Annotated in this window: 45 protein-coding genes, 1 tRNA gene and 1 pseudogene (1 of these 47 running past the window's edge); 26 read left to right on the top strand and 21 right to left on the bottom strand. The window is 67.6% G+C overall.

The features are described 5' to 3' along the window. The 3 genes in view from A5789_RS17215 to A5789_RS17205 are tightly spaced (at most 8 nt apart) and all read right to left on the bottom strand, a layout consistent with a single transcriptional unit that may run on beyond the window. Nucleotides 1-1,523: the 5' portion of a CRTAC1 family protein gene (locus tag A5789_RS17215; RefSeq protein ID WP_197516625.1), read on the bottom strand. Its footprint begins 487 nt before the window's first position; 1,523 of the gene's 2,010 nt are visible here — the first part of the coding sequence; it begins with the start codon at nt 1,521-1,523; its stop codon lies beyond the left edge, outside the window. Then, nucleotides 1,520-2,890, bottom strand: a complete 1,371-nt coding sequence (locus A5789_RS17210) for an aminotransferase class I/II-fold pyridoxal phosphate-dependent enzyme (RefSeq protein ID WP_064907219.1) — start codon at nt 2,888-2,890, stop codon at nt 1,520-1,522. The genes A5789_RS17215 and A5789_RS17210 overlap by 4 nt, the downstream gene beginning before the upstream one ends. Nucleotides 2,891-2,898: 8 nt before the next feature. Next, nucleotides 2,899-9,222, bottom strand: coding sequence for a type I polyketide synthase (locus tag A5789_RS17205; RefSeq protein WP_231956648.1), 6,324 nt, complete (start codon nt 9,220-9,222; stop codon nt 2,899-2,901). Between the two features lie 366 nt (nt 9,223-9,588). Here A5789_RS17205 and A5789_RS17200 point away from each other — a divergent pair, with 366 nt between their 5' ends. Continuing rightward, nucleotides 9,589-10,143 (top strand): nuclear transport factor 2 family protein, encoded by a 555-nt coding sequence (locus tag A5789_RS17200; protein ID WP_063018795.1) that lies wholly within the window; start codon nt 9,589-9,591, stop codon nt 10,141-10,143. Here the strand turns inward: A5789_RS17200 and A5789_RS17195 are convergent. From A5789_RS17195 to abc-f, 3 genes are all read right to left on the bottom strand, one after another. Further along, a complete protein-coding gene (locus tag A5789_RS17195; protein WP_063018788.1) occupies nt 10,129-10,827 on the bottom strand; it encodes a TetR/AcrR family transcriptional regulator in 699 nt (232 codons plus the stop codon). The genes A5789_RS17200 and A5789_RS17195 overlap by 15 nt on opposite strands. Then, complete coding sequence (locus tag A5789_RS17190; RefSeq protein WP_064907231.1) at nt 10,824-12,464, bottom strand: MFS transporter; 1,641 nt, start codon at nt 12,462-12,464, stop codon at nt 10,824-10,826. The genes A5789_RS17195 and A5789_RS17190 overlap by 4 nt, the downstream gene beginning before the upstream one ends. A 506-nt stretch (nt 12,465-12,970) precedes the next feature. Continuing rightward, the gene (gene abc-f / locus A5789_RS17185) at nt 12,971-14,626 is read right to left on the bottom strand and encodes a ribosomal protection-like ABC-F family protein (RefSeq protein ID WP_064923325.1); all 1,656 of its coding nucleotides are present in this window, start codon (nt 14,624-14,626) and stop codon (nt 12,971-12,973) included. A 446-nt stretch (nt 14,627-15,072) separates the two neighbouring features. On the opposite strand from abc-f, the gene A5789_RS17180 reads away from it, so the two are divergent. After that, a complete protein-coding gene (locus A5789_RS17180; protein ID WP_064907217.1) occupies nt 15,073-17,784 on the top strand; it encodes an AAA family ATPase in 2,712 nt (903 codons plus the stop codon). Nucleotides 17,785-17,912: 128 nt separating this feature from the next. Further along, the gene (locus A5789_RS17175) at nt 17,913-18,944 is read left to right on the top strand and encodes an alpha/beta fold hydrolase (RefSeq protein ID WP_064907230.1); all 1,032 of its coding nucleotides are present in this window, start codon (nt 17,913-17,915) and stop codon (nt 18,942-18,944) included. Between the two features lie 101 nt (nt 18,945-19,045). Here the strand turns inward: A5789_RS17175 and A5789_RS17170 are convergent, their stop codons facing one another. After that, nucleotides 19,046-19,687 carry a helix-turn-helix domain-containing protein gene (locus A5789_RS17170; RefSeq protein ID WP_063016029.1) on the bottom strand — a complete coding sequence of 214 codons (642 nt, stop codon included), beginning with the start codon at nt 19,685-19,687 and terminating at the stop codon, nt 19,046-19,048. Nucleotides 19,688-19,819: 132 nt separating this feature from the next. Here A5789_RS17170 and A5789_RS17165 point away from each other — a divergent pair, with 132 nt between their 5' ends. After that, a complete protein-coding gene (locus A5789_RS17165; RefSeq protein ID WP_063016030.1) occupies nt 19,820-20,629 on the top strand; it encodes a class I SAM-dependent methyltransferase in 810 nt (269 codons plus the stop codon). Between the two features lie 4 nt (nt 20,630-20,633). Here A5789_RS17165 and A5789_RS17160 read toward each other — a convergent pair whose 3' ends face one another. From A5789_RS17160 to A5789_RS17145, 4 genes are all read right to left on the bottom strand, one after another. After that, a complete protein-coding gene (locus tag A5789_RS17160) occupies nt 20,634-21,836 on the bottom strand; it encodes an RNA polymerase sigma factor (RefSeq protein ID WP_064907229.1) in 1,203 nt (400 codons plus the stop codon). 4 nt (nt 21,837-21,840) lie between these two features. Then, the gene (locus tag A5789_RS17155; RefSeq protein WP_063025817.1) at nt 21,841-22,185 is read right to left on the bottom strand and encodes a YciI family protein; all 345 of its coding nucleotides are present in this window, start codon (nt 22,183-22,185) and stop codon (nt 21,841-21,843) included. 10 nt (nt 22,186-22,195) lie between these two features. Continuing rightward, entirely contained in the window at nt 22,196-22,777 is a 582-nt protein-coding gene (locus tag A5789_RS17150; RefSeq protein WP_064907216.1) for a dihydrofolate reductase family protein, read from the bottom strand. Nucleotides 22,778-22,912: 135 nt separating this feature from the next. After that, the gene (locus A5789_RS17145) at nt 22,913-24,280 is read right to left on the bottom strand and encodes a DUF2254 domain-containing protein (RefSeq protein WP_063016033.1); all 1,368 of its coding nucleotides are present in this window, start codon (nt 24,278-24,280) and stop codon (nt 22,913-22,915) included. 159 nt (nt 24,281-24,439) lie between these two features. Here A5789_RS17145 and A5789_RS17140 point away from each other — a divergent pair, with 159 nt between their 5' ends. The 4 genes from A5789_RS17140 (at nt 24,440) to A5789_RS35680 (ending at nt 28,359) form a co-directional block, all read left to right on the top strand. After that, a complete protein-coding gene (locus A5789_RS17140; RefSeq protein WP_308248288.1) occupies nt 24,440-25,720 on the top strand; it encodes an MFS transporter in 1,281 nt (426 codons plus the stop codon). Between the two features lie 8 nt (nt 25,721-25,728). Continuing rightward, on the top strand, nt 25,729-26,100 hold the full coding sequence (locus A5789_RS17135) for a metalloregulator ArsR/SmtB family transcription factor (protein ID WP_062966999.1): 372 nt from the start codon (nt 25,729-25,731) through the stop codon (nt 26,098-26,100). 180 nt (nt 26,101-26,280) lie between these two features. Continuing rightward, entirely contained in the window at nt 26,281-27,651 is a 1,371-nt protein-coding gene (locus tag A5789_RS17130; RefSeq protein WP_064907215.1) for a hypothetical protein, read from the top strand. 285 nt (nt 27,652-27,936) lie between these two features. After that, nucleotides 27,937-28,359, top strand: coding sequence for a hypothetical protein (locus tag A5789_RS35680; protein ID WP_063016037.1), 423 nt, complete (start codon nt 27,937-27,939; stop codon nt 28,357-28,359). Nucleotides 28,360-28,782: 423 nt separating this feature from the next. Here the strand turns inward: A5789_RS35680 and A5789_RS37880 are convergent. The 6 genes and pseudogenes from A5789_RS37880 to A5789_RS38290 all read right to left on the bottom strand — a co-directional run. Further along, nucleotides 28,783-29,133 (bottom strand): annotated as a pseudogene (locus A5789_RS37880) (class I SAM-dependent methyltransferase); the annotation flags it as partial. A 172-nt stretch (nt 29,134-29,305) separates the two neighbouring features. Beyond that, nucleotides 29,306-30,925 (bottom strand): SulP family inorganic anion transporter, encoded by a 1,620-nt coding sequence (locus tag A5789_RS17115; RefSeq protein WP_227463034.1) that lies wholly within the window; start codon nt 30,923-30,925, stop codon nt 29,306-29,308. After that, on the bottom strand, nt 30,922-32,757 hold the full coding sequence (locus A5789_RS17110; RefSeq protein WP_064907213.1) for a phosphoenolpyruvate carboxykinase (GTP): 1,836 nt from the start codon (nt 32,755-32,757) through the stop codon (nt 30,922-30,924). The genes A5789_RS17115 and A5789_RS17110 overlap by 4 nt, the downstream gene beginning before the upstream one ends. Before the next feature lie 111 nt (nt 32,758-32,868). Beyond that, nucleotides 32,869-33,168: a helix-turn-helix transcriptional regulator gene (locus tag A5789_RS17105; protein WP_063016039.1), complete on the bottom strand. Its 300-nt coding sequence runs from the start codon at nt 33,166-33,168 to the stop codon at nt 32,869-32,871. A 131-nt stretch (nt 33,169-33,299) separates the two neighbouring features. Beyond that, complete coding sequence (locus A5789_RS17100) at nt 33,300-33,677, bottom strand: VOC family protein (protein WP_064907226.1); 378 nt, start codon at nt 33,675-33,677, stop codon at nt 33,300-33,302. A gap of 500 nt (nt 33,678-34,177) precedes the next feature. Further along, entirely contained in the window at nt 34,178-34,390 is a 213-nt protein-coding gene (locus A5789_RS38290) for a cutinase family protein (RefSeq protein ID WP_064907212.1), read from the bottom strand. 804 nt (nt 34,391-35,194) lie between these two features. Between A5789_RS38290 and A5789_RS17090 the strand changes: the two genes are divergently transcribed. The 10 genes from A5789_RS17090 to A5789_RS37350 all read left to right on the top strand — a co-directional run bounded on the left by A5789_RS17090 (nt 35,195) and on the right by A5789_RS37350 (nt 46,596). After that, nucleotides 35,195-35,268, top strand: a tRNA-Pro gene (locus A5789_RS17090). 579 nt (nt 35,269-35,847) lie between these two features. Then, nucleotides 35,848-36,741 carry an alpha/beta fold hydrolase gene (locus A5789_RS17085; RefSeq protein ID WP_064907211.1) on the top strand — a complete coding sequence of 298 codons (894 nt, stop codon included), beginning with the start codon at nt 35,848-35,850 and terminating at the stop codon, nt 36,739-36,741. 29 nt (nt 36,742-36,770) lie between these two features. Further along, nucleotides 36,771-37,202 carry a pyridoxamine 5'-phosphate oxidase family protein gene (locus A5789_RS17080; protein ID WP_063011946.1) on the top strand — a complete coding sequence of 144 codons (432 nt, stop codon included), beginning with the start codon at nt 36,771-36,773 and terminating at the stop codon, nt 37,200-37,202. A 98-nt stretch (nt 37,203-37,300) separates the two neighbouring features. Next, the gene (locus tag A5789_RS36635; protein WP_155525827.1) at nt 37,301-37,678 is read left to right on the top strand and encodes a hypothetical protein; all 378 of its coding nucleotides are present in this window, start codon (nt 37,301-37,303) and stop codon (nt 37,676-37,678) included. A gap of 302 nt (nt 37,679-37,980) precedes the next feature. Further along, a complete protein-coding gene (locus tag A5789_RS17075; protein ID WP_193615567.1) occupies nt 37,981-39,246 on the top strand; it encodes a cytochrome P450 in 1,266 nt (421 codons plus the stop codon). A 345-nt stretch (nt 39,247-39,591) separates the two neighbouring features. Next, on the top strand, nt 39,592-40,419 hold the full coding sequence (locus tag A5789_RS17070) for a PIG-L deacetylase family protein (RefSeq protein WP_064907209.1): 828 nt from the start codon (nt 39,592-39,594) through the stop codon (nt 40,417-40,419). Nucleotides 40,420-40,508: 89 nt separating this feature from the next. Further along, a complete protein-coding gene (locus A5789_RS17065) occupies nt 40,509-41,525 on the top strand; it encodes an LLM class flavin-dependent oxidoreductase (RefSeq protein WP_064907208.1) in 1,017 nt (338 codons plus the stop codon). A gap of 350 nt (nt 41,526-41,875) precedes the next feature. After that, nucleotides 41,876-43,111, top strand: coding sequence for a cytochrome P450 (locus A5789_RS17060; protein ID WP_064907207.1), 1,236 nt, complete (start codon nt 41,876-41,878; stop codon nt 43,109-43,111). A gap of 255 nt (nt 43,112-43,366) precedes the next feature. Continuing rightward, nucleotides 43,367-45,010 (top strand): NAD(P)/FAD-dependent oxidoreductase, encoded by a 1,644-nt coding sequence (locus tag A5789_RS17055; protein WP_155525829.1) that lies wholly within the window; start codon nt 43,367-43,369, stop codon nt 45,008-45,010. A 632-nt stretch (nt 45,011-45,642) separates the two neighbouring features. Continuing rightward, the gene (locus A5789_RS37350) at nt 45,643-46,596 is read left to right on the top strand and encodes a ferritin family protein (protein WP_082856822.1); all 954 of its coding nucleotides are present in this window, start codon (nt 45,643-45,645) and stop codon (nt 46,594-46,596) included. Between the two features lie 566 nt (nt 46,597-47,162). On the opposite strand, the gene A5789_RS17045 is transcribed toward A5789_RS37350, so the two are convergent. Further along, complete coding sequence (locus tag A5789_RS17045; protein ID WP_063012086.1) at nt 47,163-47,522, bottom strand: Rv2640c family ArsR-like transcriptional regulator; 360 nt, start codon at nt 47,520-47,522, stop codon at nt 47,163-47,165. Nucleotides 47,523-47,618: 96 nt separating this feature from the next. Between A5789_RS17045 and A5789_RS17040 the strand changes: the two genes are divergently transcribed. From A5789_RS17040 to A5789_RS17010, 7 genes are all read left to right on the top strand, one after another. Continuing rightward, the gene (locus A5789_RS17040; protein WP_063012088.1) at nt 47,619-48,155 is read left to right on the top strand and encodes an ArsI/CadI family heavy metal resistance metalloenzyme; all 537 of its coding nucleotides are present in this window, start codon (nt 47,619-47,621) and stop codon (nt 48,153-48,155) included. Between the two features lie 152 nt (nt 48,156-48,307). Further along, on the top strand, nt 48,308-50,071 hold the full coding sequence (gene arsA / locus A5789_RS17035) for an arsenical pump-driving ATPase (protein ID WP_064907225.1): 1,764 nt from the start codon (nt 48,308-48,310) through the stop codon (nt 50,069-50,071). Nucleotides 50,072-50,144: 73 nt separating this feature from the next. Further along, nucleotides 50,145-50,528, top strand: a complete 384-nt coding sequence (locus A5789_RS17030; protein ID WP_369817614.1) for an ArsR/SmtB family transcription factor — start codon at nt 50,145-50,147, stop codon at nt 50,526-50,528. Then, nucleotides 50,525-51,631: an ACR3 family arsenite efflux transporter gene (arsB, locus tag A5789_RS17025; protein WP_064907206.1), complete on the top strand. Its 1,107-nt coding sequence runs from the start codon at nt 50,525-50,527 to the stop codon at nt 51,629-51,631. Before A5789_RS17030 ends, arsB begins: the two co-directional genes overlap by 4 nt. After that, nucleotides 51,628-52,062, top strand: a complete 435-nt coding sequence (locus A5789_RS17020) for a low molecular weight phosphatase family protein (protein ID WP_064907205.1) — start codon at nt 51,628-51,630, stop codon at nt 52,060-52,062. Before arsB ends, A5789_RS17020 begins: the two co-directional genes overlap by 4 nt. Beyond that, nucleotides 52,059-52,601 carry an arsenate reductase ArsC gene (locus A5789_RS17015; protein WP_082856823.1) on the top strand — a complete coding sequence of 181 codons (543 nt, stop codon included), beginning with the start codon at nt 52,059-52,061 and terminating at the stop codon, nt 52,599-52,601. Before A5789_RS17020 ends, A5789_RS17015 begins: the two co-directional genes overlap by 4 nt. Before the next feature lie 27 nt (nt 52,602-52,628). Further along, nucleotides 52,629-53,045 carry an arsenate reductase ArsC gene (locus A5789_RS17010; protein WP_063011963.1) on the top strand — a complete coding sequence of 139 codons (417 nt, stop codon included), beginning with the start codon at nt 52,629-52,631 and terminating at the stop codon, nt 53,043-53,045. A gap of 455 nt (nt 53,046-53,500) precedes the next feature. Here A5789_RS17010 and A5789_RS17005 read toward each other — a convergent pair whose 3' ends face one another. The 3 genes from A5789_RS17005 to A5789_RS16995 all read right to left on the bottom strand — a co-directional run bounded on the left by A5789_RS17005 (nt 53,501) and on the right by A5789_RS16995 (nt 56,605). Further along, nucleotides 53,501-53,770 (bottom strand): hypothetical protein, encoded by a 270-nt coding sequence (locus A5789_RS17005; RefSeq protein WP_063011965.1) that lies wholly within the window; start codon nt 53,768-53,770, stop codon nt 53,501-53,503. A 438-nt stretch (nt 53,771-54,208) separates the two neighbouring features. Continuing rightward, nucleotides 54,209-55,639: a multicopper oxidase family protein gene (locus A5789_RS17000; protein WP_064907223.1), complete on the bottom strand. Its 1,431-nt coding sequence runs from the start codon at nt 55,637-55,639 to the stop codon at nt 54,209-54,211. A 354-nt stretch (nt 55,640-55,993) separates the two neighbouring features. After that, nucleotides 55,994-56,605: a TetR/AcrR family transcriptional regulator gene (locus tag A5789_RS16995; protein ID WP_064923323.1), complete on the bottom strand. Its 612-nt coding sequence runs from the start codon at nt 56,603-56,605 to the stop codon at nt 55,994-55,996. Nucleotides 56,606-56,814: 209 nt separating this feature from the next. Here A5789_RS16995 and A5789_RS16990 point away from each other — a divergent pair, with 209 nt between their 5' ends. Continuing rightward, nucleotides 56,815-57,654, top strand: a complete 840-nt coding sequence (locus A5789_RS16990; protein WP_064907203.1) for an MFS transporter — start codon at nt 56,815-56,817, stop codon at nt 57,652-57,654. The last annotated feature ends 17 nt before the right edge of the window (nt 57,655-57,671 follow it).

Genomic DNA, 57,671 nt, shown 5'->3' with positions numbered 1-57,671 from the left:
GGTGAGATGTTGGTGAAATTGCCGTCGGCGTCCTGGACGAAGAAGCCCATCCGGTTGTTGCCGGCCAGATCCGAGTCGGCGGTGTACTTCGGCCAGGCCCAGGGATATTTCGTCAGATCGTCGTTCATCGTGGCCATCTCCTGCACCTGCGGCCAGCGCGTGGTCTTGCCTTTGAACATGCCGTTGCTCTGCACGATCTGCGGACGGCCGCTGTTGTCGAAGTCGTCGATCTTGGTGTCCCATGACCAGCCGTCCCAGGCCAGGCCCTTGCGCACCGATTCGTTGCGGAAGGGAGCGACACCCGAATTCAGCTTCTCCGCGGCTTCTTTCGGGCTTCGGGCGGTGTTCATGAAGGCGAGGTTCGCCTCGACGATGCCCCACCGCTGCGCGATATTGCTGACGAACAGGTCGGGCATACCGTCACCGTCGAGGTCGCCGAAGTCCGCGCCCATGCCTTTGAACGAATCATGGCCCAGCACGAAGGATTTCGGATCGGTGGGCCCGCGCGTGCCCTCGGCGAGGGTGAACCTGATCGCACCGGGGGTCGAGCGGTTCACGAACAGCCGGTCGGGTCCCATATCGTTGGCCACGTACAGCGACGGCAGGCCGGTGCCGGTCAGATCCTGGGTGGCGGTCGCGATGGTCCAGCCGTTGGTGGTGCCCTCCGGGAAGGCGTTGAACACTTCGCGGTAATCCACGGTGGGATCGGCGCCGCCGGTGGCGCGTTCGAAGGTGAGCAGGTGGTCGCTGCCGGCGTTGGTCGCCTTGGAGAACGACTCGTTGAGCGTCAGGCTGTGGGTGCCGTCCGGGCCGATGAAATCGCTGTCGGGAAAATAGTTTCCGATGAAGACGCTCGGATTGCCGCTGCCGTCGAAATCGGCGACGGATGCGGCGAGGGTGAACCAGCGCGCCCCGTGATAACTCCCGTCGGGAGCCGCGGGGGAGGGCACGAGCTCGACCGGTTTGAACGCGCTGTTGTCCAGTTTCGCGGCGCCGGCACGCGGCAGGAACACGATCGGCGTGCGGCCGCCGTAGTACACCAGCAGGCCCATTCGGCCGGAATGGTCGAAGTCGCCGGGGATGCATCCGGTCGGTGCCATCTTGTCGTCGGTCGGCAGCGGGGCCGGATTCAGGACGAAGGGGGCGTAGCGGGTGGTGTCGCTGTCGGGCGCCGGGGTGACGATCACCGAATCGGACCGCGAGTCGACCAGGCACAGATCGTCGGCCTTGCCGTTGCCGTCGATGTCGTTGATGGCCACCGCCGAGTTGACCGACGACATCCACGCCACCACGTGTTCGTAGCGGGGCTCGATATGGCGGATCGTGCGCTGGGGCAGCCCCGGTGGTAGCGCGATCGGCATCTCGGTGAAGTGGAATCGGTGCGCCGCCGCTCCGTTCGGATCGTCGGATACCGGTGCGACCATGGCCGAATGCGCGGGCACCAGCAGAATTCCCATCAGCGCGAGGGATGCCAGCGGCACCAGCGCTTTGCGTAGCAGAGAGGTCGAGACGGGCAGTTTCACGAGTTCGGGCCCTCTTCCGTGGTGAAGCCGTCGAATATCCGGCGCAGGGTGCTCAGTGCCACGTCGAGCTGGTCCTCGGTGTGGCGGCAGTTGACGAAGAATCGCAGGCGCGCCTGGCCGGCGGGGACGACCGGATGGCCGATCGCATTCGCCATCACGTCGTGCTCGAGCAGTTGCATCGACGCGCGCACCGCCGGTTCGTCGGCGCCGGTGATGATCGGCGTGATGGGGGTACCGGCGCCGTTGCCGGTGTCGAAGCCCAATTCCCTTGCGCGCGTGAGGAAATACCGGCTGTTGTGACGCAGCGCGGCGACCCGCTGCGGTTCGTCGTGCAGGACGGCCAGCCCTTCCAGTGCTGCCGCGGCGGCCGACGGTGCGGGTGAGGCGGTGTACATGCTCAGACCGGCGGCGGAGTATTTGAAGCCGTCCACCAGTTCCCGGTTGGCGGCCAGATACCCGCCGACGCTGCCGAGCGCCTTCGACAGCGTGCCCATCCACACGTCCACGGCGTCGCCGGGCAGGTCGAACAGCTCTCGTGCGCCGAGGCCGCGCTCGCCGAGTACACCGAACGAATGCGCCTCGTCGATCATGACCGAACAGTCGTAACGCCGTGCGACCTCGATGATCTCGGGCAGCCGCACGATGTCGCCGTCCATGCTGTAAACACCCTCGAGCAGGACCATCGCGCGGTCGAAGGACCGCCGCGACATCCGCAGTATCGCTTCCAGCGAGTCGGGATCGTTGTGCCGGAACGTCACCCGCCGGCAGCCCGCCCATTCGGTGCCGGAGACGATGCTGTTGTGGATCAGCGAATCGCACACCGCCAGATCGCGTTTGCCGAGCAGGAAGGCCACCGCGGCGGCGTTGGTGAGGAATCCGCTGGACGTCACGATCGCCGCGTCGGTGTCGTAGATGCGCGCCAGCTCGGATTCGAGCTCACGGTAGAGCGGAAGTTCACCGGCGACCAGCCGCACCGCGGCCGCCGAGGTGCCGTACGTATCGATCGCGGCCGCCGCGGCGGCCTGCACCCGCGGTTCCGCGGCCAGATCCAGATATCCGAAACTGCTGAAGTTCAGCATGTCCCGGCCCGCGAAGCGGGTCCGCGCCCCGCTGACACCCTCGTGCGGCAGGTAATACGGGTTCAGCACTCCGGCCGCGGTGGCCCAACTGTCGAACCGCGCCCACTTCTCGGCCGCCTCGACCACGCCCGGGTGGTCGCGGAAATCGGTGCGGCGCACCGGTGTTTCGGTCGTCGTCGCGACGGTGACCGCCGCGGTGGCCGCGGTCTGCGCGCCGCCGCTGCCGGGATCGTGTTTGGACATCAGGGCCCGGGCCACCGCCCGCGCATCCATACTGTCGGTCGTCATCGGGCTCCTCACGCTGCCGTACGGTCGGACGTTGCTTCTTCCTGGGCGATCTGGGCGGCGATCTTCACCCCGAGACCGGCCAGCGACAGGCCGGCGCCGATGGACAGCACCGACATCTTCACGCCGAGGCTTTTCACCACACGCGCGCCGAATTCCATGGCCATCAGCGAATCGAGGCCGAGTTCGCTGGTGGGTGTCGCCAGATCCACGGTGTCGGCATCGACGCCGAGCACGATCGCCAGTTGCTCGGCGAGCAGACAGGCGACCACCTCGCCGCGCTGTTCGGAATCCAGTGCCAGAATTTCCGCGCGCAGCGCGCCGACGCCGACCGCGCCGCCCCCGGCGGCCGCTACCAGTTCGGCGAAGCGTGGTGCGCGTGCCGAGGATCGGTGCGCCAGCGCCCATTGGCTCCAATCGATGTCGAGGATCGCGCACTGGGTGACCGGCAGCCGCAGGGTTTCCCACAGCAGCGCGGTCGCGAAATCCATGTCCAGGGAGCCGTAACCGGTCATCTCGGCATAGCGCGACACCGCCCGCGAATCGGCCATCCCGCCGTCGCCGCGCATGAACCCCCAATCCACCGAGATCGCCGCCAGCCCCTGTGCGCGCCGCGTCCAGGCCAGGGTGTCCAGGACGGAATTCGCTGCGGCATAACCCAATTGGGGCGACAGCCCGGCGATTCCGCTGGCCGAGGCGTAGAGGACGAACAGGTCCAGGTCCAGTCCGGCGGCACGGGTGGCCCGGTCGAGATTGAGCGCGCCGAGCACTTTCGGCCGGAATATCTCGTGCAGCGATTCCGGAGTGACCTCGGGTATCTCGGTGTTGTTGACCACGCCCGCGGCGTGGACGAGTCCGCGTAGCGGTGCTCCGTCGGCGGCGATCCGGTCCAGCAGAGCCGCCACGGCGTCGTAGTCGGCGACATCGACCCGTTCGGCGCGCACCCGTACTCCGTCGGCGGCGAAGCGGGCGAGTTGTGCGCGGGCGGCCGCGGTGCGAGCGCCGCCGCGACCCACCAAAACCAGATTGCGGGCGCCGCGTCGCACCAACTGCCGGGCCGTCGCGAGTCCGAAGGCGCCGAATCCGCCGGTGACGAGATAGCTCGCCGCCGGGTCGATGTCGACCTCGCGGGGCAGATGCCGTACCTGCGGGTGGTCCGCGCGCAGATCCAGTGCCACCCGCCCGATCTGCGCCGAGCGAGCGACCGTCTCGAAGGCCGCGCTCAGCTCGTCCAGGCCGAAGACGGTATTCGGCAGCGGCGTGTACTCGCCCGCATGCAGGGCCTGCACAACGCGCCGCGCGGCCCGCCGGACCTGCTCCGGGCGGCGGGCGAGGATGCGGTCGATATCGACGGCGAAGAACGACAGGTTGCGGTCGAAGGGCCGCAGATCGATGGTTCCCGATCCGTAGATGTCGGCCTTGCCGATATCGACGATGCGGCCGAATTCTCCCGCGACCCGGAAGTTCTGCTGCAGGATCTCACCCGGCGCCGAACTGTAGACCACATCGGCGCCCGCGCCGCCGGTCAGTCGCAGCACCTCGTCGACGAATCCGATCGACCGCGAGGACAGTACCTCGTGGGCGCCCGCCGCCCGCACCCGTTCGCGGCGCTCGGCGGTGCCCGCGGTCGCGATGACCCGGGCGCCGAGCCGCAGCGCGACCTGGAGCGCCGCCATACCCATACCGCCGGCCGCGCCGTGCACGAGTACGGTCTCACCCGGTTGCACGCGCGCCAGCTCCCGCAACCCGATCTCCGCGGTGAACAGCGGCATGACCGAGGTGCAATGCAGCGGATCGAAGGTGCCGGGCTCGAAGATGTCCATTACGGTGGTGGCGCCGGTATCGGTGCGCAGGGTGACGAACTTGCGCACGATTCCGGGTGCGACGACGAAGATCTCGTCGCCCGGCGCGATCCCGGTCACCGCGCTGCCGACCCGTTCGACGACGCCGTATCCGTCCATCCCGATCTCGGTGCCGAAGAAGGTGCCCTCGAGTTCACGCTCGGTGAGCACACCGAGCACCTTCAGCGCGTCCTTGTAGTTCAGGCCCACCGCCCGCATCCGGATCTCGACCTCGTCCGGGCCGGGGGCGACTCGGTCCGCGGTGGCCAGGGCCAGATCGGGAAGCAACCGCGACCGCGGGATGTCGAGTCGATACGACTGCTGCGGATCCACCAGCGGCGCGGGGGTTTCCCACTCCCGGATATGCGCCGGGAGAGTGTGCCGCCAGCGAATCGTCCAGCACGCACCGGCCCGCAACGCCACCTCGTCGATGCTGGTGTCGGCGTAGATTCGTTCGATGATGTCGGCGGCGGGCGTGCCGGGTTCGGTATCGACGAGCCGCCAGTGCCCGGCCGGTAGTTCGTTGAGCAGTTCGCGGCGGGCGCCGGTGAGCGCCGCATGGTCGAGGCGGGCGAAATCGTCGATCGGCAGACACAACGCGTTCTCGGTGACGATCACACCCCGGACCTCGACCGCACCCGAATCCGTTTCGGCGAGAAGCTGTTTCACCGCGCGGGCGACCTCTGCCGTGCCGTGTACGCCGGCGGCGGGGTCGAGATCCTCACCGGCGGCGACCACCACGCGCAGTCTGCCCGAGTCCCGCGCGCCGGTCCGGAACAGATCGGCGAGCGCGGCGGCGTCGTACGCCCCGGAGTGTTCACCGACCGTCACCGGCTCGACCGTTCGCGACGTGGCGATCTCCTTGGCGCGCTGGCAGATCTGCGCCCCGAGATTGATCACCACGAACGCCTCGTCCGGAGCCGGGGCGGCCGCGGGGTCGCCGCCGTCGGTGACGATCTCCCAGACCGGTTCGTAGAACAGCTCGTCGAGCCGTTCGGTGAGTGAGCGTGTGGCGGTGAGGTTACGGAACCGCACCCCGAGCAGGCTCATCGCGACCGTGCCGTCGGGGGCGGCGATCCGGACGTCGGCACGCAGCGCGTCGGCCGGATCGCGCGTCACGACCACCACCGGATCCTCCGGCAGGGGGCCGTGTCGGCGGACTCCCGATATCGACGCGGGAACGACGACATCGTCGTCCGAATCGGGCTGCGGGCCGGACTTGTTCGCGTACAGCGCCGCGAAGCACTGCAACGCGGCATCGACGATGGCGGGGTGCGCCAGATGGCGGTGGGCGCGATCGCGATCGCTGCCGTCGACGCGGGCGAGCACGGTGTCGGCGCCGACGGCGATGTGGCGTAACCGGCGGAAGGCGGGACCGTAGCGGAGCCCGTGTGCGGCCATTCGCTCGTAGACGGTGTCGCTGGCGATCTCGACCGCATCGGGTGCGGGATCGGTGTCGATGCGACAGGAGTCGATATCGGCCTCGACGAGCCGGCCGTAGGCGTTGACCGTCCAGTCCGAGCCGGTGGCCGGGCGGGATCGGATCGTGAAACGCCGGGTGCTCTCCTCCACGCCGATCCGCACGACCGGTACATCGTGGTCGTCGATCACCAGCGGGCTGACGAATTCGACCCCTTCCAGGCCGAAGGTGTCGCGGCCGGTGCGCGCGGCGACCGCACTGAGCGCGGCGTCGAGGTAGGCGGCGCCGGGCAGCACGACCGCCTGCGCGACCACATGGTCGTGCAGCCACGGCAGATTCGATACCGACAGCTGCACCTCCCATTCCGGTGCGGTGGCCGCGGTGCGGTCGCCGAGCAGGGCGTACCCGCCGGGCGTGCCGAGCCGGTCGAGTTCGGTCTCCGGCTGTTGCGACCAGATGCGCCGGCGCTGCCACGGATAGCGTGGCAGGTCCAGATGCGGTGTGGCCGTGTCGATTCCGGCAGGCAGCCGGTCACCGTCGAGCGTTCCCGCGCGGTAGAGGTCGGCGAGGGCGTTGTGCAGATTCGCGTGGTCGTCACCACCGCGGGCCAGCGTCGGCACGGCGGCCCCGGTCACGCCGTGATCCAGCAGGATTTCGCGGATGCTGCCGCTGAGGACGGGATGCGCACCGATCTCCAGGAACACCCGGTGCCCGTCGGCGAGCATCGTGGCGACGGTGTCGGCGAACCGTACCGTGTCGCGCACATTGTGGCACCAGTAGTCGGCATCCCAATCGTCACCGGTCGCGCGCTGTGCGGTGACCGTGGAGTAGGCCGGAATCGTGGCCGCCGCGGGGGACAGGGCCGCGAGTTCGGTGCGCAGCTCGTCGAGAACGGGATCCATGCGGCGACTGTGATACGGCACTTCCACCCGCAACATCCGTGCGAACGTGCCGTCGGCGGTGAGGCGGTCGGCGAGGTCGCGCAGTACCGTCACATCGCCTGCCAGTGTGACCGCCGAGGGACTGTTCACCGCCGCGATATCGATGCCGGAGGCGTCTGCCGCCAGTTCCCGCGCCTCGGCCTCCGCGAGACCGACGGCCAGCATGCCGCCGGTGTGCGCGGTGGTGGCCTGCAACCGGGAACGGTGATAGCTCACCGCGACCGCCTGCGCCGCTGTCAGCGAACCGGATACGTAGGCAGCGGTCACCTCGCCGACGCTGTGACCGACCACCGCGGCCGGACGGATCCCCAGCGCGGCCAGCTCGGCCGTGAGCGCTGCCTGCACGACGAAGTTCGCCGGCTGGGCGATCTCGGTGCGGGTGATCCGCGAATCGTCTTCGTCACAGAGCAATTCCGCGAGAACCGACCAGCCGGCCAGTGCCCGGAACTCTCGATCGATCTCGCGAGCGGCGGCGGCGCCGGGACCGTCGGCTTCGAGCAGAGCCCGGCCCATCGCCCACCACTGCGGCCCCATTCCGCTGAACACGAACACCGGATCCGTGCTCCCCTCGGAGATCGCTCGTGCGGGTGTCCGGCCGCCACCGGCCGCGAATTCGGTCAGCTGCGCTCGGAGATCGTCGCCGTCGGTGTAGAAGAAGGCCGTGCGCAGCGGGTGGTGTGCGCGCCGCACCCATGCCGCGGCGGTCAGGTGGTGCGGCGGCACCGCATCCGATGCCACGCACAGCTCGGCCGCCAGCACGCGCAGCGCGGACTCGTTTCGCGCCGACAACGGCAGGACGGGCAAAGACGATGCGGTGCGGGCTGGTTCGGCCGTCTCGGGCGCCGGCCCGATCAGCACATGCGCGTTGGTTCCGCCGTAGCCGAAGCTGTTGACGGCGACCACCGGCTGTCGCAGCGGTTCGGCGCGCAACGGCACCCGCAGGCCCAGGCCGTCGAAATCGATCTCCGGATTGGGCTTGTCCAGCCGTGCCTGCGGGGCGATCGTGCGGTGATGCACGGTGAGCGCGGCCTTGATAACGCCGGCGACGCCCGCCGCGGCCTCGGTGTGCCCGATATTGTTCTTCACCGACCCGACCGGCAGCGCCTCCGTGCGTTCCGGCACGGCCCCGTACACCGCGCCCAGCGCGGTCATCTCGATCGGATCGCCCACCGGAGTTCCGGTGCCGTGCGCCTCGACGAAGCCGATGTCGTGCGCGGCGATCCCCGCCTGCTGCCGCACCCGCTCGGCGAGCTGCTGCTGCGCAACCGGATTCGGGACCGGCACGGCCAGGGTGCGCCCGTCCTGATTCACCCCGCTGCCGCGCACCACGGCGTAGATGCGGTCGCCGTCACGGACCGCCGCGTCGAGCGGTTTGACGACGATCGCACCGGCACCTTCACCGCGGCCGTACCCGTCGGCGTCGGCGTCGAAGGATTTGCAGTGCCCGTCCACGGCCAGGAACCGGCCCTTGCACATGGAGACGAACGTCTCCGGCTGCAGCATCGCGTTGGTGCCCCCGACGATCGCCGCCGAACATTCTCCGGTCTCCAGCGCTCGCACGGCCTGGTGCAGCGCCACCAGGGAGGACGAACATGCGGTGTCGATGGTCATGGTCGGCCCGTGCAGATCGAGCAGGAACGCGATCCGGGCCGAGAGCAGCGTGTGCGAGGAACTGGTCGGGGTGTGCGAATTGATCGAGGCGCGAACGATATTGCGGCTCACCGCGTTGTCCATCATGAAGCCGCCGACGAATACGCCGATATCGCGCCCGCCGACCCGCCCGGCCATCCCGCCGTCGTCGAGTGCCTCCCAGGCCACCTCGAGCAACAGCCGCTGCTGCGGGTCCAGGATGGCGGCCTCGCGCTGGGAGATGCCGAAGAAGTCGGCGTCGAAATCCCACAGCGATTGCGTCAGGAAGCCGCCGTGACGGGTGTACATGCGCCCGGGGGCGTCGGGATCCGGGTCGTAGAACTTGTCGAGACTCCACCGATCCGCCGGGACCTCGACGACGCCGTCGCCGCGGCGGAGCACGAAATCCCAGAACGAGTCCGGACCGTCGATACCGCCGGGAAACGACAGCCGATCCCGACGATTGCTGCATCGGACATTGCGCGGTCCTCTGATTGTCTGCACCGAGTCGTGCACATGTGCACGGAAGCGGTCGAACCATTCATATACGAACAACAGGGAGCATAGATACGAACCGCTCGCGGCGGTTGGAGAATTGTCGAAAGTCGTTGTGAGAGTTGACTCGAGGGCATGGTGCGCTGAATTTTAGAAATGACATCCGGCCTGCTGACAGTGTTATTTTCGGGCTGACGATGTTATTTCCCGGAGCTCGACAGTGATTATGTCCGAGCCATGACGATGTTATTTGCGGCCATCTGCGCCATATGATCGAACAATGACATCGTTATCGGCCGGCGTGCGCGCCGGGCCCGGTGAAATAACAATGTCACCGCGATTCATGACATTGTTATTCGGGTACATTCAGCCGTCATGAAATCCGGTGAATTCGCGCTCGATCCGGGAGCCGACCCGATTACCGACCCCGCCTGGCTGCGCGGGTTCGTCGACCACTACATCGCCGGGTGGAACGCCGGTGACGCCGCCGCCGTCGCCGCCTGCGTCAGCGAGGACACCCGCTGGCTCGACCCGTCCGAAGAACATGTCATGATCGGCCGGTCCGCGGTCGCGGCATTCGTCGACGACACCGTGCGCTCGTTTCCGGATGTGGCTTATCACCTCGTGTTCGAGCCCGCCGTCACCGCCGACGGGCTGGCCGCGATCGTGCCGTGGCGGATGACCGGCACCAATACGGGGCCGATCGATCCGCCCGGATTCGCCGGTACCGGCAAGAAGTTCGACCTGTTCGTGGTCGACATCTGGCAGTTTCGCGAGGGGCTGATCTGGCGTAGCAAGGCCACCTGGGACCTGAACGAACTGTTGCTGCAACTCGAACTGCTACCCAAGCGCAACGGTTTCGCCGAACGCGCGATGGCTCGCATGCAGCGCGCCGGCGTGCGGCTGCGCCGCCGGTCAGGACGTGGGTGAGAGCACGCGCTCCACCGCGCGGTGCACCGAGCGCTGCACCCACTCGGGATCGGCGCCCATGCCGATCATGATGTTCACGATCGAGGGCAGCAGTACCTCGCCGACGCCCTCGTCTCCGTAGAGCCCGGCCATGTCCAGCTGGATGAAACCGTAGAGACCCGTCCAGAATTGGGCCGCCGCCGCCCGTGCGTTCTCCGCGCGAACCAGGCCGGCGTCGAGGGCGCGCTGGGTCGCCCGCACCACGTGGTCGAAACTCTCGGCGAAGTTGTCGAAGTCCGAATCACCGGTACCGGACAGGATGTTGCCGCGATGCAGCTTCACCTCCGCCCTGGGTGATTCGGTGGCGAACATCAGGCGGAACAGTTCGGGTTTGCGCAGCGCTTCGTCGCGAAAGACGAAGCCCAGCACCAGAATGTCGGTGATCGGGTCGTCGGTGCACCCACACTCGGCCAGCCGGGCCGAGAGCTGGGCGAATCCGGCCGAGCCCACCGCGCGCAGCAGTCCGGGCATTCCGCTGAAATTGGAGTAGATCGCCATGGTCGACACTTCGCAGATCCGCGACACTCGTCGCACGGTCAGGGAGGTCAGGCCCTCCGCGGAGATGAGTTGAATAGTCGCGTGGATCAAGCGATCTCGTAACGACTGTGCCACCGCGGCACCGGATTCACAGGCAGTCGCGCTCATGCCGCCGCCACCGTTCGCAGTTCGGCGGCGGTGATGTCCTCCAGGGAGCGGCGCCGCGTCTCCACGATGTAGACCACCGCCGCGATCGTCGCCAGCGCGATCGGCACCGCACTGATCAAGGCCATGACGCTGATCGAGGGCGCGGCCACCGCCAGCACCACCAGTGCGATCACACCGACGCCGCCGGCCTTCGTCATGGCCGCCGCGACACCGCTGCCGCGCGAGCGGATCCGGGTCGGGTAGATCTCCGCGCCGTAGGCGACGATCACCGCCACGATCGAGCTGGAACCCCAGATGGGCACTACCAGAAGGATATTGAGCAGCAGCCGGTGGTCGGCCACATGGTCGCCGAGTATCACGAATCCGGCCAGGGTCACCGCCAGCAGCGCGCCCAGCGTGATGAGGGTCCATTTGGTGGAACGGTGATAGCAGTAGGCGACGGCGAAGTTCAGCGGGAATCCGATGAGGGCGGAATCGCGCAGGATGCGATCGGCGGTCACATCGCTGAATCCGAGATTGCGCAGATTGGTCGGCAACCACAACTGGAATCCGTAGGTGACCAAGCCGACCCCGAGCCCGATCAGTGACAACACCACGGTGACACCGAGATACGGCCGCCGCAGCAGTTGTCCGAACCCGTCGCGCACGCCGTCCTCGGCGGCCAGTTCGCTGTGCTCGACCGGGACGATCTCGGCGTTGTAGGTGCGCAGCACGTCTTCGGCCTCGCGGTGACGGCCGACGGCCAGCAGGTAGCGCGGCGATTCCGGGATCCAGCGCACCAGCAGCACCAGCAGGAATCCTGTCGGCAACCCGAGCAGCCACAGGCTGCGCCAGCTGTAGGTGTGCCCGATGGTCGACGAAAGCCAGCTGGTGACGATGTAGGCGCCGGCGATGTCACCCCCGATCAGCACCAGCAACCAGCCGCGATGCCGGGCCGGGATGGTCTCCGAGAGAAGCGTGAACGCGATCGGCAACATCCCCCCGGCGCCCAGCCCCATGACGAAACACATCGCCACGTTCCATTCGAAACTGGGCATCGCGCCACAGATCGAGGTGCCCACGAAGAAGATTCCGGCCAGCAGGATGGCGGCCTTGCGTCCCATCCGGTCGCCGAGCCAGCCCCACAGGAACGAGCCGAGTACGGTGCCCGCGATGCCCGACAGCGGCAGCAACGCGACCGGCAGCGCGTCGACATGCGGGTTGGCCGGTGTTCTCAGGTGGTATTCGGCGCCGACTCCGGGTACCACGAACGACAGTGTCGTCGGCTTCATCACATCGATGGTGATTGCGGCCGCCATCACCAGCATCAGCACCACATGCACGCGGTTGATGGGGGCGTCATCGAGGGCGCGCACCCGCAGCGCGACCACCCGGTGGTGCACCGATCGAGTCGGGAAAAGGCCGTAGGTGGTCAGCGCCAATCCGGCCACGATCAGCGCCATACCGCAGATCATCGCGGTGTCCATGGGCATTCCCGCCATGCGGTAGCCCATGTCCCGGGCCATCCGGAACATCGGCAGGTGCAGCAGCACTCCGCCGGTGGTGGCCGTCAGGCCCAGCCAGAACGCCCAGGTGCGCCGGCCGGCGCCGAGTGTGTCGGGTAAATGGGGAGATTCGACGGATTCCCTGCCTTGCATCACCGGATCCTCGTCTACTACATCAGCCGCCACCCCTCGGCCGTCGAACAGCTACCGGGCGGTAGCCTACACACGAAACGTGCAGATCGATGGCCTGTTTCGGAAGATCTAATGTGAAAAGCCTTCTCCGGAAATACTTTTCGCGTGGGGATCGGCGAGCGGTCGCGGGCCTACCGCCGATGTCCCCGAGTGGGGCGCGTCAGCAGCAGTTTTGCGGAAATCCGGCGCCGGGCGGATGGCGCCGGCGCGCAGGGGAGTGTGGATTGTGTGCGACTCGGGCTAATCGGTGGTTACCGATCGCTGCGGTAGGTACGACAACACGCCGATTCTAGTGGCGGGCAGAAGGTCATACCTGCCAGTGGTGGGAACGGTCGGCGACGGGGCGTGAGCGCGCGAGCCGCCCCGACGCGCGATCCGCGTGACACCGAAACCGGTCGTCCCCCGATGGCGGCGGACGAAACGCTCGATTCGACCGCCGCCACGCTCGGTTTCGGAGCCGTCGGGTGTTATCGGGGAGACGGGGGTTCGGCGGATACGGCGGCGTTGTCGTCGGCCAGGCGGCCGTCCGCGAGTCGCAAGTGCCGGCTCACCCGCACCTCGGCGAGAAAGTGTTCGTCGTGACTGACGACCACGATCGCGCCCCGATAGGACTCCAGGGCGCCGACCAGCTGTCCGACACTCACCAGATCGAGGTTGTTGGTGGGTTCGTCGAGCAACAGCAGTTGCGGCGCGGGTTCGGCGAACAGCACGCAGGCCAGTGTGGCCCGCAGTCGCTCCCCGCCGGAGAGGACGCCGACCGGCAGATGGGCGCGCGAGCCGCGGAACAGGAAGCGCGCCAACAGATTCATCCGCTGCGCGGCGGGCAGGTGCGGGGCGGCGGCGGCCAGATTCTCCGCCACGGTCCGGTCGGCATCGAGCAGGTCCAGCCGCTGGGACAGGTAGGCGATCCGGCCGTCGGCGCGGGTAACGGTACCGCTGTCGGGGGTGAGGTCGCCGTGCACGATGCGCAGCAGCGTGGACTTGCCCGCGCCGTTGGGTCCGGTCAAGGCGATGCGCTCGGGTCCGCGGACGGTGAGATCGGCGCCCTCGCCGGCGAACAACTCGCGCTCGCCGAAGCGGAACCGGATGTGCTCGGCGGCGAACAGCGTGCGGCCGGCCGGGACCTCGGTATCGGGCAGGTTCAGCACGATGCGCTGTTCTTCGCGCAGCGCCCGCCCGGCCTCGTCGAGGCGGTTCTTCGCGGCGTCCAGCCGGGCGCCGTGGGTTTCGTTCGCGCGACCCGCCGACTGCTGGGCATTGCGTTTCATGGTGCCGGCGAAGATCTTCGGCAGTCCGGCGTTGCCGAGATTGCGCTGCGCGTTGCTCGCCCGGCGCGCGGCGCGTTCGCGAGCCTGCTGCAATTCCCGCTTCTCGCGCTTGACCTCCTGTTCGGCGGTGCGGATGTTCTTCTCCGCCACCGCCTGCTCGGCCTGCACCGCTTGCTCGTAGTCGGTGAAACTACCACCGTAGTAACGGATTTCGCCGTCGTAGAGTTCGGCGATGCGATCGGTGCGGTCGAGCAGGGCCCGGTCGTGGCTGACCAGCAGCAGGCAGCCGTTCCAGTCGGTGAGCACGTCGTAGAGCTGGTGGCGCGCCTCGAGATCGAGGTTGTTGGTGGGTTCGTCGAGCAGCAGCACATCCGGTCGCCGCAGGAGCTGCGCGGCCAGTCCGAGCGAGACGATCTGCCCGCCGCTGAGGGTGTGCAGCCGCCGGTCGAGCGGCAACGCGGCCAGCCCGAGCCGGTCCAGTTGAGCGCGCGTGCGTTCCTCGATGTCCCAGTCGGTGCCGATGGTGGTGAAGTGCCGCTCGTCGGTGTCGCCGGATTCGACGGCCGCCAGCGCGGCCAGCACCGGTGCGATGCCGAGAACTTCAGCGACCGTCAGCTCTCCGGTCAGGGGCAGATTCTGCGGCAGATATCCCATGGCGCCGTCGACGGTGATGCTGCCCGCCGAAGGGGTCAGCTCGCCGGCGATCAGGCGCAGCAGGGTGGTCTTCCCGGCGCCGTTGGGGGCGACCAGGCCGGTCCGTCCGCCCGGCACGCTGAAGGACAGATCCCGGAACACCGGGGTGTCGTCGGGCCAGGTGAACGACAGGTTCGAACAGACGATGAAGGCATCGGACATGGTGAGACCTCGAAAGTCGTTGCGGCACGGTGCGATCGCGCCGCAGGGTGATCGGGTGAACGACGACATGGCCACGTCGGCGGCGCCGCGTGCGCCTACCGGTGGCCGTGACTTCCGGGTCTATCCGGAGATGTCGAGTTCACCAACCATGTCTGGTCTCCTTGATCTACCGACTCCGCCCGACGATAACAGCCGGGACCGCATCGCACGGAAAAGGTCAGGTCGGGTTACTGCTCGTGCGTCGACGGGCCGTCCGGGCGAGGGGTGTTCATCGCCGCCGGCCGCGGCATTCCGAGCCTGTCCCGGGCGGGATCGCGCCCCGGAGTCCGCTGGTTCGCCCGTGGAACCGATAGTGTCGACGGCATGCCGAGTTCGCTCGGTGTGTTGCTATCGCCCCGCGGTGACCGGCGCCGGCCGGTGCCGGGACCGGACAGGAGTGCTCACGGATGTCGCTGGTCGGACGGGAATCGGAACTCAAATATCTGGACGAGTCGATCACCGGCATCGCCGAGCGCGGCGGCGTCGTCGTCATCGCGGGCGAAGCGGGGATCGGTAAAACCGCGCTCCTGCACGAGGTCGCGGCGATGGCCAGGCTGGCGGGCGTCCGGGTCGTGACCGTGACCGCGACCGAGGCCGAACAGCAGCTGCCCTACGCCGGATTGCATCAGATCGTGTTCCCGCTGCGTACCGGCAACGATGCGCTGCCGCCCACCCAGGCCGCGGCACTGAACGCCGCGCTCGGATTCGTCGACGTGGCCGCACCGAGCGAATATCTGATCGGTGCGGCGCTGCTGACCCTGCTCAGCGATCGGGCGGCCGAACAGCCGCTGCTGCTGGTGGTGGAGGACCTGCACTGGCTCGATGCCGCGACCGCCGGCGTGCTCGGCTTCCTCGCCCGCCGGCTGGAATCCGAGCCGATTGTGCTGGTCGCCGCCACCCGGGACGCGCAGGCGGCGCTGTCGCAGGCCGGGCACCCGACGCTGGCACTCTCGCGACTGGACGAGGAGGAGGCGCGGCAGCTGCTCGACACCGCCGCGCCCGGCCTCGACGATCACCGGCGAGAACGGGTCCTGGCGGCCGCGGCCGGAAATCCGTTGGCGCTGAAGGAATTACCCTCGGCCACCGACCGGCCCGAGGTGGCGTTGCCGCTCACCGAGCGGCTGGAACGTGCGTTCGGTCTGCGGGCCGATCAGTTGCCCGAGACGACCCGCACCGTCCTGCTGCTCGCCGCGCTCGACGAACTGTCGGTAGCGGAAACGCTCGCGGCCGCCGCACTGCTGGTCGGCGGCCCGGTCGACGACGCGGACCTGACCCCCGCCGTCACCGCAGGGTTGATCGAGATCGATTCCGGCGCAGTGCGATTCCGTCATCCGCTGATGCGGTCGGCGATCCCCGCCGGGGCGCAGCCTGCCGCCCGCCGTGCCGCCCATCGTGCGCTGGCCTCGACCCTGCGCGAGCAGCCGGACCGCGCCGCCCGCCATCACGCGGCCGCCGTCACCGGACCGGACGACGCCGCCGCGGCCGAACTCGAGGCCGCGGCCGAGCGGGCGTTGCGCCGGGGCGGGGTGGCGGCGGCGATCACGACCCTGGAACACGCCGCGCGCCTGACCGACACACCGGCGGCGCGGGTGGGACGACTGTTGCGCGCCGCCGAGCTGGCGGTGGAATCCGGCGAGCGCGACACCGTGGATCGGCTGCTGCGCGACGCCGGTCGCCAGGATCTCGACCAGCGTCAGCGCGCCTTGGCGACCTGGCTGGTCAGCGGATTCGACGACGGCGTCGGTGAGGATCCGGCCCGCACCACCGAACTCGCGAAACTCGCCGAAACCGTTGCGGTGGAAGGGGATCGCGACCTCGCGATGCGCATCCTGTGGGGGACCGCCATGCGCTGTTTCTGGTCCGAGCCGGGTCCGGACGCGCGCCGCGCCCTGCTGACCGTCGCCGACGGTACGGGTCTGCCCGTCGGCGATCCGCGGATCGTGGCGATCACCGCCTACGTGGCCCCGTTCGAGCGCGGCGCGACGGTCTCGGAGCAACTGCGCGCACTGGCCGGGCAAACCGGCGCCGATCCGGAGGTGGACCGCTATCTCGGCAGCGCGGCGTTGCAGATCGGCGCCTTCGCACTGGCCGGCCGCTTCTCCGCCACGGCGATCACCGGCCTGCGGGAACAGGGCAGGCTCGGCCTGCTGACCAGGGCGCTGGCGGTGCGGGCCTGGAGTTGTGCGCGCACCGGTGATCTGGTGGGCGGTGCGGCGGCCGCGGCCGAGGCCGGGCGCCTCGGACCGGAAACCGGCCAGCACTTCATGTACGGTCTCGCCGTCGCTGTCGGAGCCGAAATCGCCGCGCTACGAGGCGATTTCGACGAAGCGGTCGAGCGCGCCGAGGAGGCCGAACGGATCGGCGCGGCCGCCGGCGCGCGACCGGTACTGGCCACCGTGCAACGGGCCCGCGCTCTCGTCGCACTCGGACAGGGCCGCTACGACGACGCGCTCGCCGACCTGCGCCGAATTCTCGACCCCGCCGACCCGGCCTATCAGCTCGCCCTGCGCGCCTACGTCGTGGGCGATCTGGTCGAGGCCGCGGTGCGCGCCGGGCGCGTCGAGGAGGCGGAGGAGATCGTGCGTGAATTCGAGGAGCCGGCCCGGTGTAGTCCGTCACCGGCCCTGCATGTCGGCCTGCGCTACGCCCGCGCCCTGCTCGCGTCGGCCGAGTCCGCGGAAGACCTGTTCACCGCTGCTCTCGACGCCGATCCGGACGGGTGGCCGTTCGAACGCGCCCGCGTCCAGCTCGCCTTCGGGGAGTGGTTGCGCCGGCAGCGGCGCATCGTCGAGTCGCGGGCACAGCTGCGAGCGGCCCGCGACACCTTCGACGCGCTGGGCGCGCGGCCCTGGGGCGATCGCGCGCGGCGCGAACTCCGGGGCGCGGGGGAGACCAGCCCGCGCCGCGACCCCGACGCACGCGACAGCCTGACCCCGCACGAACTGGGTATCGCGCAGCTGGCCGCCGAAGGGCTCACCAACCGGGAGATCGGGCAGCGGCTGTATCTGTCGCATCGCACCGTCAGCACCCACCTGCACCGCATCTTCCCGAAACTCGGTGTCACCTCCCGTGCCGAACTGGCCGGCGCACTGCGCACCGCGACGGATCCGGTGCCGTAGCCCGCACGCGATGACGTATGCACATACCGTCATCCGACGGGCGCGACAGCACACCCGTGCCGCCTACCGTTTCTCGTATCGCAGCCGTGGCAGTGGGCGCGGCGGACGAGAACACGGGAGATGAGCAGATGTTCACCAAGAAGCGGTTCGCGCAGATCATCGCGGCGGCAGCGGTAGCGGCGTCGCTGACGGCGTGCTCGTCGGGTACGGATGCGCAGGCTCCCGCCGCTCCGGCGAGCGCCGCGGGCGTCGGCGCCGGTGAACACACCACGCTCGGGCCGATCAAGCACATCACCGCCGGTGTCCTCGACACCGCCTACGTCGAATACGGTCCGGAGAACGGCCCGGCGGTCGTGCTGATCCACGGCTGGCCCTACGACCCGGCGAGCTACATCGACGTCGGCCCGCGGCTGGCCGCACAGGGCTACCGGGTGATCGTGCCGTATCTGCGCGGCTACGGTCCGACGCGATTCCTGTCCCCGGATACCGCGCGCAACGGCGAGCAGGCGGCGGTCGCGCACGACATCGTCGCGCTCATGGACGCGCTGCACATCGACAAGGCGATCCTCGGCGGATACGACTGGGGGGCAAGGACGGCCGATGTGATCGCCGCGCTGTGGCCGCAGCGGGTGAAGGCGCTGGTTGCCGTGAGCGGATACCTGATCACCGATGTCGCGGCCAACCAGCAGCCGCTCGCGCCGGCCGCGGAGGCCGGCTGGTGGTACCAGTACTACTTCGCCACCGACCGCGGTGTGCTGGGCTATCGCCGCAACGTCCACGACTTCGACAAGTACATCTGGAAGACCGCCTCGCCGAAGTGGAACTTCGACGACGCCACCTACGACCGCAGCGCCGGCTCGTTCGACAATCCCGACCATGTCGACGTCGTGATCTCCAACTACCGCTGGCGTCTGGGCCTGGTCCCCGGCGAACCGCAGTACGCCGCGGAGGAGACCGCGCTGGCGCAGGGCCCGGCGATCACCGTCCCGACCGTCACCATCGGCAGCGATTTCGACGGCGCCAATGCCGACGGCACGAGCTACCGCGCGAAGTTCACCGGCAAGTACGAACACCGCACGCTGCCCGGGGTCGGCCACGATGTCCCGCAGGAAGCGCCCGCGGCCTTCGCGCAGGCCGTGATCGACGCCGACCATCTCTGAAACCCGCTGGGAGACAACGCAACACCCGCGCCACGATGTAGCGGCGCGGGTCTTGCGCTGTTGTGCCGATGTCCGCGTCCGCGGTCTCGCCTGTGCGGAGGTTATGAGTCTTGCGCGACGGGCCGCAGGCGGGTGAGTGCGTCGTGGTCGCCGCGTGCGGCGAGGCCGAGCTGCTGTGCCACATTCAGATCGATCACGCCGGTGAGCAGGCCGAGGACCGCATTGGCGGGTCCGTCGAGGGTCAGATCGGCGGCGTCGGTGCTGCCGACGCGGGTCTCGACGCGACCTGCGCCGATGTCGACGACCGCACGCACCTCGTCGACGACGAGTTGAATCACCACCGGTGCGGCCGCGGGATCGGCGTCGGCGGTGAACCATCCGGCTGCGTAGGCCAGCCACTGCGGGAGGAACGCGTCGTCCGGGTCGACCGTATCCATGTACCGCAGTCCCCAGCGTCCCAGTGCTCGCAGTGCGGGTTCCAGTTCCCGGCCCGCATCGGTGAGCCGATAGAGAGCCGATGCGACGGGCGGCGGCGCGTCGTCGCGGGCGATCAATCCGGCGTCCTCCAGTTCGCGCAGGCGGGTGGACAGCAGATTCGCGGCGATGCCGGGCAGCCCGTTCTTGAGATCGGTGAATCGGCACGGCCCCTGGATCAGCAGCTCGCGCACGATCAGCAGGGTCCAGCGATCGCCCACCACATCCAGCGCGCGGGCGATCGAACAGTACTGGCCGTAGCTTCGCATGCGTCCACTATACCGGCCTGAAGTAGAGATTCTGAATTTGTTAGTTGAAAAACTCTACTTTCTCGTCCTAGCATGAAATGGCAAGGTCGGTCGCCGAGTGGCCGGGAATTCCCTCTGTATCGGAGCAAGCGCATGACTCGCAGCCAGATCCCCGCCCAGTACGCCACCGGCGCGGCCCGGGCCGATATCGAACGGGCGTTGCTGGCCGCCGGAAAGGATCTCGGCCGCCTGCGGCTCGACGATCTGGCGATGCTCGAGGACTTCCACACCAGTGGGCGCATCGCCACCGGTGAACTGGCCGATCTGGTCGACATCTCTTCCGCCACCGAGGTTCTCGACGCCGGCACCGGCATCGGCGGCACCGCCCGATACCTGGCGGACCGATTCGGCTGCCGGGTCACCGGAGTCGATCTGGTCGAGGAGTATTGCGAGATCGCTCGCTGGCTCGACCGGCTCGTGGGGTTGGACGACCGCATCACCGTGCGGTGCGCCGATGTCACCGCACTACCGTTTCCGGACGGCGCCTTCCAGGTCGTATTCAGTCAGCACGTCCAGATGAATATCGCCGACAAGAACGGCCTCTACCACGAAATGCGCCGAGTTCTGGCGCGTGGGGGACGGCTCGCACTCTGGGATATCACCGCCTCCGGCGCCGGTGAACCCGACTATCCGCTCCCGTGGGCCGACGGCCCCGGCTTCGGTCACCTCACCACGCCCGCCACCCTGCGGACGACGATCGAGGCGGCCGGATTCGCCGTCGAGCGGTGGGACGACCGCACCGACGAGGCCGTGGCCGTGATGCGCATGGTGCGCCAGCTACCGCCGAGCCCGCTGGGCCTGCACGCCTTCGTGCCCGACTTCGCCACGCGCGCAGCACATCTCACCGATGCGCTGGCCGACGGGCGGCTGCGCGCGATTCGCGCGGTGGCGCGGGCGCGGTGACCGGTCAGCGGGGTGTGAGCGCGGCACTTCGGGTGGCGAGGTAGTCGCGTTCGCGTTGATTTCCGGTGAGGCGGGCCGCGGTATCGAAACTGCGCCTCGCCTCGTCCGTCCGGCCCAGGCGGGCAAGCAGATCCGCGCGGACGGCGTGAAACAGGTAGTGCTCGGTCAGGTCCAGGCCGTCGACGAGACTCAGTGCCGCGGCCGGCCCGTCGACCTCGGCCACCGCCACCGCTCGATGAAGTGCCACAACGGGATTCGGGTCCAGGCGCGCCAACCGGTCGTAGAGCGCGAGGATCTGCGTCCAGTCGGTGACCGGATCGGTGTGCGCGGCATTGATCGCGGCGAGCAGCTGATACCGGCCGGGGCGGTTGCGGCGCAGGCAGGTGCGGACGATCGCCCGGCCCTCCGCGACCAGTGCGGCATCCCAGCGGCCGCGGTCCTGGTCGGCGAGCCGGACGAAGGCGCCGGTCGCATCGGTGCGGGCGCCGCGGCGAGCGTGGGTGAGCAGCATGAGGGCGAGCAGGCCCGCCGCCTCCGGCTCCTCGGGCATCGACTCGACCAGTGCGCGCGTGAGCCGCACGGCCTCCTCGCACAGGTCCGCGCGCAGCAGTTCCGTGCCCGACGAGGCGACATATCCCTCGTTGAAGATGAGAAACAGGGTCGCGAGCACCGAATCGAGCCGCTCGGGCAACTCGGCCTCGCCGGGCACCCGGTAGGGGATACGGGCGTCGCGAATCTTGGCCTTCGCGCGGGCCAGTCGCTGCGCCATCGTCGCCTCCCGGACCAGGAACGCGCGCGCGATTTCGGGCGTTGTCAGCCCGCCCAGCAGCCGCAGCGTCAGCGCGACCTGCGCGGGCCGGTTCAGTGCCGGATGGCAGCAGGTGAAGATCAGCCGGAGGCGCTCGTCGGGCACGGCGGTCTCCTCGGCGTCGTCGGGCGGGGCGTGCACGATCGCCGCCTCGGCGTACTTGCCGGCCCTGGCGGATTCGCGGCGCAGCGTATCGATGGCTCGGCGCCGGGCGGTGGTGATGATCCACCCGGCCGGACTCGGCGGCGGTCCGTCCTGCGGCCAGCGGCGCAGCGCGGTGGCAAAGGCGTCGGCGACCGCGTCCTCGGCCAGGTCGATATCGCCGAGCGTGCGAATCAGCACGGCGACGGCCCGGCCGTATTCGGCGCGGAAGACGGCGGCGATCCGATCCGGCGTCATCGCGTCAGAACGGCGGAACATCCCGGAACGGGCGGATTTCGATCGGCAACGTGGTGGCCGCCGCGGCCTTGCGTCCCCAGGCCAGCGCCGCGTCCAGATCGGCCGCGGTGATCACCCAGATGCCACCGATATGTTCCTTGCCCTCCAGATAGGGCCCGTCGGTGATCAGCCCGTCGGCGCGCACCACGGTCGCGCTGTCCGCCGCGTGCAGGCCGCCGGTGAACACCCACGACCCGCTCTCGCGCAATTCTTCGTTGAGGCGGTGCAATTCGGCGACGATCCGTTCCATGGTCTCGGCATCGGGCGCACCACTGTCGGGTTGGTAGATCGAGAGCAGATACTCGGGCACGGCCCTCTCCTCAGCGCCGGGCGTAGCGGGCGATGATCACACCCGCGGTGGTCGCGACGCTACCGAGGAGGCGAAATTCGGTCAACGGCGCCGCGCCCTCGAACAACCTGGTCCCCGCACCGAGGGTGAGTGGGTGGATCACCAGCGTGTACCGATCGATCAGCCCGGCGGCGTGCAGGCTGCGCACCAGGGCCGCACTGCCGATGATCGACAGATCCTTTCCCGGACGTGCCTTCAGTTCGCGCACGGTCCGAGTCGCGTCGCCGCGCAACAGAATCGAGTTCTGCCACGCGTCGACGTCGTCGAGGCCGGTCGATGCGACGTACTTCGTCGCCGCGTTCATATGTTCGCTGTAGGGGTTGTCGTCCGCCCGCCCCCACACGGTGGTGAAGTCCTCCCAGGTGCGCCGCCCGAACAGCATGTCGCCGGGCCGGGCCATATCCCCGCCCATCTCCCGGGCGAGCACCTCGTCCTGAAATCGCTGCCCCCAGCCGCCGAACGGAAAACCGCCCCGGGTGTCCTCGTCCGCGCGTCCCAGCCCCTGTACGACACCGTCGAGCGTGACATTCATGGTCACCGTGATCGCTCGCATCGCCCTGCTCCTCTCGATTCCGGGAACGCGCACGATCGCGCCCCTCACCTCCTATACGAACGGCCGCCGCCGGAATCGACATCGGGCGAAGAATTGTCGAGTCGCCGGCGGCGATCCGATCTGAGCGCCGCCGAGCTACGGCTTCGGATTCGGTGTGAGCGTGGTCTTTCGCGATCGCGTGGCGAGCGCCGAGCGCTCCGCCGCGATCTGGCCGCGCAGGGCGTGGCAGCGGCGCAGGACGTCGGCGCGGTCGGGTTCTTCCGGGATGAGCGGGACGGCGTGCTCGATCATCGTCGCCTGTTCGAGGATCACCCGGAGCCGATCGGGGTCGGTGACGCGGTCGGCGATCTGTGCCAGCGCGTCGAGCTGGCGAATCATCACGGCCGGCTGCCCGGCACCGGCCTGGCGGATCTTCTCGAACGCGCGCTGCACCAGCCGCTCGTAGCTGACCTGGGCGGCGAGCACCCGGATATGACCGTCCTTGTCGCGGCGCACCGGATTCGGCTCCCAGGTGACCGCGATCCGCGACAGGCAGTCGCCGAGCCAATCGATACACGTCAGCACCGTGAAGGTGTCGTTGGTCGCGGAGGCGAGCGCACGCAGTGCGATCTCGACGATCTGATCGACGCCGAAGGAGACGTCCTGCACCAGGCTGCGCATCGAGCCGGTGACGTGGCCGCGGGAGAATTTCTTCTCGATCCCCTTCGCGGCCTGTGCCGGCCACACCCGCGCGATCACCTGCCCCTCGGTCACGAAATGTCCTGGGCGATAAGGTAAATGGATGACCGCATCCGCTTCGGCGGCCAGCCGGACCAGCCGCTCGTAGCGGATGTACTGGAGATATCCGCTGCTGGAGGTGCGCACCTCGCCACCGGAGCGGGCCAGCAGATCGCGGAGTTCCCGCGCCGACGGACCATGTTTCGCCCCGCTCGCGGTGGTATCGGCATTGGCGTCGACCGCCGTGCGCACTTCGCGCGCGATGTCGGCGACCACATTCGGCAGCTGGATCTGCCCGCCGATGTGATTGATGAAGTAGATCAGCACCGCCAGATCCACCACCAGCGAGCCGATCGACACCGTCGCGCTGATGTGCGGGACGAAATTCTCGCCGACCGACACCAGTGCCGCGATGGCGTAGACGAAGGTCGCGACGAAGGTGCCGAGCGTCAGCTGGGTGCCGCGGTCGCGGATGAAGTTGCGCAGCATGCGCGGCCCGAACTGAGTGGAGGCCAGCGTCAGCGCCAGGATCGTGATCGAGAAGACGACACCGACCACGGTGATGATCGCGGCCGCGATGGCGGTGAGAACCTGGCGTGCCGCATCGGGCGTGCCGCCCAGCACCCAGGTGGGCAGGCTCGTGCCGTTGTGGTAGGCCGCGCGGTCGAGCGTGAAGGTCAGTGCGAACAGCGCCACCGCGGCCAGGACTTCCAGCGTCGGGACGAACCACAGATTGGTGCGCAGCCGTTCCCGCCACCGATCCGCCTCGAGCGAGATCCCTTGCACGCTGGACCTCCTTGCGCTCTCGCCGACGGCGAATTTCCGGCCTGTCGACCCGAACCTACCTCCACCTCTCGGCGGAGATCGAATCGTGGCGCGGCGCGGGCGCGGCCCGTTGAAGAGACAATAAGTTCGCAATTGCGCACCTATTGTCTTAAACTGGCCGTGTTCGATGCGTCCCGCGGATTCTGGAGGCCCGACGTGCTGGAGGTGTTGCGACACGACCGTTTCCGGCGCTTGTTCACCGCACAGGTGGTGGCCCTCGTCGGAACCGGTCTGCTCACGGTCGCGCTGGGTTTGGCGGCCTACGATCTGGCCGGATCCGATGCCGGTGCGGTGCTGGGCACGGCACTCGCGATCAAGATGGTCGCCTACGTCGGCGTGGCACCGGTGGTCTCGGCGCTGACCGATCGGGTGCCGCGGCGGATGCTGCTGGTCTCGGCCGATGTGGTTCGGCTGGTCATCGCCTTGCTGTTGCCGCTGGTCACGCACGTCTGGCAGATCTATGTCCTGATCTTCGTGCTGCAGGCGGCCTCGGCGACCTTCACCCCGGCATTCCAGGCGGTCATCCCGTCGATCCTGCCGGACGAGGAGGACTACACCCGCGGGCTGTCGCTCTCACGGCTGGCCTACGACCTGGAATCGCTGCTCAGTCCCGTACTGGCGGCGGCATTGCTGACCGTGGTCGGCTACCACCTGCTGTTCGTCGGCACCGCCGCAGGTTTCGCGACCTCCGCGATCATGGTCGTGCGCACCTCGCTCCCTCGATCGGTGCCCGCCGACCGCTCCGGCTCGCTGCCGGCCCGGATCACCTGGGGCGCACGGCTCATGGCGGCGAGCCCGGTGCTGCGCGGGTTGCTGGCGATGAATGTCGCTGTCGCCGCGGCGACTTCGCTGGTCGTGGTCAATACCGTGGTCTACGTCCGCGACCTGCTGCACGGGCCGGCACCCGCGGTGGCGGTGGCGCTGGGTTGCTTCGGCGGCGGTTCGATGATCGCCGCGCTGGCGATCCCGCGACTGCTCACCGGCATTCCCGATCGGCGTCTCATGCTGGTCGGCTGCGCGATCCTGCCCGTCGGCCTCGCCGGTGCCGCGACGCTCGCGGCGCTCGAGCCCGGACCACGCGCGGGCTGGGTGCTGCTGGGGGTGGCCTGGTCGATCATGGGGGTGGGTACCTCGCTGATCAACACGCCCTCGGCGCGACTGCTGCGCGCCCAATCCGACGGCAGCACCCGCACGGCCGTGTTCACCGCGCAGTTCTCGCTCTCGCACGCCTGCTTCCTGGTGACCTATCCGATCGCCGGCTGGCTGGGCGCCGCCGCCGGACAGGCCGGCGCGGCGCTGACCCTGATGGTCCTGGCGGCCGTGGCCGCCGTGGTTGCCGCGCGAATGTGGCCGGTGCACGTATCGTCGGGTGCGCAGATGGCCACAGCAGGAAGTCGGTGAACCAGCCCATGACCGGTGAGGAAACCCCCGCAGTCGACGCCCTGCCGCCCAGCCTGGTGCACATCGTCGAACCCGACCCGGCCCGTCTCGAAGCCGCCACCTCGGTGTTCCGGATGCTCGCCGACCCGACCCGGCTGCACATCCTCTGGGTTCTCGCCGACGGCGAGGCCGACGTCACCGCCCTCACCGAGGCCTGCGGCGGCTCCCGCACCGCGGTCAGCCAGCACCTGGCGAAACTCCGCTTCACCGGCATGGTCGAGACTCGCCGCGAAGGCCGCCGCATCATCTACCGCATCCGCGACGGCCACCTCGCCCGCCTCGTCCGGGAAGGACTCAATCTCGCCGACCACATCGTCACCGGCGAGCTGCCCCACGAATAAGGCGCGGTTCGCGGGCGGTGCTTCTCGCGAGCGACCCGCCTGATCCGTACCGGGGCAGCACCGTTGGGTCACGGTGTGGGATCGATCCGGGGTCGGCGGCGAATGCGTTGTCCCCCCGAGGGCAGCGGCGCCGAATCAGTTCTGGGCCGTGTCGATCGGCCCGGAAGGGTGTGAGTCATCATGTCCGCCGAAGATCGAGATGCTCGCCCGCCGGCGTCGAATGCGGAACTGTCCACCGATGATCGCGCCGAACTCGAGCGGTTGCGCGCGTATGTCGCAGCGCATCCACCGCGCCCATCTCATCGGCACGCCTGGCGCTGGACCGGCGTCGTGCTGCTGCTGATCCTGACCGCGCTACTGATCATCGGATCGGTGACGACGCGGTTCGTGCGCAGCCAGATCTTCGATACCGACCGCTACGTCACGACCGTCGCACCGCTGGCCACCGATCCGGCGATCCAGAAGGAACTGGCCGACAAGATCACCGATGCGATCGTCGGTCGCGTCGACATCAAGGCGTACACGGCGGATGCGGTCAACGCGCTCACGCAGAACGTCGGGCAATTGTCGGATCGCCCCCGTGCCGTCGCGGCGTTGAACAGTCTGCCCGCGCTGGTGGCCGACCAGGCCGAGAACTACATCCACCAGGCCGCGACGGCCGTGGTGACCAGCGATCAGTTCCGCGAGGCGTGGGACACGGCCAACCGCCGCGCGCACGACGCACTGGTCCATGTGGTCAAGGGTGAGACCAGACCCGGAATCGAGGTCAGCGACAACGGCACCGTGAGCATTTCGCTGAAGCCGATCCTCGCGACCGTGCGCGAACGGCTCGACGCACGCGGAATCAGCTTCGCCGACAAGATTCCCGATGTCGACGCGCAATTCGTCATCTTCCATGCCACCGAGCTGCCCAAGTACCAGAAATGGCTGCGCACGCTCGACCGCGCGGCGAACATCCTGCCGTGGGTGGCGCTGGCCACCGCGGCGGGTGCGGTGTGGCTGGCTCCCCGCGGCCGGCGGCTGCGGACCCTCGCACTGGTCGGCGTCGCCGGTGCGGTCGCGATGGTGCTGCTGGCCGTCGGGGTGGTGATCGCTCGCAGTATCTACCTCGATTCCGTTCCGCCCGACGCGTTGTCGCCACCGGCCGCCTCCGCGCTGTTCGATACCGTGATCCACCCGATGCGGGTGTCGCTGCGCGCGGTCGCGGTCGTCAGCCTGGTCGTGGCCGCGGTGGGATATCTGGCGGGGTCGTCTCATTCGGCGCAGTCCGTGCGTTCCGGCTTCGGGCGGCTCATGGTCGCCGTCCGCGGCCGGCGTGGGCGCCCGCCCAACGTGGTCGAGTCGTTCGTCGCGCATTACCGCACACCGCTGCGCCTCGCCGTGCTCGCCGGCGCGGTGCTCGTGCTGGTGCTGTGGCCCTACGCGACCGGTTTGGTCGTGGTGGGGATCGTGCTGGTCGCGGGAGCGCTGCTGCTGATCGTCGAAATTCTCGCGCGGCCCGCGGCGGCGCCCGAAACCACCGCGGAGACCGAGCCCACGGCGACCGGGTGACGCGGAATACGGCGATTCGGTTACGTTTCGGGGTCGATCGCACGGTCCATCGGTTCGTGATTATCCGCGAGGTTTTCCGCGACGAATCGTTAGATGCCCGGTTGGCTCGCCGAATTCGTCCATCGAGCGATGTACCAGGTCGATGAGCGAACCGGGACCATCATCCGCCGCGGCGGCTGGTCAGGAGGCAGCGCAGGGCCGCATGTCACAACCCACCGGAACCGACGCATGTCGGTACGCGCCGGCGGATCCGCCGGCGAGGTTCACGAAAAGGGGTGAGCCGTCGTGACGGCTACGGAACACGGAACACGCAACGGGCGAAACGACACCCGCAATGCGGTGGCGGCCGGCACCTCGCTGGCCGCGGCGGCCCTACTGGCCGTCACCGGAATCGTGTCCATCCTGCAGGGCATTTCGGCCATCGTGAAGGACGACGTCTACGTTTCCGGACCGCAATACATCTACAAGTTCGACATCAGCGGATGGGGATGGATCCACCTGATCCTCGGCATCCTCATGGTGGCGGCCGCCGCCGGGTTGTTCACGCGTTCGACCTGGGGGCAGATGTTGGCGATCGCGCTACTGGGTTTGTCGATCATCGCCAATTTCCTGTGGCTGCCGCACTATCCGTGGTGGTCGATCCTGGTCATCGCCCTCGACATCGTGGTGATCTGGGCGATCGCCACCTGGGATCCGCGCAGAATCTGATATCTCGCGCCGGCCGGACCGCGTCTCGGGGACTCGGTCCGGCCGACGCGCGCTCACCTGCAGCCACCGCATCGGCGCGTCGAATTCGCCCGTGCCGTACCGCCGGCGCAGCGCCTCGGCAGCGATCGCGGTCGCGGATTCGAGATCGAGCGAGGAGTGCCGTTCGATCTCGCCGCGCAGCGGGGTGCCCTGGCAGAGGGCGACCGCCGCGGTCTCGGCCGTCGTGCGGCTCGACCCGTCGATGTACTCACCGTTGATCCGCTCGAAGCCGGCCGCCGCGAGTTCGCCGCGAATCCGATCGATGTCGAAGTATCCGTGGGGCGTGCGGCGAAAGAATTCGAGCGGCTCGTCCGGTGCCGCCGCGCACAGCGCCTCGGTGACGATCAGGGTCACCACATTGGTCTCGAGCCGGTCCCAGACGTTGAAGACGAACACGCCGCCCGGGCGCAACACTCGCAGGGTCTCGGCGTATCCGCCGACCTTGTCGGGCAGGAACATCGCGCCGAACTGGCATGCCACCAGGTCGAACGAGCATTCGGCGAACGGCAGGTCTCGGGCGTCGGCGACCTGCCACCGCACTCGATCCGATGCCGTGCGGTTCGCGGCGGTCGTCAACATGGGTTCGTTCAGGTCGGTCGCCACGATGTCGCGACCGTCGAGCCGGGCGAGCGCTCTGGTCAGCACCCCGGTCCCCGCCGCGGTTTCGAGGATGTCGACCGCGTCCGTCGCGGCCACCGCCTGCGCGAGCAACCGGGCGGGTTCGGCGAAGATCATCGGAACCAGCAGCGTGTCGTAGATCTGCGGGATCGATCCGGTGAAGGACGTGTCCCCGCCTTCGGCCGGTGCGCCCGGCCCCGGATCACCACTCACGGCAGGTGATGCTACGCGCGCCCTGCGGCTGCCGGGCGAGATCGCCGCAGCGCTGGGCGGTTTCGCCGCGCGGCGATCACATGGCGCGCGCGTACGCGAGGGCCTCGGGCGTCTGCTCGAAGATCTGCGTCTCGCCGCCCGCGGGCAGGGCGCCGAGCGCCGCGAGCCGACGGCGATGCTCGTCGCGCAAGCCCGACATCAGGACCGTGATGTTGCGGTGCTGCAGTTTCGCGATGGCGTCCTTGAGGACCAGTGCGCCGGTCGTGTCGAGGGCGGTGACGTGCGCCATGCGAAGGACCACCACATGGACGTCGGCGACCTCGGTCAGCTCCAGCAGGAAGCGGTGCGCGGCGGCGAAGAACAGCGGTCCGTCGATGCGGTAGGCGACGATACGGTCGTGCAACAGGCGGTGTTCCTCGCTGAGGTGGTCGCTCTCGTCGAGCGGAACCTGTTGCAGCCGAGCTTCTTTCGCCACCGAACGCAGCGCCAGGACGATCGCGATCGCGACGCCGACACCGACCGCGGTCACCAGGTCCATGGCGACCGTGACCAGGAACGTCGCGGCCATGATGAGTGCGTCGCCGCGTGAGGCACGCGCGATGGCGGTCAGCGACGCGGTTTCCACCATGCGGACCGTCGTGGCCAGCAGCACCCCGGCCAGCGCCGCGACCGGGATATCGGCGACGAGCGGTGCGGCGAGGTAGATGATGGCGGCGAGCACCACCGCGTGGGTCAGCGCGGCCAGGCGTGTGCGTGCCCCGGAGCGCACATTGACGGCCGTGCGGGCGATCGCACCGGTAGCCGGCACGCCGCCGAACAGCGGTGCGGCGATATTGGCCAACCCCTGCCCGAACAGTTCGCGATCGGGATCGTGGCGGGTGCCGACGGCCATGGCATCCGCGGCGGTCGCCGCCAGCAGCGATTCGAGGGCGCCCAGCGCAGCGACCGCCAGCGCGGGCGCCACCAGCGATCCGAGGCTGCCCCAGTCGAGGAAGTTCAGTGTGGGAGCACTGAGTCCCGACGGGAGGGCGCCGATGGCCGCGGTGGGGATGTCGAAGAGCGCGACCACGACGGTCGCGCCGGCCACGGCCAGCAGCGCGAAGGGCAGCTTCGGCAGGAACCGCCCGCCGACGAGCATCACCGCGGCCACCGCGACGGCGATCACGACCGGCGCGAGATGGGGTTGCGAAATATATTGGCGCACAGCGTCATAGGCCGACTGCCACACCTTGTCCCCGTGCGCGTGCGCGATGCCGAGAGCGTTGGGGAACTGCTGCAAGGCGATCACCACGGCGATGCCGGCGGTGAAGCCCTCGATCACCGGGGCCGGCATGTATCGCACCGCACGCCCGGCCCCGGCGACCGCGAGCGCCACCAGCACGATGCCGGCCATCAGGCCCACGGCCAGCACCCCGCCCCCGCCGTGCTGGTGGACGATCGGAACCAGCACGACGGTCATCGCGCCGGTCGGCCCCGACACCTGGAAACGGGAGCCGCCGAATATCGCGGCCACGATGCCCGCGACGACCGCGGTGGCCAGTCCGGCCGCGGCGCCGAGTCCGGAGCTGATGCCGAATCCCAGTGCCAGCGGCAACGCCACCAGGGCGACGATCAGGCCCGACAGCAGATCCGGGCCCGGGGTGCGGAGGGCCGGACGCCAATCCGACCAGCGGGGGAGCAGTGCTGCGATGTTCACAACCGGGCTGCCAGACGCAGTTTCAGCGCGGCGAGTTGTTCCCGCAACACGTCGGGCAGGCGATTGCCGCCGATGGTGGCGTACCAGTGGTCGATGTCGGCCACCTCGGCCACCCACTCGTCGATGTCGACCGCGAGCGATGCCGCCGTCCGGGCGCGCTGCCCGTCGTCGAGGCCGGTGAGATCGAGGGCCTCGACCGCCGGCACGTAGCCGATCGGCGTCTCGACCGCCTCGGCGGTGCCGTCGAGACGCTCCAGCGCCCACTGCAGCACGCGCACGTTGTCGCCGAAGCCGGGCCACAGGAATTCGCCTTCCGGACCTCGTCGGAACCAGTTGACCTGGAAGATCTTCGGTAGTTTCGCCGGGTCGGCGGCGGCACCCAGCCGGAGCCAGTGGGCGAAGTAGTCACCGACGTGATAGCCGAGGAACGGCAGCATCGCCATCGGATCGCGCCGTACGACGCCGACCGTCCCGGCCGCGGCGGCGGTGGTTTCCGACGACAGCACCGAGGCGGTGAACACCCCATGGGCCCAGTCGAAGGACTCGGCGACCAGCGGGACAGTGGTGGCGCGACGGCCGCCGAAGAAGATCGCCGAAATCGGCACGCCGGCCGGATCGTCCCATTCCGGAGCGACCGAGGGACACTGTCGAATCGGTGTGCAGTACCGCGAATTCGGATGCGCGGCAGGCGTTCCCGAGTCGGACGTCCAGTTCTCGCCGTGCCAGTCGACGAGATGGGCGGGCGGTTCGGCGGTCAATCCCTCCCACCACACGTCCCCGTCGGCGGTGCGGGCGGTGTTGGTGAAGATCGAATTGCCTTTCGCGATGGTGGCGATCGCGTTGGGATTGGTCGTGGCGCCGGTGCCGGGGGCGACACCGAAGAATCCGGCCTCGGGATTGACCGCGTAGAGCCGGCCGTCGGCGCCGAAGCGCAGCCACGCGATATCGTCACCGACCGTCTCGGCGGTCCAGCCGTCGAGCGCGGGTTCGAGCATGGCCAGGTTCGTCTTGCCGCACGACGACGGGAACGCCGCGGCGACGTAGTGCGTCTTCCCCTGCGGGGAGGTGAGTTTCAGGATCAGCATGTGCTCGGCCAGCCACCCTTCGTCCCGGCCGAGTACCGAGGCGATGCGCAGTGCGAAACACTTCTTGCCCAGCAGCGCGTTGCCGCCGTAGCCGGATCCGTAACTCCAGATCTCGCGGCGCTCGGGAAAGTGCGAGATGTATTTGGTGGTATCGCACGGCCACGCCGCATCCGGCTCACCGACGCCCAGCGGTGCGCCGACCGAATGCAGGCATTTGACGAATTCCGTTCCGGTCGTGAGCTTTTCCCAGACGGCGTCGCCGGACCGCGTCATGATCTGCATCGACACCGCGACATATTCCGAATCGGTGATCTGCACACCGAATTTCGGGTCCTGCGCATCGAGCGGCCCCATGCAGAACGCGATGACATACATCGTCCGGCCGGCCATCGCGCCGCGATAGTGCTCGGTCATCACCGTGCGCATATCCACCGGGTCGACCCAGTTGTTGGTCGGACCGGCGTCGGTCTCGCGCTCGGAGCAGATGAACGTGCGATCCTCCACCCGCGCCACGTCGTCGGGATCGGAGACACACCAGAACGAGTTCGGCTTACCGGTCAGTGGAACGAACGTTCCCTTGTCGACCAGTCGTGCGGTCAGCCGATCCCACTCCGCCCGGGAGCCGTCGCACAGGACGATGTGCTCGGGGGCCGTCAGCTCGGCGACCTCGGCGATCCACGCCAGAACGCTCTCGTGGGCCACCGGAACCTCGTCGAGCTGTGCGATGACACGTGAACTGTCGGACACGAGACCTGCCTCCTTGATAAAGCTGCAATGTAGTTAGTTTAGAAAACCTGCAAACAGTGGTTGCATTCGGGCCCCCCGCTCCACTGGTTCCGGCGCCCTGTGCCCGGATCGTCAGGCGAGCTCTTCCAGCGCCTCCGCTTGGCCCGCGACCACGCCGGTCAAGATCGCCCGCGCCACCGCCAGCAATTCGGCCACCTGCGGGGAGGTGAGCTCGTAGGTCACCGACAGTCCCTCCCGCCGGGCCACGACCAGCCCGGCTCGGCGCAGAATCGCGAGCTGCTGGGACAGATTCGCCGGCTCGATGCCGATCTCGGCCAGCATCTCGGAGACCGCCTGTTCGCGCTCGCTGAGCAGTTCGAGAACGCGAATCCGGATCGGATGCCCCAGTGTTTTGAAGAACTCCGCTTTCATCTGATAGAGGGGTCTGCTCAGTCCGGGCACGCGATCACTCCTTTTGGTCTGCGGCCCCACGGCCTGCCCCGTCGTTCTTAATTGCAGAGTTTAGCAAACAGGAAAAGTGCCGAGCTGTTCGCCGCCGCCGATCAGTCGGCCAGCCGCCACGGCGGATTGCGTCTGTTGCCGGCGGCGTGGAACAGGCACAGCCGGTGGCCGTCGGGGTCACGTAACGGGGCTTCGCGCCACAGCCAGGGCATATCGGTGGGTGACTGCTCGAATGCGATGCCGGCATCGGACAGGCGCCGGTACTCGCCGTCGAGGTCGTCGGTCTCGAAATAGACGGTGACTTCCTCGCCACCCGGTACGGCGTCGACGCGGTCGACCGAGAAGGTGCTCTCACCCGCGGGGCATTCGAATCGCAGATAGTGCTCGGTCTTGACGATCAGGCGCAGACCGAGCAGCAGATAGAAGTGCTCGGCTCGATCGAGGTCCGTGCTGCCGACGGTGACCTGGTTCAGACGCATACCGTCCAGTGTCACCGTCGCGGTGCCGGATCGGCTAGCCACCCTCGGGTGGGAGCGCGGCGGCAACGTTTCCGGCCAGGCGCGAAAGTGGTTGTTCTTCCGCGGTTCTGGCTGGCACCGGCGCGGACGCTCGGTGACGGGTGTTCGAATGTCCAACTGCCGTCTATCCGTTTCCGTGGAGTAGGACGAAACCCGTGCCGACGAGGGCAGATAGAAGACGTTAATTCCCGGACCTCTTGGGTATGACGAAAAGCGCAGTCCGCAACTGTTACCGAAAGGAGGAACCCGATGATTATCGGTGATTTGTCTCAGATCGTGAACATGGTCGTGGGCTGGTTCGGCCAGATGCGCGGCGTGATCGGCATCTGACCCCGGTCCCTCACCCACCCGCCGAACCGCATGGGATGCGGTTGGGCGGGTGGTGGTCTGTCGAGATCGGAAAACCCACCAGCACAAGCCGTTTCGGACGCGGCGACCTTTTCCGGAGCGTCTTCGGCGCCTCACAGGTGGGCGGCGGCGAAGTCCGCAGCCTCATCCGCTGTGGCGGTGTAGCTGGTCCGGTGCACTTTCCAGCTCGTGCCATGGGGATCGCACACCGGGTCGTTCGCGGTGCAGGTGTCGTGAGTGCGGTCCGCATAGGGGCCGGTGACGCTGTGACCGATACCGCGAATCGGGTTGCCGAACAACAGGATCGCCGCGATCTTCGGCGCCACCGACGCGGGAAGGTGGCCACGATCGGCCCGCCGACCTTCGCGCCCACGCTGCTGATGCCGATCGAATCGTCGACCACGTTCGCGCCTTGTGAGTAACCGACCAGGACGAAGCGCTGGTTCGGGCAGGCCTTCGCCGCGTCGGTCACATGTGTCACCAGGTCGCGATTGCGGCCCGGCGTCCACGTCCGGTCCTGCCACTGGCCACGCTGCGAGACGGCGACGAACCGGTCCTCCTAGCGGCCGGCTATCGTGCGCGCTCGCGCGACGATCGCCGACTCCCGCATTTCCCGGCCGTCGGCGGCGCGGAAGGCGACCACCGGAGACGAATACTCACGATCGTTTCGGTGCCATCGCTGTCGGGAACCGTCCGGTGACTGCGCTCGACGTCGACGATCCGCCCCACCACCACCACCCCGCCCCGAGCGAAGCACAGACCGAATCGAGCCGCCTTGGCGCTCAGAGGCAGACCACCCACCCCGCCCCAGAGAAAGACCATAGCGACGAACCAGTAGCCCATGGCAGCTCCCCGCGACGCTCGTGGAACGAACTTCCAGACTGCCACACGGCGACTTCGGAAGAGCGGCAGATTGTTTCGACTCTTCACTCTGCCGGCGCATCGGCGAATAGTGACCCTGCCGCCACTGACTTGTAGCCGCCGTCCGCCTCGGCTGGCGCCGGCCAGACGAGCCGCTTCAGGGACCGCGCACCGCCCGCGCCCGGGGGCGGGATTGCCCACAAGCAGCCGATTTGCTCCAACAAGGGGGTAGTGAGGTAATCTCTTCGAGCACCCGCAAGCGGGAGCAACGGGCTGTGGCGCAGCTTGGTAGCGCACTTGACTGGGGGTCAAGTGGTCGCAGGTTCAAATCCTGTCAGCCCGACAGACGAAAACCCCCTCCGACCAGGGTCGGAGGGGATTTTTTGTTTCCGGTTGAGAGTCATTGTTGACTGCCAGTGTGCCTAGAGTGTGCCAACGCGCAGAATGCCGCCTGCTGGCTTCGCAAAGGGTGGCACCGTCCCGTGGCTGGTGGGCTCGTCACACGGCACCTTTGGTGCATCGAACTTCTTCCGCGCGGACCACTCGGGGTCGCCACAGGCGTCGTCGACCACCGTGCTGACCACTCGGCGGAACGTTGTGGCGTCACCCAGAGGAAAGATTTCGGCTCGCGCGGCATGCCGCACCGAGCGGTGGCGGCGTTCGACGCCGCGCTGCTGGCTCGGTTTCCGAATTGTACTGCTGCACAGAGAAGTTGAGTTTGTAGGACAAGCTGTCGCAGTTTGCTGTTTCCGCGGCTCGGGATCGCTCCCGCAGCGTTCGCATGTCAGCGCCGGTCCGTCTCGGACGTGGCGAATATGGTGCCCGGGATCGAGCGAAAACCTCCTTACACCACCGGTGGCGCCACCGCTACGTACGCCTGCCGATATGGTCCGAGGAGCGGGCCCGGGCGAAGGAGGCGGCGATGGTAGTGACGGCGGGTGTCGCGGCACCGGGATGGTTTACGCGGGCCATTGCGGAACTCCCCGACCATCGTGAGGTCGACGTCGGGGGCGGTGTCGTTCATCTGCGGTGCTGGGGCCGGGCGGGGACGGCCGGTGTGGTGCTGGTGCATGGCGGATCGGCGCATTCGGGCTGGTGGGACCACATCGCTCCGTTGTTGGCGGGTACGCATCGTGTGGTGGCGCTGGATTTGTCCGGGCACGGTGACAGCGCCGTGCGATCCCGATATCCGATCGAGGGCTGGGCGGACGAGGTGATGGCCGCTGCCGAGGCCGGCGGGATAGCCGGACGGCCGTACGTCGTCGGGCACAGCATGGGTGGGCGAGTGAGCGCCGTGGCGGCTGCGCGGCATCGGGAATCGCTCGCGGGTCTGGTCGTCATCGATTCTCCGTTTCAGGAGCCGTCGCAAGAGTCCATCGTCCGGCAGTTGCTCCACCGGCCGAAGACGTATCCGACGCGGGACGAGATCTGTGGCCGGTTTCGAACCATTCCGGACCAGGCGGTTCTGCTTCCTTACGTCGCGCGGCACGTGGCGGAGGAATCGGTGCGAGACATCGGTGCCGGGTGGGGCTGGAAGTTCGATCCCGAGATGTTGCGCAAGCGCCTCGAAGACGGGCGTATCCCACCGCTGGGCTCGCTGCGGGCCGTGGACGCATCCGTGCTGTACATCCGATGCGAACGCGGTTTGGTGACCCGGGAGCGGGCGCTGGAGATCGCGAGCTTGTTCGGGCGGCCCGCGACGGTGGTCGAATTGGCCGAGGCCGGTCATCACCCGATGATGGATCAACCGCTTGCGCTGGTGGCGACCTTACGGACCGTCCTCGCCCAGTGGGATTCGCGCGTTCGACCGGAATAAACGGCGCAGACTGCTCCGTTCGACGTCTTATGCCGAAACCTTTCTCGGAAGCCGAGCGTCAAGAATTCCTGGCGGGCAAGCACATCGGAGTGCTGTCGGTCGCCGCTACCGACGGGCGTCCACCCGCCACCGCACCGATCTGGTACGACTACACCCCGGGCGGCAATATTCGCATCAACACCGGCGCGGCACGCCGCAAGGCCAGGCTGGTGCGGGAAGCCGGCGTGGTGACACTGACGGTGCAGCGCGAAGAGTTGCCCTATCAGTACGTCATCGTCGAAGGCACGGTCATCGAGGCCGCCACCCCCTCGCCCCGGGAGGCGCGGGTGAGCATCGCCAGCCGCTATCTCGGTCCGGAGGAGGGCCGCGCCTTCGCGGACCGGATGGACGGCAACGACTCCGTACTGTTCACCATCCGCCCCGACCGCTGGATCAGCCAGGACTACTCGGGTGATCTCTGACAGCACTGTTCGGGCGTCCGGTCGGCGAAGTGTTTGCTCGACATGAGCAGGTTCAGCCGGCGGTGGTCGCCCGTTCGTTCTCGGTCCGCCGGTGGGTCGTGAAGGATCGACTCGGCGACGGCGCAGGCGACGCGCAAGAATTCGGTGGCCGGCCACATGATTCTTGCCGCCGGACAGGCCGTCGGCCTCGACGACTGCGCGGCGCGGGCGGTATCGTCCGCCGCCTGACCGAGGCAGCGGTAGCTGCACTGGAGAACTCGGCCAAGCGAATCAAGCTGTCCGACCGAACTATTGCCGCCGAGTTCGTCGACGCCCGCATACCACCGTCATCCACCGTGTCGAACGCCGGCGACGGCGGGCGTCGTGATGTTTCGCCACGAAGTCGTGATCACACCGTGCTGATAGAAGGGAGCGGCACGGAGGCGTTCGCCGATGACGCCGGGCTACCATCTGTTTCGCTCTCCGGTTCCGAATAAGACTCCGCTTCAACGACTTCCGACCAGTCCTGGCGTGCGAGCAGCGCATTTCGATGCGATGTTCACGCGGAAGCCACTCGGGCACTCAGATGTTTACTGAACGGTAGCCATGGCTAATCCGTGGCGGGGGCCTCCCTGTTTCACCCGATCGAAACTGCTCGACCTCTCACCGATGCACCCCTGATCGATTACTCGTTCCGGACCGCATCGGCCGCAAGTCAGAATGTTCGTCGAAAGGACTGAGGGACAGTGCATTACCTATGTTCGAGCTCGGCCATGGTTTCGTCGGCCGGTGGTGGCCGGTGACAGCCGAGATGGAGATCCTCGAACTGACAGACGAGTTCTACCAGGATCCGCATGCGACCTATCGGGCGCTGCGCGAGCGCGGTCCCCTCCATCGCATTCGATTGGACGGTGTGGTCGGCTGGTTGATCGTCTATCACGACGTGGCCAGGCAAGCCTTGGCGGAGCCGACCATCAGCAAGCGCATCGGGTCGCCCGAGGGACAGGCCGTGCTGGCCAAAAACGGTGCGGCCGAGATGTTCAACACCGCCATCAGCGACAATATGTTGTTCGCCGATCCGCCTCAGCACACGCGTCTGCGCCGCCTCGTGGCGAAGGCGTTCGCGGGGCCCGCCATCCGCGATCTGCAACCGAGAATCACCTCGATCGCCGACAGTCTGCTCGACGACATCAGCGCGCGAACGACTGTCGACCTCATCGACAACTACGCGTTCCGGCTGCCGATCGCGGTAATCTGCGAGCTGCTCGGGGTGCCCGACGACGACAAGGCAGACTTCCGCTCGTGGACCGCCGTGGTCGTCAGCGACACGGCCACGAACGAGGAACGCGCCGCCGCCGGGGTCACATACTTCACCTACCTGACGAAGTTGATCGCCGAACGCACCGACGACCCCCGTGACGACCTGCTCTCCCAACTGATCATCGCGAAAGACCACGAGGACCGGCTGGACCAGCACGAACTCATCGCCATGCTGCTCCTGCTGCTGATAGCTGGGCATGAGACCACGGTCAATCTGATCGGCAACTCGGTACTCGAGCTACTGCGCGAGCCCGCAATCGCCGAGCGGTTGCGCGCGAACCCCGAGGCGATACCCGCCTACGTCGAGGAGATCCTGCGCTTCCAGGGGTCGCTGCACTTGGCCACGGCCCGCTACACCACCGCCCCGATCACGTTGGGCGATCAGGACATCGACGCGGACGAATTCATCCTCATCTCGCTCGCCGCCGCAAACCGCGACCCCGCCCGGTTCGCCGAGCCGGACCGCATCGACCTCGAACGACCCGAGAGCCGGCACATCGCCTTCGGATACGGCATCCATCACTGTCTCGGTGCCGCCCTGGCACGAATGGAGGCCACGACCGCGATCTCGAGGCTGCTGGCCACTTTCCCGGATCTGTCGCTCGACGGCGAATTCAGCGATCTGACGTGGCGAAAGAGCCTGTTGATTCACGGCTTGACCAGCCTGCCGGTCCGCCTGGCCGCACGCACGGAATCTCGCACCGGGCCCGTGACCGACACGGACCGCGTCTCCGTCATGGCCTGACCCGGCCGTCGATACGACGAGTGGTACATCGCGGCAATCCCATTCCGGCTCGGCCCCAGCGATGTACCACTCACCCGTGCCAGGAAGTCGGGCGACGCGATCCGTCTGCGGAAGTTCGCTTGGTCGACCACCGCAGTCTCGCCGCACGTACAGCTCAGAGCTGTGGCCGAGGCCTCTCCACCTGCTGGCATGGCTGCCTAGAGTCTTGTGAGACATGAACTTTGGAGGTTAACGTCGATTCTTGGTGTCGTAGGTCGCCGTCTGGGCGTAAGCAACAATGATCGCAAGGCCGATGCCGACCCACAGTCGTTTCCCGCGGCGGGTGAACGACGGAAAGGACCTTCGATGACGTCCGGCTCGGCTTCAGGCCCGACTTTGATGGCGGTCATGGCCCACCCGGATGACGAATCCACCAGCGCGGGAGGCGTTTTGAGCCTGTATGCACGGCGGGGGGTGCGTACCGTTCTGGTCACCTGCACGAACGGCGAGTACGGTGACGGAATCGACGGTGCGAAACCTGGTTCCGCGGGCCACAATGCGGAGCGGGTTGCCCGAACACGTCTTGCGGAGTTGCGGACAGCGTGTGCGCATCTCGGTGTCGGCACGCTCGAACTTCTTTCTCACCATGATTCGGGCTCGATCGATCAGGTGCGTCCGGCGTGCACCGTCTTCGCTGACATACCACTGCAGACCGTCGCCGAGGAGTTGGGCGCGCTCATCGAAAAACACCGCCCGCAGGTTGTCGTCACTCACGAGCCGACCGGCACCCGGCATGTGGACCACATTCATACCGCGCGCGCGACAGAAGCTGCCGTTCGCGCGGGTGGCGTGGCGGCGAAGTTGTATTACGCGGCGCACGGGACCCGGTATTGGACGCGGTTGCGAAATGCTCTGCGCGAGGCGGGAATCGACTATCTCGAACCCGACCGCAGCCGGCGCGCGGTCACCGACGGTATCGATGAACACGTGGCCGCGCGCGTCGACATCCGTTCGGTCGTGGCCAGGAAGCGGTCGGCACTGTTTTCCCATGCCAGCCAGATCCATACCTCCACGACCGCGAAAGTTCCGGAGGAACTCTGGCCCACCGTCTTCGCCGTGGAAGAGTACATTCGCGCATTCGATGTCACCGGGGCGCCGACACCGGAAGACGATCTCTTCGCCGGGCTCATCTGAGCGCCGAACAAGGAACCGACACGCTGACCGGGCCGAGGCCAGTCGAGAGGTGTCGAGTTTGCGGGTCGCACGGCGGAAGGGTACCCCTCATGACGAAACAGACGAGCGCGCTTAGGTTTTCGGTCCTGGATACGGCGCCGATCGTGCAAGGCTCGAACGCAAGCCAGGCGCTGCGTGAGTGCGTCGAGCTGGCACAGTTCGTCGATGGTCTCGGCTACCACCGGTTTTGGATACCCGAGCACCACGGAATGCGCGGAGTAGCAAGTGCCGCACCGGCAGTCGTCATCGACCGCGTCGCATCGGTGACCCACCACATGCGGGTAGGAGCCGGTGGTGTCATGACACCGAACCACTCGCCCATCGTGATCGCAGAACAATTCGGCACGCTGGAGGCCTTTCATCCTGCGCGGATCGACCTCGGACTCGGACGGGCCCTGGGTGGGCCGCGCGAGGTCACCGACCGCATCCGCAGCCCCCACGATCGGGCAGCCACGCCCTTCGAAGACCAGATCCGGGAGCTGCTGGAGCTGTTCGACGAACAGAGCGAGGATCGCGCCGCGGCAGTGCCCGCGGACGGAAACCGGCCCGAAATCTGGCTGCTCGGAAGTAGCGACTACACCGCGCGGGTCGCGGGTGCTCTCGGTCTTCCTTTCGCCGCGGCCCACCACCTTCAACCGAGTAACACGATCGCGGCCACCCGCGTCTACCGGCAAGCCTTTGAGCCGTCGACATTGTGCCCGGCGCCGCGGACCATGGTCAGCGTGGCAGTGATCGCCGCCGAAACCGACGAGCGCGCGCAGTGGCTTTCCGGACCATTGAGGATGAAGACCGCACGGCGACAAGAGGGACAGCCGATACGTTTACCCAGCCCGCAGACCGCCGAGCACTACGGGTATGCGACCCGACGGGCGGCCGCGGACGAACTGGACGGGGTCTTCATCGGATCGCCGTCGAGTGTGTTGGCGCGCTTGCAGGACTTGGCAGAGGCCACTCGAGCGGATGAATTCCTGATCAAGACCGACCTCTACCGCCCGAGCGACCGAGGCGAGTCGTTCAAGCTGCTGGCCGATGCCTTTCTCGCGCTCCGTCACAGGCAAACCCCGTAGCAGCCCAGCCAGCGGATCGTCTGCGTCCAGTTGACTGCTCCGCGCTCGTTTCCGGTTCCTCGGGTTCGGGCTCTGTGGGCTCCTTTTGAAATCGGCAGGGGAGTGGCAACCAGCAGTATCAGTGGTGGGAGCGGAATCCGATGCCGCGGCATCCGGCGTTTGCGACGCGGATTCCGTATTCGGGGCCGTGCATCGGTCCGGAAGTAAGCTACCGTGCTGGTTTTCTCTGAAGACGTTGGACTGCAACGATTTACGGTAGGGTCACCTGGCGTGCCCACACCACGAATGGCAGGCCGTCTCGCAGCAGGCGGAAGGGGACACGTTCCCGCACCGCGCGAGAGGGGAACGCGTTGAACGACATAGACCCGGGTGCATCTCGGATCGCCTACGGTTCCGGGGAATCCGGTGGCTCACGCGTGCGGTTGGATGCCCCCTCGTTCGCGGCCGATCCACACCGGGCCTACGAAGACATGCGACGCCACGGCCCGCTGGTACCGGTCGAGCTCGCTTCGGGTGTGCCTGCGACGTTGGTGATCGGCTACCAGGTGGCGGTGCAGCTCCTCAACGACGAGCACCATTTCCCGGCCGATTCTCGCCGATGGGAGAAGAACGTCTCGTCGGACTGCCCGCTACTGCCGATGCTGGGCTACCGCCAGAATGCGCTGCGAACCGCGGGCGCCGAACACGAGCGGTACCGGCGGACCATCTTCGCGGCGTTGGAAACCGTCAACCTGCACAAGATGCACGACTCGGTTGCGCGGGCCGCCGAGTCGCTGATCAACAGCTTCTGTGAGCGCGGTACCGCGGATTTGCGGATGGACTACGCCTATCCACTGACCTTTCGTGTGCTCAGCGAACTGATGGGTTTCCCCGAAGGCGCCGCGGCCGAGGCTTATCAGGGGATGGCCGCGATGCTGGAGGGGGTAGGCGCCGAGGAAGGACAGCAGCGATTCGTCGAGGCTCTGATCGGAGTGGTCCGCCAGAAGCAGGTCGAACCCGGCGACGATCTGACCTCGGAGTTGCTGAGGCATCCGGACAAGCTCGATCTCATGGAGATGGTGAACCAGTCGGCGCTGCTGTTCTCGATGGGCACGGAGCCGACCTGCAATCTGATCCTCAACGCGTTGCTGCTGTTGATGACCGACGACCAATACGGTGGCGAGGTCCTCAGCGGCGCCATGACTACCCGGGATGCCATCGATGCCGTGTTGTTCGAGGACCCGCCGCTGGCGAACTGGTGCGTGAGCTACCCCAAACAGCCCCAACTCGTCCGCGATGTGTGGCTGCCTGCCGATGAACCGGTGGTGATCAGCCTGGCCGCCTGCAACAACGACCCCGCTGTGAGCGGCGACCGCAAAGGCAACCGGTCGCACCTGGCATGGGGGGCCGGTCCCCATACCTGCCCGGCGCAGTCGCTCGCCCTGACGATCGCCTCGCAGTGCATCGACGTGCTCCTCGACGCTTTGCCGGATATCCGTCCGCAAAAACCTGTGCGGCAACTGGATTGGCGGCCCGGTCAGTTCCATCGTGCCTTGGCGTCGCTACCGGTTCGGTTTCCGGCCTGCCCGCCGATGCGTTTGGCTTGATGGGTCGAAGGTTGTCCTGCACGGGTATTCGATGTATCGGTATCGGCACTCTCTGTGCCGCAACAGCATGCAGGTAACGCAATCGTGGTTGTATTGCGCAGCAATCGAATTCATGTTGTCCTGCGTCGAAAAACAAGTGGGCGCGTCGATGTTCGGATAATCTGCAGCTTGTAGCGGTCTGGAGAAGGTGTGCACCGTCCGACCGCACCGCTGTCAGGGCCTCCCATGGCTACTCATCGAAAGGCAGATCCCACAATGACAACGACCTCGCAGCATTCCGAAATCTCGACCGGGCAACAGGCCCGCGAGATTGACGCGGTCGTCGTCGGAGCCGGATTCGCCGGGCTTCATATGCTGCACAAACTGCGCGAGCTCGGGCTTTCGGTGCAGGTATACGAAGCAGGCGGCGGACTCGGTGGCACCTGGTACCGGAACCGCTATCCGGGCGCACGCGTCGATGTGAAGAGTATGTACTACAACTACTCCTTCGACCCGGAGCTCGAGCAGGAGTGGGAGTGGACGGAGAAGCTGCCGCCGCAACCAGAGTTGCTCCGCTACATCAATCACGTCGCGGACCGTTTCGATCTGCGCAAGGATGTGCAATTGCGGACCCGGGTCACCGGCGCGGTCTACGACGAGTCCACCGCGCGGTGGCGCATCACGACCGATCGGGGCGAGGTCGTCTCGGCGAGGTTCGCCATCATGGCGACGGGCTGCCTGTCGGTGCCGAAGATGGTGGAGATTCCCGGCATCGAGACGTTCCGGGGCCGCAGTTTCCACACCGGCGAATGGCCCGAGCAGGAGGTCGATTTCACCGGCCGGAGGGTCGCCGTGGTCGGCACCGGTTCCTCTGGGGTGCAGGTCATTCCGCTCGTCGCCGAATCAGCCCAGCACCTCACTGTGTTTCAGCGGACCCCGAACTATGTTCTTCCCGCCGGCAATCACCCGATCGATCCCGAATTCCAGACCCGGATCAAGTCGCGCTATCGCGAAGTGCGCAAGGCCAACCGGGAATCGTCCTTCGGAATCGCCCAGCCCGAGGCCACCAAGGGCGCGCTCGAGGTGAGCGAGGAAGAGCGAACAGCCTTCTATCGCAGGGTATGGGAAGACAAGAACAGCGAACTGGTCAGCATGCTGGTCGGATTCACGGACCTGCTCGCCGACGAAGCCGCCAACGAGACCGCAGCCCAGTTCATCCGCGACCGGATCGCCGAGACCGTGACAGATCCCGCTGTCGCCCGGCTCCTTCAGCCCACCGGCCTCTTCGGCGTCAAGCGCCCGGTCCTGGGGACCGACTATTACGAGACCTTCAATCGTCCCAATGTCCGGCTCGTGGATGTTCGCGCGACCCCGCTGACCAGGGTTACCGAATCCGGTCTCGTGACGACGCAGGAGAGTTTCGAGTTCGACGACATCATCTATGCCACCGGATACGACGCCATGACCGGCGCGCTCAACGCGATCGACATTCGCGGCCGGAATGACGCGTCGCTGCGGAAGAAGTGGGCCGCCGGGCCCGTCACCTACCTCGGTCTCGCCGTGGCAGGCTTCCCGAATCTGTTCATGCTCGCCGGCCCGGGTAGCCCGTCTGTCCTGTCGAACATGATGGTGTCGATCGAGCAGCACGTCGACTGGGTGGCGGCCGCGATCGACGCGTTGCGATCCAAAGGCATCACAACCATCGAGGCCGAGGCCGAGGCGGAGCAGGAATGGACTCGGCACGTCGACGAAGTCGGCAATATGACGCTCTATCCCAAGGTGGACTCCTGGTATGTGGGATCGAATGTGCCGGGCAAACCGAGGGTGATGTACGCCTACATCGGCGGCGTTGGAGCGTATCGCGAAAAGTGCGACCAGGTCGCCGCCGACGACTACGACGGTTTCACTCTGACCCGGTGAGCAAGGTACTGCCGGTGCAGGGACACGGCACTGTGTGCCCCTGTGGCGGTGGGGGGCGGATACGGTGCGGGCGCCGAGCACGTGGCGGTTGATCGGTCCACGGCCCAAGCCGCAAGAGAATGTGTCACTGCCGCCACGACATATGACGAATTGCCGCGCCGCCGAACAGCGGGAATGGAGCGGGTGCGCGTGTGCGTGCTGGGGTGGCGGTCGGGCACAGCGAAGCTGTGACGAGCGCCGAATCATGTTGCGCGGCTGGCAAATTCGCGGTGACGAGCGACAGCTGTCGGCGCAGCGATGACACCTGCCGAGTCGGGCGGGCACGATCATTTCACCGTGAGTTCGACCACCGGGAGGGTGAGCGGTGGTGGGTGTGAGGTTAGCCATCGCTCGGGGTCCAAGGTCACCGCGTGGCGTGGCGTAAGGCTCGTTGATCGGTGACTTCGGCCTGCGGGCGTCGAGCAGAGTGGCGGCGACGATGGAATTGTCTCCGTTTGCTGGGCGAGAGGTGACTGCGATGGGGGCGCTGTTCGGACTTGCGGCGCGTGCGCTGGTCGCGCGTGAGCGCTGATCATCCGGGGCTGCTGGACTTCCGGGTCCTGTTCCACCCCTGAGGGATCGAAGGAGCAGAAATGCACAATAAGTCGCGACTGACGATAGCGATGTGTGCCGCGTTTCTGGTGCCGGTGGTGGCGTGTTCGGGTACGCCACAGCGAACCGCGTCGCCACAGCAGTCGCAGTCCGTTCCGGCCGAGTCGACCCGAACCAACGCCATGGCGGCGATGCACGGGGAAGCATTCGCCCATGCGAAATACCGGGCGTATGCGGATCAGGCCCAGCACAGCGGCGAGCCTCGGGTAGCGCAGGAATTCCGCTCCGCGGCACAGACCGAGCTGTCGGATCATTTCACCCGCGAGGCCGATCTGGTCGGTCTGGGTGGTGACACCGCGGCGAATCTGCGTGACGCGATCGCCGGCGAATCCACTGAATCGACGACCATGTACCCGGGCTTCGCCGCACAGGCGACAGCGGCGGGTGACGCTGCTGCGGCGCAGCTGTTCTCCGCGATCGCCGGCGATGAAGCAGCGCACGCACGCGACTTCTCGATCGCCTTGGCGACCCTCACCGGTCCCGCTGCGGGCGCCGTGGTTCCGGCAGGGCCCGATGTCACCACGACGTCGATCACGCCGGGACCGGCGAAGTCGTCGGGTGCGACCCTGGCCAACCTGCGCACGGCCATGCAGGGTGAGGCGTTCGCCTTCGCGAAATACAGCCGATATGCCCGCCAGGCTCGTGAGGCGGGGAACCCGCAGATCGCGCAGCTGTTCTCCCGCACCGCCCAGGTGGAGCTCGACGAGCACTTCGCCGAAGAAGCGACGCCGGCCGGACTGGTGGCCTCCGATGTCGCCGCCAATCTCACCGACGCGATAGCAGGGGAGAAGCACGAAGCCGAGTCGATGTATCCCGACTATGCCGCCCAGGCCGACAAGGCCGGAAACCCCCAGGCGGCCGACCTGTTTCGAGAGATTGCGGCCGACGAAAAGGCCCACGAGCAAGCCTTCCAACAGGCTCTCGATGCCCTGTGACCCGCCGGGACGCTGTCGCCGGCCCAGCGGTGGATTCTGTGGCTGGCAGTGCTCGATCGCTCCGATCACGAACAGTTCACAACCCACGTCGGAGCACTCGGCCGGCCGGAGGCGGTGGTCGGATATCTCCACCCAGTGGGTAGAAGGGGATGCTCGACGGGGCGGCCGAGCACTGCCTCGAGAGCATCGTCTCGAAACGGCTGGACTCGGTCTGGCGGCCTGGTCAGCGACCGCGGTCATGGATCAAGACTGCGCTGCGCCGGTCCGCGGGCGTGGTTGTTCGCAGGACGGATTTTCCGCGAAGAGTTGCATCTGATGCATGACTCGCGCGTTGATTGATGGAAGGCGGGTTGGTACGACAATTGGGCGTTCCGGTCCGGGCCGGTCGCAACACCGCACTGGTGGACAACGCTGCCACCGTGCCCGCGAAGCTACTCAGCGACCTGCTCGGTCTGTCCATCACCGGCGCCGTTCGATGGATCCACATCGCGGCCTGCCTCCAGCAATGCCTATGCCGCCGAGGTCCTCGCCCGCCGGGCCCGGGCACGGTGATGCGCCGCAGTCTCTCAACGGCAGCAGTTGGGGTCCAAGACCACGCACAGCGCGGCGAGCGCCTCGCGTTTGGCGTGGTGGACGACGTTCATCCCGGCTCGTTCCGAATCGACCAGGCCCGCCTTGCGCAGTTGCGAAAGGTGGTGGCTGACCGTGGATTCCGACAGGCCGACCGCGGAGGCGAGGTCGCCACCGTTTTCGCCGGTGTCGGGGCTGGCCAGCAGCAGTGACATGAGTTTCACGCGCACGGGGTCGGCGAGCGCTTTCAGGCGCAGGGCGACCTCGAGGGCGGCGGTGTCGTCGACCGGGCCGGCCGCGACCGGTGCGCAGCAGACCGGGGCGGACATGTCGATCACGGGCAACGCTTTGGGCATGGCGTCCACACTACCTGTGGGATTGACATATGTCGAAAAGGTGGCAGACTCGGCGGCGTCCGCTTTTTCGACATATGTCTCACTATGGAGGTTCTCATGTCCCGCGTGCAACTGGCCTTGAATGTCGACGATCTCGAGCAGGCGATCACCTTCTACTCGACCCTGTTCAATACCGAACCGGCCAAGCGCAAGCCGGGCTACGCCAACTTCGCGATCGAGGAGCCGCCGTTGAAGCTGGTGCTGCTGGAGAACACCGGTCAGGGCGGCACGATCAATCATCTCGGTGTGGAGGTCGAGACCTCCGAGCAGGTCCACGGTGAGATCGCGCGCCTGTCGCAGGCGGGGTTGTTCACCGAGGAGCAGATCGCGACCACATGTTGTTTCGCCACCCAGGACAAGGTGTGGGTCACGGGTCCCAACGCCGAGAAGTGGGAGGTTTACACCGTGCTCGCCGATACCGAGAACTTCGGTACCGCACCGGAATTCGCCACCGGTGACAGCGAGGCGGTACAGGCATGCTGCGGCACCGGCAGCGCGGCTGAGGGCGAAACCGCTCGCGACGAGTCGAGTGCCTGCTGCACCAGCGAGGCGAAAGAGAAGGCGATCGCCTCCGGCGCCGGCTGCTGCAGCTGACACCGGCGGGCGCGGCCGCCCGCGCGGTGACACTGCCGGTGCGGGGTGGGGGACGTTTGCCTCTGCCGCGGTGCGGGGGATACGCGGTCGAATGGAACGTACGGGCCGGGATGGCCGGTCTTGGTTGTGTAGGTGGTGGTGGCGTGGGTGAGATGAAGTTTCTCGCGGGGGTGCCGCGGTTCGTGTTCTTCACCGGCAAGGGCGGGGTCGGTAAGACCTCGATCGCGTGCGCGGCGGCGGTGACGCTGGCCCGGGCGGGTCGGAGGTTGCTGCTGGTGTCGACCGATCCGGCGTCGAATGTGGGGCAGGTATTCGGTGTCACGGTCGGCAACACGGTGACCGCGATCGCGGGCGTGCCGGGGTTGTGGGCGCTCGAGATCGACCCGGAGCAGGCGGTGACCGACTATCGGGAGCGGATCCTCGCGCCGATGCGCGGTGTGCTGCCGGAGGCCGATATCGCGTCGATGACCGAGCAGTTGTCGGGTTCGTGCACGACGGAGGTGGCTTCGTTCAACGAGTTCACCGCCCTGCTCACCGACGAGACCAGCGGCTATGACCACGTGTTGTTCGACACCGCGCCCACCGGGCACACCATCCGGTTGCTGCAGTTGCCCGGCAGCTGGAGTGAGTTCCTCACCGGCGGCGGCGATGCCAGTTGCCTGGGCCCGCTGTCGGGACTGGACAAACAGAAGGCCGTGTACGCGGCCGCGGTCGACGCGCTGGCGGATCCGCACCGCACCCGCCTGGTGCTGGTGGCGCGCCCCTCGCGGTCGACACTGGCCGAGATCGCCCGCACCCGTAGCGAATTGGCCGGTGTCGGGCTCGCCGATCAGCATGTGGTGATCAACGGCGTGCTGCCCGACACCACCGATTCCGGTGATCCGCTGGTGACCGCGACCCGCCGCCGCGAACGCGCCGCGATCGAGGCCATGCCCGCGACCGTGCGGGAGCTGCCGCGAGATCTGGTCGAGCTTCAGCCCACCAATATCGTCGGTATCGATGCCCTGACGACCCTGTTCGACCCCACGCCGGCGATGCCCGCCGTGGAGGCGGCGCAGCCGATGGTGGCGGCGGTGGCTGATGCGCCGCTGGCCGGGCTGATCGAGCAGATCGAACGCGATGGGCCGTGCCTGATCATGTGCATGGGCAAGGGCGGGGTCGGTAAAACCACCGTGGCCGCCGCGGTTGCTGTCGCGCTGGCCGAGCGCGGCCACGATGTGCATTTGTCGACCACCGACCCCGCCGGCGACCTCACCGAAACCGTCGCCGGGAGCCTGGAACACCTGCAGGTCTCGCGCATCGATCCCGCCCGCGCGGTCGCCGACTACCGCGCCCGGGTCATGGCCGGCAAGGGCGCGGGCCTCGACGAGGCCGCTCGCGCCGCGCTCGCCGAGGATCTGCGCTCACCGTGCACCGACGAAGTCGCTGTCTTCCAAGCGTTCTCACACGTCATCGCCGAATCCCGGCGCCGGTTCGTCGTCATCGACACCGCCCCCACCGGCCACACGCTGCTGCTGCTCGACGCCACAGGCTCCTACCATCGCGACATCGTGCGCCAGATGGCGCCGGGCACCCGATTCGTCACCCCGCTGATGCGGCTGCAAAACCCTGAGGCCACGAAAGTTCTGCTGATCACCCTGCCCGAAACCACCCCGGTCCTCGAGGCCGCAGAGCTGCAAGCCGACCTCGAACGCGCCGGCATCCACCCGTGGGCGTGGGTCATCGACAACAGCCTCGCCGCTGCCGCACCCACCGACCCGCTGCTGCGCCGCCGCGCCGCCGCCGAACTCGACCAGATCCACAGGGCCACCACCTACACCGATCGATACGCGGTCATCCCCGCACTCGCCGAAGAACCCGTCGGGATCCCCGCACTCGCCGCACTCACCCGCCCCACCCACACTGCAGCCGGGTAACCGCGTCCCGGTGCCCGGAGGTGTCACCCAGAGTTCACTTGCCCTCGATATCGATCTCGGTCAATATCGATGTGTGTCTAATCAACGGGTGGATGTCACGGCGCTGGGCGCCGAACAGGCCGGATGCCAGGCCACAGAAACCATCGGCCGTGCACTGACCAGCGGCGAAGCCGCCGAGTTGGCCGTGATGTTCAAAGCCCTCGCCGACCCGGTGCGGCTGCGCGTGCTCTCGGCGATCGCCGCACGCGCCGGCGGGGAAGCGTGCGTGTGTGACGTCTCCGACGGTCTCGACGTCACCCAACCGACCATCTCGCATCACCTGAAGGTGCTGCGCGAGGCCGGGCTGGTCACCAGCGAACGCCGCGCCTCCTGGGTCTACTACCGCATCGTGCCCGAAGCGCTGGAGCGGCTGTCGCTCGTCCTCGGCCGCCAGGCCGGATTGGAGATGACCGCGTGAGCACCACCCAACAGGCTGCCCACCCCGCCGTGGTGGGCAAACTGTCCACCCTGGACCGGTTCCTGCCCGTCTGGATCGGCGTCGCCATGGCCGCGGGCCTGCTACTCGGGCGCCTGATCCCCGGACTCGGTGATGGGTTGTCGGCGGTCGAGGTGGACGGGATCAGCCTGCCGATCGCGATCGGGCTGCTGGTCATGATGTATCCGGTGCTGGCCAAGGTCCGCTACGACCGCCTCGACTCCGTGACCGGTGATCGCCGCCTGCTCATCGGCTCGCTGATCCTGAACTGGCTGATCGGGCCCGCGCTGATGTTCGCGCTGGCGTGGCTGCTGCTGCCGGACCTGCCCGAATACCGCACCGGGCTCATCATCGTCGGCCTGGCCAGATGTATTGCGATGGTGATCATCTGGAACGACCTCGCCTGCGGCGACCGCGAAGCCGCCGCCGTCCTGGTGGCGCTGAACTCGATCTTCCAGGTCGTCATGTTCGCCGTGCTCGGCTGGTTCTACCTGTCGGTCCTGCCCGGATGGCTCGGCCTGGAGCAGACCACGATCGACACCTCGCCGTGGCAGATCGCGAAATCGGTACTGATCTTCCTCGGCATCCCACTGGTCGCCGGATTCCTCACCCGCCGCCTCGGCGAGAAAGCCCGCGGCCGCGACTGGTACGAGTCGAAACTCCTCCCGCGGATCGGGCCCTGGGCCCTCTACGGGCTGCTGTTCGCGATCGTGATCCTGTTCGCCCTGCAAGGCCACCAGATCACCTCCCGGCCATGGGATGTCGCGCGGATCGCTTTGCCGCTGCTCGCCTATTTCGCGATCATGTGGGGCGGCGGCTACCTCTACGGCCGCACGATCGGCCTCGGCTACCAACGCACCACCACCCTCGCGTTCACCGCCGCGGGCAACAACTTCGAACTCGCCATCGCCGTCGCGATCGCCACCTACGGCGCCACCTCCGGCCAAGCCCTCGCCGGAGTCGTCGGCCCGCTGATCGAAGTCCCCGTCCTCGTCGGCCTCGTCTATGTCTCCCTCGCCCTGCGCAACCGCCTCTTCCGCACCGACACAGCCGCCGCGGATGTGGCCGAAGGGGTTTCGCGGTGACCGACGACCTGCCGGTGCCGTCGGTGCTGTTCGTGTGCGTGCGCAACAGCGGCAAATCGCAGATGGCCGCCGCGCTCCTGCGCCACCACGCCGGTGACACGATCGAGGTTCACTCCGCCGGAACCGACCCCGGCTTCGCGTTGAATCAGCTGTCGGTGCAGGTGCTCGCCGAAGCAGTTGTCGAGGTCGGTGACGAACACCCCAAACCTGTCGATCCCGAGCTGCTCGCTCGCATCGACACCGTGGTAATCCTCGGCCGCGAAGCCCGCCTCGACCCGCCGCCGGGGGTGCGGATCCTGGTGTGGGACACCGACGAACCCTCCCACCGCGGCATCGACGGCATCGACCGCATGCGCCTGATCCGCGACGACATCGCCGACCGCGTCAACTCCCTCCACACCGAACTCACCACCGCCCGGAGCGCACCGTGATCGACCGGTTCCTGCACTCCTCCTACGACGAACTCGCCGCCCGCGCCACCGTCGTCAGCTACCTGCCGCCGCTGGCCGAACGCTTCGCCCGCCAACGCCTACGTGCGCTGGCCAAAATCGAAGGCCACCCCGGCACCGGAGCACCCGCGGTGTCGTTCCTGTGCACCCACAACGCCGGACGCTCTCAGATGGCACTCGGATTCTTCACCCATTTCGCCGGTGACCGCGCCACCGGCTGGTCCGGCGGCACCACCCCCGGCGACCGCATCGAACAAGGCGTCATCGACACCATGAGCGAAGTCGGTATCGACATCACCCGGGAATTCCCCAAACCCTGGACCGAGGAAATCGTGCACGCCGCCGACATCGTCATCAGCATGGGCTGCGGCGACGCCTGCCCCACCATCCCCGGCGGCCGCTGCGAGGAATGGGACCTGCCCGACCCCACCGGCGCCGACCCCGCCACAATCCGCGACATCCGCGACGCCATCGAAGAACGCGTCCGCGCCCTCATCGCCGACCTCGACCTCACCAACTAACCAACGTTCGAAAGGCTCTGCCCCGTCATGGCATCCACCCCCAGCGTCCTGTTCGTCTGCGTCCACAACGCCGGACGCTCGCAAATGGCCCAAGGCTTCCTCACCCACCTCGCCGGCAACCGCGTCGAAGTCCGCTCTGCCGGAACCGAACCCGCCGACACGATCAACCCCGCCGCAATCCGAGTCATGGCCGAGATCGGCATCGACATCACCGCCCAAACCCCTAAAATCCTCACCCCCGACACCGTCCAAACCAGCGACATCGTCATCACCATGGGCTGCGGCGACAACTGCCCCTACTTCCCCGGCGTCGACTACCGCGACTGGAAACTCGACGACCCCGCCGGCCTCGGCATCGACGCAGTCCGACCCATCCGCGACCAAATCCGCACCCACATCGAACAACTCATCGCCGAACTGCTCCCCACATACACCACGAACTGACCAACACGACCCTCAAAGCTCGGCCCAGTACCGACGACCTATTCGACACGTTTTGATAGTTCGGCATACCGGCACCGGGCAGCCACCCCCGCAGCGGGGTGTTCGGGTCACTGATCCCGGGTGACCACACTCAGGGTGTGGAGTTGATCTACATCGGCAACGGCGGCACCGGATTCACGCTCGCGTAGCGGCGGGTGCTGCAGGCGCGAATGAGGGCCCCGGCGGCTCGGTCCGCCGGGGCCCTGTGGCCGACCGTAGGAGACGGTCATCGATCGTGTGGGCGAACGGGAAGCTGTGCCGCCGGACCGTCACGATGGCCGGCAGTGGTCCGACGTCTCCGCAGGGGCAGTGTGGAGGTGAAAGCACCGGGCTACACGGGAGGAGCTAGAGCTCGCGGCGGCCCAGCGAGGGTGGTCACGCCGGCAGGCCGGTCGGCGTGATCACCCTGGCTGGGGTCACTGAGTGACCGGCATCGGATCCTTCACGAGAGCGAGCGACGCAACGGGGGAGCCGGTGTGAGTCGCGGAGTTGGCGCGAGGCACGAGGATGTGGGTGGCGACTACGGCCCAGAAGGTGCGCCGGTCGATGATGTCGAAGTCCCAGTCCTCGACCAGGCGGTGCAGTGTGTCGACGATGGCGGGAACGTCGAAGTCGGTGGCCAGTGCGGCGCCGGTGGACTCGATGAGGCCGGTGACGTACTTGGTGGCGGTTTCCATCGTGAACATCTGTTCTCCAGATCTGCGCGGCGCGAACACCCGCATGGTTCGCGTCTGTGTGCCCCGACCTGGCGAACAGACCGCACACTGGCCCGCCGCCACATTCCTGCCCCAGCCGTTGGCCCACTATCGCGGCTGGCCAGCTGAAAGAAGGTCTGCGCCAATAGTTTTACCGCATCACCTCCAGGGTTGGGGACGCATGATGACAAATGTGTGCTTCGCCGCCGGATTGTGCGTGGGGTCGGCGCCCGGTGACGAAATGGCGAGTGAATCCTGGAACCCGTGGCGGCATACCCCTGGGGTGTAGCCGCACCGATGGGTGCAGGGCGGATCTACGCCGTGACCCAGCACGCGCCCGCGTCGGTTTCGCAATGCTGCTCGGGTTGGTGTTCTGCTGTGGGTCGGGCTTGGCCCCGGGTCACTGGATGCGATGCCGGCCCGGCGTGCTCAGCTCACGCGCAGCAAGGCCATGAACCCGTAGTCCATGTGCAGTTGCTGGTGGCAGTGCAGCAGCGACGCCCCCGTTTCGTCGGCGACGACATCGATCGCCATCTCCTGGTAGCCGCCGAGCATCACCACATCCTTGTGCAACCCCGCGGTCGGTGTCCCGGCGATATGAGTGACCTCGAAGGTATTGCGGTGCAGGTGAATCGGATGGATGTCGTCGGTGGCATTGCGGAACAGCAACCGATACCGGCGGCCGCGCGCCAAGTCGAACGCCGGTGCGCCGGTGTTCATGTCGAACGCGGCACCGTTGAGAGTCCACACGTTGAACCCGTCACGGTCGGCGTTGCGTTTCTCGATCAGCAGCTCGATCTGCTGATCCGGCGACGCCGTGCTCGCGGCGGGCCGGGTGAACAGGCGATAGTCCCACGTGAACGGCGGCGGCGGAGCCCACTGCGGCTCACCGGCGCGGCCGGCGTATTCGACGACTATGCCCATGCCGTTGGCGCGGTCGTCGTCGGACAGGTCACCGAGTATCCAGACGCCGGGGTTGGTCATCTCCACCACCGCCGAGACACGTTCGGCGGCACCGAGCCACAGCACCGGCACCCGCGCCGGGTTCGGCACCGGGTTGCCGTCCAGTGCCAGCACGGTGAAGGTGTGCCCGGGCAGCGCGAGGCTGCGGTTCTCGGTCGCGCTGCCGTTGACCACGTGCAGCAGCACCCGCTCGCCCTCCTTGACCCGGATCGGGTCGCCGTGGCCGAGCATGCGGCCGTTGATGGTGAAGGTGTCGTAGCCGACCTCGTACCCGTGCGGGCGGCCCGACGCGAGCGAGGCCGCCATCGCCGCTTCGCCTCGATCGCGCAGGTCCGCGAGCGGTTCACCGGCCAGGAAGTTCGCGGCCATGTCCCCGTCCTGGCTCGGTGTGGGACCGAACTCCTTGAGGGTGAGGATGACTTCCCGGTCGTAGGCGCCGGGATTCTGCTTCGGCTCGATGTAAACGGGTCCGACCTGGCCGTTGTACTGGCCCAACTCCAGGTTCGCGCCGGCGATCAGGTGCGTGTGATAAAACCGCAGGCCCGACGGACCGGGCGTGAACGACAACCGCCGCATCCCGTGCGCGGGGATGAACGGTGTGCCCTCCTCGCCCGAGCCGTCCACTTCCACCGGCACCGTCTGGCCGTGCCAGTGCAGCTGTTCCGGGGTGCCGGTGTCGTTGTGGACGTCGACCACCACCGGTTTTCCCTCGGCGAACCGCAGCAGCGGGCCCGGGAACTGCCCGTTGTACAGCGTGGCCGGCACCGAACGACCGGGCGCCACCTCCACCTGCCCCCGACCGATACGCAGCGTGTAATCAGCCTCGCCCGGTCCTGATGACCGGCTGCATCCCGCCACCACTGCTGCGCCCCCGGCTGCTACCGCCACGCCGGCCATACCGAAGAACTCGCGCCGGTTCACCCGCCTCACCTCGACTGCCGCCCTCTTCCGGATATCGGAACCGATGTCGCACCACGATATCGCGCACAGCCCGGCACCGTAGCAGCCACAACCGCCGGTTCGGACGTGGTCGGAACACAGCGTTCCGCTGACATTTTCGTGCGGCCCATCGCTGAAATCTTCTGCAGCGAGCTGATCGGATCTTCCTCTGCGGTGGGCCAGGTGCCCACTTTGTCGTGGCCGCCTCGGCCGGCCGAGGCGGCAGCGAACGCATGTGTGTACGCGCCGCTGTAGTGAGCGAAAATCGTTGCTGCGCAGAGAATTCGGGATCGTCCGCGTAACGGGTTACGACTATTTGCCCGGTGCCGCGCCGGAGACACTCGTGCCGTGAGCTGTCGCCGGTGGTGCCTCGCGGGGCGGGGCATCGAGGCTGGGGATCAGGAATCGTTGTAGCAGTTGTGTTTCGGTGTCGGGGTGGGCCGGCCACAGCAGCATCGAGACCATGGTTCGTATGAACCAGGTCGCGACGAGCGCGTCGTCGGGGTCGGTGCCCAACAGGTCGGCCACCAGCGCGATCAGCGCGGGTGATTCGGAGAACCCGGTGACAGCGCGGGGACCGTGCTCGGATCCCAGGAATGCGGTGACGACCGGTTCGGCTCGGGCCTCGCGTAACGCGACCGTGAGCGCGGTGTAGGTACGGTCGGTGCCGCTGCGGCGGGCGATCGCGGCTTCGACTTTCTCGATGATGCTGGTGGCGGCCCGGGCGAGCACGGTTTCGCGCAGGTGGGCGACGCCGCCGGTGTGGCGGTACACGGTGGCTCGCGAACAGTGGGCTCGCCGGGCCACGGAATCGACGGTCAGGTTGTCGAACCCCGCGCTGATGATCAGGTGTGTGGCAGCGCTGTAGATGTGGTCGGCGGCGCGATCGTGCCGATCGGTGGCCAGCAGCCAGTCCATGCCCATCGTCTCAGTATGAGACGACCTCGGCCGACGGACGGTGGGAAAACCACACGTCGGTCGATAGTGGTGAGACGAGCGAGTCGCGCCGGGCACGCCCCGTATGTGTCGACTTCGTTCGCATGTCTTGTCCGTGAGACTTCCGCGCCGACACGGTGGAGTTGTGCGCGGCGCCTTGCTCCCGAGTCGCCGCTGAGCTGTGAACGGAGACCGGAATGGCGTCACTCACGCAGGAAGCGGACACACAGGTGCTCCGATGGTCGGGGCGTCAGTGGCGCACCGTGGTCGTGTCGTGCCTGGCGGTCGCCTTGGTCATCGCCGCGATGGCCGCCCTCTACACGGCGCTGCCCGCGCTGGCGACCGACACCGGCGCCACGCAGGTGCAGGCGACCTGGATCGTCGACGGCTACACCCTGGCCCTGGCCTGTCTGGTCTTGCCCGCGGGTTCGATCAGCGATCGCTACGGCCGCCGCCGGGTACTGATCACCGGGCTCGGGGTATTCGCCATCGCCTCCGCCGTTCCACTGTTCACTTCGGCATTGGCCGGCCTGATCGCGGCTCGAGTGGTGGCCGGCGCCGGGGCGGCGATGGTGATGCCGTCGACCTTGTCGTTGATCACCGCGGGATTCCCCGAGCGGTCCGCACCCCGGGCGATCGGCATGTGGGCCGGATTCGCTGGCGTCGGCGGCATGCTGGGCCTGGTCGGGTCCGGGTTGTTGCTGCAGCACTGGTCGTGGCAGTCCATCTTCAGCGGACTCGCGGTCGCAGCGGTGATACTGCTCGCGGCAGCGTTCTCACTGCAGGAATCGCGAGCGGCAACCACGATTCGGCTGGATCCACTCGGAGCGATCACCTCGATCGCCGCGATAGGCATGCTGGTGTGGGCACTCATCGCCGCCGGCGATCGCGGATGGGGCGACCGCTGGATCCTGACCGCCATGGCCGGGGCCACGGTCGCCGCGGTGGCCTTCGTCGTCACCGAGTTGCGGGTGCGCTCGAGGGTGTCACGAGAACCGTGTAAGTCCGAAGCTAGTTCGGTACTAAATCTATTCTAGCACAATGGAATTCGGTT

Source organism: Nocardia sp. 852002-51101_SCH5132738 (genome assembly GCF_001665695.1).
Classification (GTDB): domain Bacteria; phylum Actinomycetota; class Actinomycetes; order Mycobacteriales; family Mycobacteriaceae; genus Nocardia; species Nocardia nova.
Note: the sequence above shows the minus strand (reverse complement) of the source record. Positions and strands in the feature narration are given on the sequence as shown.

Coding starts and splice junctions, on each gene's coding strand:
- A5789_RS17150 (WP_064907216.1), bottom strand. CDS start 22,777: ATGCGAGCGATCACGGTGACCATGAATGTCACGCTCGACGGTGTCGTA.
- A5789_RS17190 (WP_064907231.1), bottom strand. CDS start 12,464: ATGCAAGGCAGGGAATCCGTCGAATCTCCCCATTTACCCGACACACTC.
- A5789_RS17135 (WP_062966999.1), top strand. CDS start 25,729: ATGACCGGTGAGGAAACCCCCGCAGTCGACGCCCTGCCGCCCAGCCTG.
- A5789_RS17010 (WP_063011963.1), top strand. CDS start 52,629: ATGGCATCCACCCCCAGCGTCCTGTTCGTCTGCGTCCACAACGCCGGA.
- A5789_RS17160 (WP_064907229.1), bottom strand. CDS start 21,836: ATGACGCCGGATCGGATCGCCGCCGTCTTCCGCGCCGAATACGGCCGG.
- A5789_RS17180 (WP_064907217.1), top strand. CDS start 15,073: ATGTCGCTGGTCGGACGGGAATCGGAACTCAAATATCTGGACGAGTCG.
- A5789_RS17170 (WP_063016029.1), bottom strand. CDS start 19,687: ATGCGAAGCTACGGCCAGTACTGTTCGATCGCCCGCGCGCTGGATGTG.
- A5789_RS17045 (WP_063012086.1), bottom strand. CDS start 47,522: ATGCCCAAAGCGTTGCCCGTGATCGACATGTCCGCCCCGGTCTGCTGC.
- A5789_RS17000 (WP_064907223.1), bottom strand. CDS start 55,639: ATGGCCGGCGTGGCGGTAGCAGCCGGGGGCGCAGCAGTGGTGGCGGGA.
- A5789_RS17175 (WP_064907230.1), top strand. CDS start 17,913: ATGTTCACCAAGAAGCGGTTCGCGCAGATCATCGCGGCGGCAGCGGTA.
- arsA (WP_064907225.1), top strand. CDS start 48,308: ATGAAGTTTCTCGCGGGGGTGCCGCGGTTCGTGTTCTTCACCGGCAAG.
- abc-f (WP_064923325.1), bottom strand. CDS start 14,626: ATGTCCGATGCCTTCATCGTCTGTTCGAACCTGTCGTTCACCTGGCCC.
- A5789_RS17100 (WP_064907226.1), bottom strand. CDS start 33,677: ATGCGTCTGAACCAGGTCACCGTCGGCAGCACGGACCTCGATCGAGCC.
- A5789_RS17200 (WP_063018795.1), top strand. CDS start 9,589: ATGAAATCCGGTGAATTCGCGCTCGATCCGGGAGCCGACCCGATTACC.
- A5789_RS17070 (WP_064907209.1), top strand. CDS start 39,592: ATGACGTCCGGCTCGGCTTCAGGCCCGACTTTGATGGCGGTCATGGCC.
- A5789_RS17165 (WP_063016030.1), top strand. CDS start 19,820: ATGACTCGCAGCCAGATCCCCGCCCAGTACGCCACCGGCGCGGCCCGG.
- A5789_RS17040 (WP_063012088.1), top strand. CDS start 47,619: ATGTCCCGCGTGCAACTGGCCTTGAATGTCGACGATCTCGAGCAGGCG.
- A5789_RS17210 (WP_064907219.1), bottom strand. CDS start 2,890: ATGACGACCGACAGTATGGATGCGCGGGCGGTGGCCCGGGCCCTGATG.
- A5789_RS17195 (WP_063018788.1), bottom strand. CDS start 10,827: ATGAGCGCGACTGCCTGTGAATCCGGTGCCGCGGTGGCACAGTCGTTA.
- A5789_RS17130 (WP_064907215.1), top strand. CDS start 26,281: ATGTCCGCCGAAGATCGAGATGCTCGCCCGCCGGCGTCGAATGCGGAA.
- A5789_RS16990 (WP_064907203.1), top strand. CDS start 56,815: ATGGCGTCACTCACGCAGGAAGCGGACACACAGGTGCTCCGATGGTCG.
- A5789_RS17065 (WP_064907208.1), top strand. CDS start 40,509: ATGACGAAACAGACGAGCGCGCTTAGGTTTTCGGTCCTGGATACGGCG.
- A5789_RS17105 (WP_063016039.1), bottom strand. CDS start 33,168: ATGAAAGCGGAGTTCTTCAAAACACTGGGGCATCCGATCCGGATTCGC.
- A5789_RS17085 (WP_064907211.1), top strand. CDS start 35,848: ATGGTAGTGACGGCGGGTGTCGCGGCACCGGGATGGTTTACGCGGGCC.
- A5789_RS17055 (WP_155525829.1), top strand. CDS start 43,367: ATGACAACGACCTCGCAGCATTCCGAAATCTCGACCGGGCAACAGGCC.
- A5789_RS37350 (WP_082856822.1), top strand. CDS start 45,643: ATGCACAATAAGTCGCGACTGACGATAGCGATGTGTGCCGCGTTTCTG.
- A5789_RS17080 (WP_063011946.1), top strand. CDS start 36,771: ATGCCGAAACCTTTCTCGGAAGCCGAGCGTCAAGAATTCCTGGCGGGC.
- A5789_RS17005 (WP_063011965.1), bottom strand. CDS start 53,770: ATGTTCACGATGGAAACCGCCACCAAGTACGTCACCGGCCTCATCGAG.
- A5789_RS16995 (WP_064923323.1), bottom strand. CDS start 56,605: ATGGGCATGGACTGGCTGCTGGCCACCGATCGGCACGATCGCGCCGCC.